This window comes from Sphingorhabdus buctiana (assembly GCF_042680825.1).
Classification (GTDB): Bacteria; Pseudomonadota; Alphaproteobacteria; order Sphingomonadales; family Sphingomonadaceae; genus Sphingorhabdus_B; species Sphingorhabdus_B buctiana.
Window position 1 is genome coordinate 1 of the sequence record NZ_JBHUEL010000003.1, and the last position, 50000, is coordinate 50000.

At 59.0% G+C, this 50000-nt stretch carries 50 protein-coding genes (1 of these 50 running past the window's edge); 22 read left to right on the forward strand and 28 right to left on the reverse strand.

What is annotated here, in order from left to right; translation table 11 throughout:
* Positions 1 to 206 precede the first annotated feature (206 nt).
* The 8 genes from ACFSAG_RS02985 to ACFSAG_RS03020 all read left to right on the forward strand — a co-directional run bounded on the left by ACFSAG_RS02985 (position 207) and on the right by ACFSAG_RS03020 (position 6516).
* A complete protein-coding gene (locus tag ACFSAG_RS02985) occupies positions 207 to 617 on the forward strand; it encodes a DUF2946 family protein (protein WP_381511293.1) in 411 nt (136 codons plus the stop codon).
* A 73-nt stretch (positions 618 to 690) separates the two neighbouring features.
* Positions 691 to 1179, forward strand: a complete 489-nt coding sequence (locus ACFSAG_RS02990; protein WP_381511295.1) for a copper chaperone PCu(A)C — start codon at positions 691 to 693, stop codon at positions 1177 to 1179.
* Positions 1166 to 1810, forward strand: coding sequence for an SCO family protein (locus ACFSAG_RS02995; RefSeq protein ID WP_374614226.1), 645 nt, complete (start codon positions 1166 to 1168; stop codon positions 1808 to 1810). Before ACFSAG_RS02990 ends, ACFSAG_RS02995 begins: the two co-directional genes overlap by 14 nt.
* Positions 1811 to 1835: 25 nt before the next feature.
* Positions 1836 to 3926: a TonB-dependent receptor gene (locus ACFSAG_RS03000; RefSeq protein ID WP_381511297.1), complete on the forward strand. Its 2091-nt coding sequence runs from the start codon at positions 1836 to 1838 to the stop codon at positions 3924 to 3926.
* A 75-nt stretch (positions 3927 to 4001) separates the two neighbouring features.
* Complete coding sequence (locus ACFSAG_RS03005; RefSeq protein WP_381511299.1) at positions 4002 to 5114, forward strand: S-(hydroxymethyl)glutathione dehydrogenase/class III alcohol dehydrogenase; 1113 nt, start codon at positions 4002 to 4004, stop codon at positions 5112 to 5114.
* 23 nt (positions 5115 to 5137) lie between these two features.
* Entirely contained in the window at positions 5138 to 5512 is a 375-nt protein-coding gene (locus ACFSAG_RS03010; protein ID WP_374614220.1) for a VOC family protein, read from the forward strand.
* 3 nt (positions 5513 to 5515) lie between these two features.
* Positions 5516 to 6028 carry a prolyl-tRNA synthetase associated domain-containing protein gene (locus ACFSAG_RS03015; protein ID WP_381511301.1) on the forward strand — a complete coding sequence of 171 codons (513 nt, stop codon included), beginning with the start codon at positions 5516 to 5518 and terminating at the stop codon, positions 6026 to 6028.
* Entirely contained in the window at positions 6025 to 6516 is a 492-nt protein-coding gene (locus tag ACFSAG_RS03020; protein WP_381511303.1) for a flavodoxin family protein, read from the forward strand. Before ACFSAG_RS03015 ends, ACFSAG_RS03020 begins: the two co-directional genes overlap by 4 nt.
* A gap of 6 nt (positions 6517 to 6522) precedes the next feature.
* Here ACFSAG_RS03020 and glpX read toward each other — a convergent pair whose 3' ends face one another.
* Together glpX and ACFSAG_RS03030 are read right to left on the reverse strand one after the other, a co-directional pair.
* Positions 6523 to 7512: a class II fructose-bisphosphatase gene (glpX, locus tag ACFSAG_RS03025; protein WP_374614214.1), complete on the reverse strand. Its 990-nt coding sequence runs from the start codon at positions 7510 to 7512 to the stop codon at positions 6523 to 6525.
* 1 nt (position 7513) lies between these two features.
* Positions 7514 to 8815 carry a homoserine dehydrogenase gene (locus ACFSAG_RS03030; protein WP_374614212.1) on the reverse strand — a complete coding sequence of 434 codons (1302 nt, stop codon included), beginning with the start codon at positions 8813 to 8815 and terminating at the stop codon, positions 7514 to 7516.
* 100 nt (positions 8816 to 8915) lie between these two features.
* On the opposite strand from ACFSAG_RS03030, the gene ACFSAG_RS03035 reads away from it, so the two are divergent.
* Entirely contained in the window at positions 8916 to 9719 is an 804-nt protein-coding gene (locus tag ACFSAG_RS03035) for an NTP transferase domain-containing protein (RefSeq protein ID WP_381511305.1), read from the forward strand.
* Between the two features lie 35 nt (positions 9720 to 9754).
* On the opposite strand, the gene ACFSAG_RS03040 is transcribed toward ACFSAG_RS03035, so the two are convergent.
* Positions 9755 to 10810 carry a DUF1176 domain-containing protein gene (locus tag ACFSAG_RS03040; RefSeq protein WP_381511307.1) on the reverse strand — a complete coding sequence of 352 codons (1056 nt, stop codon included), beginning with the start codon at positions 10808 to 10810 and terminating at the stop codon, positions 9755 to 9757.
* Positions 10811 to 10882: 72 nt separating this feature from the next.
* On the opposite strand from ACFSAG_RS03040, the gene ACFSAG_RS03045 reads away from it, so the two are divergent.
* Positions 10883 to 11752, forward strand: a complete 870-nt coding sequence (locus tag ACFSAG_RS03045) for a 3-hydroxyacyl-CoA dehydrogenase NAD-binding domain-containing protein (protein ID WP_374614206.1) — start codon at positions 10883 to 10885, stop codon at positions 11750 to 11752.
* A gap of 70 nt (positions 11753 to 11822) precedes the next feature.
* On the opposite strand, the gene ACFSAG_RS03050 is transcribed toward ACFSAG_RS03045, so the two are convergent.
* Positions 11823 to 12626 (reverse strand): cold-shock protein, encoded by an 804-nt coding sequence (locus tag ACFSAG_RS03050; protein WP_381511310.1) that lies wholly within the window; start codon positions 12624 to 12626, stop codon positions 11823 to 11825.
* A 243-nt stretch (positions 12627 to 12869) separates the two neighbouring features.
* Between ACFSAG_RS03050 and ACFSAG_RS03055 the strand changes: the two genes are divergently transcribed.
* From ACFSAG_RS03055 to rpoN, 5 genes are all read left to right on the forward strand, one after another.
* Positions 12870 to 13490, forward strand: a complete 621-nt coding sequence (locus ACFSAG_RS03055; protein ID WP_381511312.1) for a ribonuclease D — start codon at positions 12870 to 12872, stop codon at positions 13488 to 13490.
* A gap of 35 nt (positions 13491 to 13525) precedes the next feature.
* On the forward strand, positions 13526 to 14164 hold the full coding sequence (locus ACFSAG_RS03060; RefSeq protein ID WP_374614200.1) for an LPS export ABC transporter periplasmic protein LptC: 639 nt from the start codon (positions 13526 to 13528) through the stop codon (positions 14162 to 14164).
* 7 nt (positions 14165 to 14171) lie between these two features.
* On the forward strand, positions 14172 to 14702 hold the full coding sequence (locus ACFSAG_RS03065) for an LptA/OstA family protein (RefSeq protein ID WP_381512025.1): 531 nt from the start codon (positions 14172 to 14174) through the stop codon (positions 14700 to 14702).
* Positions 14703 to 14846: 144 nt separating this feature from the next.
* Positions 14847 to 15647: an LPS export ABC transporter ATP-binding protein gene (gene lptB / locus ACFSAG_RS03070; protein WP_381511314.1), complete on the forward strand. Its 801-nt coding sequence runs from the start codon at positions 14847 to 14849 to the stop codon at positions 15645 to 15647.
* A gap of 50 nt (positions 15648 to 15697) precedes the next feature.
* Entirely contained in the window at positions 15698 to 17197 is a 1500-nt protein-coding gene (rpoN, locus tag ACFSAG_RS03075) for an RNA polymerase factor sigma-54 (RefSeq protein WP_381511316.1), read from the forward strand.
* On the opposite strand, the gene glpK is transcribed toward rpoN, so the two are convergent.
* Positions 17194 to 18663, reverse strand: coding sequence for a glycerol kinase GlpK (gene glpK, locus ACFSAG_RS03080; RefSeq protein WP_381511318.1), 1470 nt, complete (start codon positions 18661 to 18663; stop codon positions 17194 to 17196). The two genes, rpoN and glpK, sit on opposite strands and share 4 nt — an antisense overlap.
* A gap of 116 nt (positions 18664 to 18779) precedes the next feature.
* On the opposite strand from glpK, the gene ACFSAG_RS03085 reads away from it, so the two are divergent.
* Entirely contained in the window at positions 18780 to 20843 is a 2064-nt protein-coding gene (locus ACFSAG_RS03085; protein ID WP_381511320.1) for a molybdopterin oxidoreductase family protein, read from the forward strand.
* Here the strand turns inward: ACFSAG_RS03085 and ACFSAG_RS03090 are convergent.
* Both ACFSAG_RS03090 and ACFSAG_RS03095 read right to left on the reverse strand, forming a co-directional pair.
* Entirely contained in the window at positions 20840 to 22375 is a 1536-nt protein-coding gene (locus ACFSAG_RS03090) for a peptide chain release factor 3 (protein ID WP_381511322.1), read from the reverse strand. The genes ACFSAG_RS03085 and ACFSAG_RS03090 overlap by 4 nt on opposite strands.
* Positions 22376 to 22409: 34 nt before the next feature.
* Positions 22410 to 23030, reverse strand: a complete 621-nt coding sequence (locus ACFSAG_RS03095) for a TetR/AcrR family transcriptional regulator (protein WP_381511324.1) — start codon at positions 23028 to 23030, stop codon at positions 22410 to 22412.
* A gap of 108 nt (positions 23031 to 23138) precedes the next feature.
* On the opposite strand from ACFSAG_RS03095, the gene ACFSAG_RS03100 reads away from it, so the two are divergent.
* Positions 23139 to 25364 carry a TonB-dependent receptor gene (locus ACFSAG_RS03100; RefSeq protein WP_381511326.1) on the forward strand — a complete coding sequence of 742 codons (2226 nt, stop codon included), beginning with the start codon at positions 23139 to 23141 and terminating at the stop codon, positions 25362 to 25364.
* A 76-nt stretch (positions 25365 to 25440) separates the two neighbouring features.
* Here ACFSAG_RS03100 and ACFSAG_RS03105 read toward each other — a convergent pair whose 3' ends face one another.
* The 9 genes from ACFSAG_RS03105 to ACFSAG_RS03145 form a co-directional block, all read right to left on the reverse strand.
* Positions 25441 to 26898, reverse strand: a complete 1458-nt coding sequence (locus ACFSAG_RS03105; protein ID WP_381511328.1) for a S41 family peptidase — start codon at positions 26896 to 26898, stop codon at positions 25441 to 25443.
* Between the two features lie 83 nt (positions 26899 to 26981).
* The gene (pheT, locus tag ACFSAG_RS03110) at positions 26982 to 29348 is read right to left on the reverse strand and encodes a phenylalanine--tRNA ligase subunit beta (RefSeq protein WP_381511329.1); all 2367 of its coding nucleotides are present in this window, start codon (positions 29346 to 29348) and stop codon (positions 26982 to 26984) included.
* The gene (pheS, locus tag ACFSAG_RS03115; RefSeq protein ID WP_381511331.1) at positions 29345 to 30427 is read right to left on the reverse strand and encodes a phenylalanine--tRNA ligase subunit alpha; all 1083 of its coding nucleotides are present in this window, start codon (positions 30425 to 30427) and stop codon (positions 29345 to 29347) included. Before pheS ends, pheT begins: the two co-directional genes overlap by 4 nt.
* Before the next feature lie 80 nt (positions 30428 to 30507).
* Positions 30508 to 30873, reverse strand: a complete 366-nt coding sequence (gene rplT / locus ACFSAG_RS03120; protein ID WP_374614177.1) for a 50S ribosomal protein L20 — start codon at positions 30871 to 30873, stop codon at positions 30508 to 30510.
* Positions 30874 to 30886: 13 nt separating this feature from the next.
* Positions 30887 to 31090 (reverse strand): 50S ribosomal protein L35, encoded by a 204-nt coding sequence (rpmI, locus tag ACFSAG_RS03125; RefSeq protein ID WP_374614175.1) that lies wholly within the window; start codon positions 31088 to 31090, stop codon positions 30887 to 30889.
* Positions 31091 to 31209: 119 nt separating this feature from the next.
* Complete coding sequence (locus ACFSAG_RS03130) at positions 31210 to 32112, reverse strand: helix-turn-helix domain-containing protein (protein ID WP_381511334.1); 903 nt, start codon at positions 32110 to 32112, stop codon at positions 31210 to 31212.
* Between the two features lie 39 nt (positions 32113 to 32151).
* Positions 32152 to 33051, reverse strand: coding sequence for a helix-turn-helix domain-containing protein (locus ACFSAG_RS03135; RefSeq protein WP_381511336.1), 900 nt, complete (start codon positions 33049 to 33051; stop codon positions 32152 to 32154).
* The gene (locus ACFSAG_RS03140) at positions 33039 to 33821 is read right to left on the reverse strand and encodes an inositol monophosphatase family protein (protein ID WP_381511338.1); all 783 of its coding nucleotides are present in this window, start codon (positions 33819 to 33821) and stop codon (positions 33039 to 33041) included. Before ACFSAG_RS03140 ends, ACFSAG_RS03135 begins: the two co-directional genes overlap by 13 nt.
* A gap of 76 nt (positions 33822 to 33897) precedes the next feature.
* Positions 33898 to 34833, reverse strand: coding sequence for a ribose-phosphate pyrophosphokinase (locus tag ACFSAG_RS03145; protein WP_374614167.1), 936 nt, complete (start codon positions 34831 to 34833; stop codon positions 33898 to 33900).
* Positions 34834 to 34944: 111 nt separating this feature from the next.
* Between ACFSAG_RS03145 and ACFSAG_RS03150 the strand changes: the two genes are divergently transcribed.
* A complete protein-coding gene (locus ACFSAG_RS03150) occupies positions 34945 to 36600 on the forward strand; it encodes an NAD+ synthase (protein WP_381511340.1) in 1656 nt (551 codons plus the stop codon).
* On the opposite strand, the gene sppA is transcribed toward ACFSAG_RS03150, so the two are convergent.
* Together sppA and ACFSAG_RS03160 are read right to left on the reverse strand one after the other, a co-directional pair.
* Complete coding sequence (gene sppA, locus ACFSAG_RS03155) at positions 36597 to 38480, reverse strand: signal peptide peptidase SppA (RefSeq protein WP_381511342.1); 1884 nt, start codon at positions 38478 to 38480, stop codon at positions 36597 to 36599. The two genes, ACFSAG_RS03150 and sppA, sit on opposite strands and share 4 nt — an antisense overlap.
* Before the next feature lie 407 nt (positions 38481 to 38887).
* Complete coding sequence (locus ACFSAG_RS03160) at positions 38888 to 39418, reverse strand: hypothetical protein (protein ID WP_381511344.1); 531 nt, start codon at positions 39416 to 39418, stop codon at positions 38888 to 38890.
* Positions 39419 to 39468: 50 nt separating this feature from the next.
* Here ACFSAG_RS03160 and ACFSAG_RS03165 point away from each other — a divergent pair, with 50 nt between their 5' ends.
* Positions 39469 to 40215: a TlyA family RNA methyltransferase gene (locus ACFSAG_RS03165; RefSeq protein ID WP_381511346.1), complete on the forward strand. Its 747-nt coding sequence runs from the start codon at positions 39469 to 39471 to the stop codon at positions 40213 to 40215.
* 2 nt (positions 40216 to 40217) lie between these two features.
* Here ACFSAG_RS03165 and hemN read toward each other — a convergent pair whose 3' ends face one another.
* The gene (hemN, locus tag ACFSAG_RS03170) at positions 40218 to 41501 is read right to left on the reverse strand and encodes an oxygen-independent coproporphyrinogen III oxidase (RefSeq protein WP_381511347.1); all 1284 of its coding nucleotides are present in this window, start codon (positions 41499 to 41501) and stop codon (positions 40218 to 40220) included.
* A gap of 172 nt (positions 41502 to 41673) precedes the next feature.
* On the opposite strand from hemN, the gene ACFSAG_RS03175 reads away from it, so the two are divergent.
* Genes ACFSAG_RS03175 through ACFSAG_RS03185 form a run of 3 tightly spaced genes read left to right on the forward strand, consistent with a single transcriptional unit; the run spans position 41674 to position 43396 of the window.
* Positions 41674 to 42489 (forward strand): universal stress protein, encoded by an 816-nt coding sequence (locus tag ACFSAG_RS03175; protein ID WP_381511350.1) that lies wholly within the window; start codon positions 41674 to 41676, stop codon positions 42487 to 42489.
* A 24-nt stretch (positions 42490 to 42513) separates the two neighbouring features.
* Entirely contained in the window at positions 42514 to 42702 is a 189-nt protein-coding gene (locus ACFSAG_RS03180; RefSeq protein ID WP_381511352.1) for a YgaP family membrane protein, read from the forward strand.
* Between the two features lie 25 nt (positions 42703 to 42727).
* Positions 42728 to 43396 (forward strand): OmpW/AlkL family protein, encoded by a 669-nt coding sequence (locus ACFSAG_RS03185; protein WP_381511354.1) that lies wholly within the window; start codon positions 42728 to 42730, stop codon positions 43394 to 43396.
* A gap of 112 nt (positions 43397 to 43508) precedes the next feature.
* Here ACFSAG_RS03185 and ACFSAG_RS03190 read toward each other — a convergent pair whose 3' ends face one another.
* The 9 genes in view from ACFSAG_RS03190 to ccoN are tightly spaced (at most 12 nt apart) and all read right to left on the reverse strand, a layout consistent with a single transcriptional unit that may run on beyond the window.
* A complete protein-coding gene (locus ACFSAG_RS03190) occupies positions 43509 to 43751 on the reverse strand; it encodes a hypothetical protein (RefSeq protein WP_374614150.1) in 243 nt (80 codons plus the stop codon).
* Entirely contained in the window at positions 43744 to 43899 is a 156-nt protein-coding gene (gene ccoS, locus ACFSAG_RS03195) for a cbb3-type cytochrome oxidase assembly protein CcoS (RefSeq protein WP_374614148.1), read from the reverse strand. Before ccoS ends, ACFSAG_RS03190 begins: the two co-directional genes overlap by 8 nt.
* Complete coding sequence (locus ACFSAG_RS03200; protein ID WP_381511356.1) at positions 43896 to 46037, reverse strand: heavy metal translocating P-type ATPase; 2142 nt, start codon at positions 46035 to 46037, stop codon at positions 43896 to 43898. The genes ccoS and ACFSAG_RS03200 overlap by 4 nt, the downstream gene beginning before the upstream one ends.
* Positions 46034 to 46501 (reverse strand): FixH family protein, encoded by a 468-nt coding sequence (locus ACFSAG_RS03205; RefSeq protein WP_374614144.1) that lies wholly within the window; start codon positions 46499 to 46501, stop codon positions 46034 to 46036. The genes ACFSAG_RS03200 and ACFSAG_RS03205 overlap by 4 nt, the downstream gene beginning before the upstream one ends.
* Complete coding sequence (gene ccoG, locus ACFSAG_RS03210) at positions 46498 to 47955, reverse strand: cytochrome c oxidase accessory protein CcoG (RefSeq protein WP_374614142.1); 1458 nt, start codon at positions 47953 to 47955, stop codon at positions 46498 to 46500. The genes ACFSAG_RS03205 and ccoG overlap by 4 nt, the downstream gene beginning before the upstream one ends.
* Positions 47942 to 48880: a cytochrome-c oxidase, cbb3-type subunit III gene (gene ccoP, locus ACFSAG_RS03215; protein ID WP_381511359.1), complete on the reverse strand. Its 939-nt coding sequence runs from the start codon at positions 48878 to 48880 to the stop codon at positions 47942 to 47944. Before ccoP ends, ccoG begins: the two co-directional genes overlap by 14 nt.
* Positions 48873 to 49031 (reverse strand): cbb3-type cytochrome c oxidase subunit 3, encoded by a 159-nt coding sequence (locus ACFSAG_RS03220; protein WP_381511361.1) that lies wholly within the window; start codon positions 49029 to 49031, stop codon positions 48873 to 48875. The genes ccoP and ACFSAG_RS03220 overlap by 8 nt, the downstream gene beginning before the upstream one ends.
* Entirely contained in the window at positions 49028 to 49777 is a 750-nt protein-coding gene (gene ccoO, locus ACFSAG_RS03225) for a cytochrome-c oxidase, cbb3-type subunit II (protein WP_374614136.1), read from the reverse strand. Before ccoO ends, ACFSAG_RS03220 begins: the two co-directional genes overlap by 4 nt.
* A gap of 12 nt (positions 49778 to 49789) precedes the next feature.
* Positions 49790 to 50000: the 3' end of a cytochrome-c oxidase, cbb3-type subunit I gene (gene ccoN / locus ACFSAG_RS03230; RefSeq protein ID WP_381511364.1), read on the reverse strand. 1448 nt of this gene lie beyond the right edge of the window; only the last 211 of its 1659 coding nucleotides appear in the window; its start codon lies beyond the right edge, outside the window; it ends in the stop codon at positions 49790 to 49792.

The window sequence follows — 50000 nt, forward strand, 5'->3', positions numbered from 1 at the left end:
CATCTCTTCGGTCTCCTATTGCGAGCTCTAAACGCTCAGGTGACCGGCGCAAAACCGTTACAAGTCCAGAATTGCATATTCCCCAGAGAAGGTTCGATGCCGGTCGACTTCCCACCGCCACTATTCTCATTCGAAACTGCCCCAGATCAATGCGTCTTTGCGCAACAGGGCTGACATGGTGGTAACTTCCGCCTAGGGGCTTTGCCATGTTCGCCATGCGACTCCTGCTTCGTACGCATTACCAGCTCGCCATGCTGCTGGTGGCGACGGCATTGCTTGCAAAGGCACTGATCCCCGCAGGCTATATGGTCGCGCCTGCCAGCAAGACCTTCACCGTCAGTATCTGCGTCGATGGCAGCGGCAGCATGCAATCGCGTGCCGTGACGGTTCCGATGAAGCAGGACGGGCCAGACCAAGGCGATGACACCGGTCGTGCGGGCAAAGTGTGCGCCTATTCATCGACATTGATGGCCGGGCTGGGCGGCGCTGATGCGCCCGTCTTGGCGATGGCCTTTGCCTTCATCCTTGCGCTCGGCTTCCTTCCGAAAACCGGTATTCTGCTCGCGCAAGACAACCATCTGCGCCCCCCTTTGCGCGGCCCTCCGGCCCGGAACTGACTTTCCAATCCTTATAGTCAATTCCGCAGGTGCTTCCGCATCCAAGATGCATCTGCAAATCCGGAGTAAAATCATGAAATCCAATTCAGCTTTCGCGCTGGCAGGGCTCGGCCTTGCAATGCTTGCCACGCCTATCCTTGCACAAAATGCTACCGCAGGCCCAATTTCGACCAGCAAAGCTTGGACCCGCGAAACCGCCCCCAATCAAAGCGTAGGCGGAGGGTTCCTCACCATCCGCAATGCAGGCAAAACCGACGACAGGTTGCTAACCGCCAGCACTCCCATGGCCGCCGAGGTGCAGATCCATAGCATGAGCATGGACAAGGGGGTCATGAAGATGCGGCAGGTTAAGGAGGGCATTGCCATTCCCGCCGGAAAATCGGTGGAACTGAAACCGGGTGGTTTGCACATAATGTTCATTGGCCTCAAAAAGCCGTTCAAACTGGGTGACAAGATTCCGGTCACGTTGAAGTTCCAACGTGCGGGCGCCGTGAAGGTAAATTTTGACGTGCAGTCCATTTCCTCGACATCTGCGATGGAGGGGCATCATGGCGGACACTGATCAGGATATCGCGAGCAACATCGCCGCGGTTCGCAAACTGCTCTGGCTTGTTGCAGGGGTGGCGGCGCTGCTCGGCGCCATACTGTTCCTGGGCCTCGAGAAGAATGGCGTTGAGAAACAGGCGCCGGCAACGGCTGCATTGCCATTTGGCGGGACGTTTGAACTGACTCGGTCGGATGGATCGGTATTGACCGACAAAAGTTTGGCCGGACGCCCTTATGCGATCTTTTTCGGGTTCACACGCTGCCCCGATGTCTGCCCGACAACGTTGGCGCGGCTCGCCTTGCTGCGAAAGAAATTGGGAGCGGACGGCGACAAATTCGATATCGTTTTCGTTTCGGTCGATCCCGAACGCGACAGGCCGCAAGATATCGGGGCCTATGCCGAAATGTTCGGTACGCCGATTATCGCCGCGACCGGCACCGATGCGCAACTCGCGCAAATCCGGAAAGGCTTTGGCGTTTACATGAAAAAGGTGCCGCTGGACCCTGCCCAACCTGATGGCGACTACACGATAGACCATACCGCCGGGATTTTCCTGATGGATGCCAAGGGGCGGCTATCCTCGATCATCGACCATCATGAAGCCGAGGAAACCGCTCTCGACAAGCTGCGGATGCTGGTTGGCTGAACACCCGAGTTTGAGAGACTGATAAATGATAATCCGATTTTTTGTAGCGACCGCATTTGCGGCGGTTGCAGCCACGTGCCCTGCACTTGCGCAAACATCTGACCAGACCGATGGAAATCTGATCATTGTCACCGCACAGCGCACAACAGCGCTCAACCTTGACCGTGAAGCCGATGAAGAGCTGGCGACCGGCCCTGATACAGCAGCTTTCATCGCGCGCCAGCCCGGCATGGCGTTAGTCGATAATGGCGCGCTTTCCGGACAGGTTCAGATGCGGGGGCTGTTCGGCGAGCGCATTTTGCTGCGTGTCAATGGCCAGCATTTCGCAACCGGTGGGCCCAATGCGATGGACCCTGCCATGCATTATGCGCCCATGGCATTAATCGAAAGAGTTGAAATTGCGCGAGGTGCTTCTCCCGTGCGCGATGGCCCAGGTTTCGGCGGTGGCGTTAACGCAGTTTTGAAGCAGGCGCGTTTTGGCAATGCAGGCACGCTTTCGCCGCAGGTCGATATCTCGGTGCAATATCGCAGTGTCGATGACAGCGTTGCGGCAGGCGGAATGGTTGGACTTGCCAATGACCGGGTCAGGTTCGGCGCCATCGCGTCATGGGAAAAAGGCGACGACATGCGCTTTCCGCGTGGGCGCGTTGGCAGCACGGGCTTCGAACGCGCAGTTTATGGTGTGCATGCGGGTTTCCAGACCGGGTCGGGAGAAATCTCACTGGAATATCGGCGGCAGGATACCGGGCGCTCGGGCAACCCACCCTTTGCGATGGATATTATCTACTTTCACACCGATTTTCTGCGCGCAGGTTTTGAAGGTGAATTGGCATCCGATCTAACGCTTGAAGCACATGTAGACTATTCGGGGGTCGAGCACCGGATGAACAATTTCACCCAGCGTCCTGCACCTGCAATTGCGGCGACGCGGCAGTCGGATACCTATGCCGATACAATGGGTGCGGGGCTTTCCTTGCGCTTTGGAAGCATCGACCGGCACGTTCGGATTGGGAGCGATTTTGAAGCTATCGACAAAGGGTTCATGCTTTACAACCCGCTTTCTCCCACCTTCTTCATCCACCCGCTCGACCGGGCGAGAAGCGACCGCATCGGCGCATTTGCCGAAGCCAGCGCGGCGCTAGGTGTGGTTGACGCTGAATTGGGTCTTCGTGTCGATCGTCATGGTGCCAGCACCGAAGTGCCGCGTTTCGGACCGGGAGTGCCAATGGGGCCAGCCAATCTAGCGCGCACTTTTGCAAATGCCGACCGGGAATGGTCGGGAACTTCGATTGATGCCGCCTTGCGCCTTTCCGCAGATTTCGGAGATGTAACGCCGCGCTTCACCCTCGCCCACAAGACCCGGGCGCCGAGTTTGGTTGAGCGCTTCGCATGGCTGCCGACCGAGGCCAGCGGCGGCTTGGCTGATGGCAACATCTATGTCGGGTCACCTGCGCTGAAGATCGAGAAAGCATGGCTTTTCGAGGCGGGATTCGACTGGAATGCCGAAACGGCCTATGCGCGTCCGCTGGTCTATTATCGCCGGCTCGACGATTTCATTCAGGGTGTGCCATTTGATGTAACCCCCGGCGTGCTTGATACGCCAGTCGAAATGGTATCATCGGCGAGCGGTGACTCAACGCCGCTGCGCTTTGCCAATGTTGACGCCGAAATCTATGGTGCCGACATCGCATTCGGAACGCGCTTAGTCGGCCCTCTCAGGTTGGATGGCGTCGCGAGCTATGTTCGCGGCAAAAGGCGTGATATCCATGATAACCTCTACCGTATCGCGCCTGCCACTGCGCGACTGGACCTCGCATGGGAAGCCAAAAGCTGGTTGCTGACGGCAGAAGCGTTGGCGGTTGCCAAACAGCATAAGGTTTCGGCGAGAAATGGCGAAGTTTCGAGCAAAGGCTATTTGACTTTCAACCTATTTGGTTACTGGATCATGCGCGATGGCTTGCGCCTTGATGTCGGCGTCGAGAATCTTTTCGGCAAATATTATGTCGAACATCTCGCTGGCTATAACCGCAACAGCGGCTCCGACATAGCGTTGGGTGCGCGCCTGCCCGGCACCGGTCGCTCCGGCTTTATCCGGCTGCGCTGGCAATCATTCTGAATAGATCTCCGAGAGGCTTGCAGGTGCGTAATGGAATCGGCATAGCCACCTGCAAGTTCCAGGGGAGTTTTGCATATGAAGACCCGCGCAGCAGTTGCGTTTGAAGCGAAGAAGCCGCTCGAGATTGTCGAGCTTGATCTGGAAGGTCCGAAGGCGGGCGAGGTGCTGGTCGAGATCATGGCAACGGGCATCTGCCACACCGATGCCTATACGCTCGATGGTTTCGACAGCGAAGGGATTTTCCCGAGTGTCCTTGGCCATGAAGGCGCAGGCGTGGTGCGTGAGGTTGGCGCGGGCGTGACCTCTGTAAAGCCCGGCGACCATGTGATCCCGCTCTACACCCCCGAATGCCGCCAGTGCAAAAGCTGCCTTTCGGGCAAGACCAACCTGTGCACCGCGATCCGCGCGACGCAGGGCAAGGGGCTGATGCCCGATGGCACTACGCGCTTCAGCTATAAGGGCCAACCAATCTATCATTATATGGGCTGCTCAACCTTTTCGAACTTCACCGTGCTGCCCGAAATCGCGGTTGCCAAGATCCGCGAAGACGCGCCGTTCCAGACGAGCTGCTATATCGGTTGCGGCGTGACCACCGGTGTTGGCGCCGTCATCAACACCGCCAAGGTACAAGTGGGCGACAATGTCGTAGTCTTCGGGCTTGGCGGTATCGGCCTCAACGTCATCCAGGGTGCGCGGCTTGCCGGTGCCAACATGATCATTGGCGTCGACATCAACCCCGATCGCGAGGAATGGGGTCGCAAATTCGGTATGACGGCGTTCCTTAACTCCAAGGGCATGAGCCGCGAGGACGTGGTCGCCAAGATTGTCGAAATGACCGATGGCGGCGCGGATTATACCTTTGACGCCACCGGCAATACCGAAGTTATGCGCATCGCGCTCGAAGCCTGCCATCGCGGCTGGGGCACTAGCATAATCATCGGGGTTGCCGAGGCGGGCAAGGAGATTGCCACACGCCCGTTTCAGCTCGTCACCGGGCGCAACTGGCGCGGCACTGCGTTCGGCGGTGCCAAAGGCCGCACCGACGTTCCCAAGATCGTCGACATGTACATGAACGGCAAGATCGAGATCGATCCCATGATCACCCATGTCATGGGTCTCGAGGAGATCAACACTGCCTTCGACCTGATGCATGCGGGCAAGAGCATCCGTAGCGTCGTGGTTTTCTAGAATTTCAACCAAGGAGAGAGACTATGTTTAGCCATGTTATGGTGGGTGCGGACGATATTGCCGCAGCCAAGAAATTTTATGACGCGACCTTCGCGGCTTTTGGAGGCAATCCCGCCATTACCGATGACAATGGTCGACTGATTTACATGCACAATGGTGGGCTTTTTATTGTGACACCACCGATCAATGGTGAGCCCGCTTGCGGCGCCAATGGCGGCACAATCGGCTTTGCGATGACGCCCGAGCAGGCCGACGCTTGGCATGCAGCTGGCGTTGCCAATGGCGGCAAGGCGATCGAAGACCCGCCGGGCTGGCGCGAAGGCGGTTTTGGCCGTCTCTATCTCGCTTATTTGCGTGACCCGACCGGCAACAAGCTCTGCGCTTTGCACCGGGGCTAAAAATTGGACAATGAAGCGCGCCTCTATGCCGAGCTGGAGGCGCGCGGCATTGCATTCAGAGTAGTCGAACACCATGCCGTGTTCACTGTTGATGAAAGCCGGGAGCTCAATGCCAGCCTGCCCGGCGCACATACCAAAAACCTGTTCCTCAAGGATAATGGCGGCCAATTCTGGTTGGTGACCGTGCCCGGGGAAATTCGCGTTGACCTTAAATCCCTGCCGGTCGCAATCGGATCAAAACGCCTGAGCTTTGCCAAGGCCGAGGACCTGCTGCGCCTGTTGGTGCTGACGCCCGGATCGGTGACTCCGCTGGGTACAATGAATGACACAAGCGGCGAAGTGCGAGTCGTACTCGATTCTGAGCTTGCCGATGCGGCAACCGTTTGGGTGCATCCGCTGCGCAACACTGCATCGCTGGGGCTTGCCGGAAGCGATCTGGTCAAGGCGCTTGCAGGATGGGGCCACGAACCCGCAATTACGGAAATTCCGCGCCTCGCCGAGGCTCCATCCACATGAAACGGCTCGCCATCATCTGGCACAGTATGACGGGCGGATCAAAGGCGCTGGCCGAAGCTGCAGCGTCGGGAGCGGCAAATGCGTCTGGTGTTGAAACGCTGTTACTGCACGCCGATGATGCCAGCCCACAAACGCTGCTCGAAGCTGATGGCTATATCTTCGCCTTTCCAGAAAACCTCGCTGCAATCAGCGGGGTGATGAAGGCATTTTTTGACCGCAGTTATTATCCGTGCCTTGGGCAGATCGAAGGGCGGCCTTATGCGCTGCTGGTATGCGCGGGATCGGATGGAAGCAACGCCGTCCGCCAGGCAGAGCGCATCGCGACCGGCTGGCGGCTGAAACGCATCGCTGATAGCCTGATCGTTTGCACCCACGCGCAAACGCCCGAAGAAATCCTGACACCCAAAACGATCAGCGAAGCCGACCTCACCACGGCTGTCGAATTGGGCGCAGCCATGGCTGAGGGATTGGCGTTAGGGGTTTTCTAGCGCCGATTAAGCGCGGCGGTGCTCGCTCTTCACCCAGCGCACGGTGCCCGACGAGGCGCGCATCACGACGCTTTCCGTCGTGATCTTGCCATCGCGGGTGCGCTTTACGCCTTCGAGTAGGGAACCGCTGGTCACGCCGGTCGCTGCAAAGATGCAGTCGCCTTTGGCCAGTTCCTCAAGATCGTAAATCTTGTCGAGATCCTCGATGCCCCATTTGCGCGCGCGCAGGCGCTCGTCGTCGTTGCGGAACAGCAAGCGGCCCTTGAACTGACCACCGACGCAGCGGAGCGCTGCAGCCGCCAGAACACCTTCGGGTGCACCACCGGAGCCCATGTACAGGTCGATCGTCGTGTCCGGGTTGGTGGTTGCGATAACACCAGCCACGTCGCCGTCGGGAATCAGCATGATACCGCAACCCAGCGAGCGCAGTTCTGCGATCAGTTTGTCATGGCGCGGGCGATCGAGAACGCAGACAATGATTTCTTCAGGCGGAACGCCCTTTTCCTTGGCAACGGCAAGGACATTTTCGGTCGGCGTCTTGGCAAGATCGATAATTCCGTGCGAATAGCCGGGGCCGACCGCAAGCTTTTCCATATAGACATCAGGTGCGTTCAAGAGGTTGCCCTCTTCAGCAACCGCGAGCACCGCCATCGCATTTGGTCCAGCCTTTGCCGTGATCGTGGTGCCTTCGAGCGGGTCGAGCGCGATGTCGATCTTGGGCCCCTTGCCCGGCGCATTGCCGACCTTTTCACCGATATAGAGCATCGGTGCTTCGTCGCGTTCACCCTCACCGATTACGACGGTGCCGTCCATATAAAGGTCGTTGAGCGCAGCGCGCATCGCTTCGACGGCAGCAGCGTCCGCCGCCTTTTCATCACCCCGGCCGATCATGCTGGCAGCTGCCATAGCCGCAGCTTCGGTCACGCGTACCATTTCAAGGACAAGGACGCGGTCCATTGCGCCGCCAGCCAATTCTCCTGTTGGTTGCGTCGTCATTTCATTCTCCCAATATGTGCATGACCATCGGTTCGCCCTGCAGGCTGTCAGAGCCTTTGAGGGCAGCGAGGGTATCGGTAACGGCCTGCTCACGCGCTTCGTGGGTGACCATGGCGATCAGCGCCGAACCGTCACCCACTTCGCGCTGGATCAGGCTCTCGATCGAAAGCCCGGCGTCGCGCATCGCGGCGGCGATTTCGGCAAGCACACCCGGCCGGTCGGCAACGAGCATGCGCAAATAGGTTTTGTTGATCCGGTGGGCAGCGGTCGCGCGCGGCAATTCTTCAAGTTCGGCGGTCGGAACCGAGAAAGCCGGGCCAGTTTCCTTGCGCGCGATATCGACAAGATCGGCAACCACCGCCGATGCGGTGGGACGATCGCCCGCGCCCGCTCCCTGAAACAGCAGGCGGCCAGAGAAATTGCCTTCCGCAACAACAGCATTTGTCGCGCCGGTTACATTGGCGAGTGGGTGGTCGATCGGTACAAGGCATGGCTGCACGCGCTGATACAGCGAAGAGCCTCCATTTTCGCCATCGACTTCGGCAAGGCCGATCAGGCGGATGCGATATCCCAGCGCCTGCGCCTGCGCGATGTCAGCAGCGATGATCTTGCGAATGCCGCGAATATCGACACCGTCAAAATCGATGCGGCTGCCAAAGCTGAGCGAGGCGAGGATCGAAAGCTTGTGCGCGGCATCGACACCATCAATGTCGAAGCTGGGATCGGCCTCGGCAAAGCCCTTGGCCTGTGCGTCCGAAAGCACCTCGGCGAAATCACGGCCATCGCGTTCCATCGCCGATAGGATGAAGTTGCAGGTGCCGTTGAGGATGCCGTAAACGCGGTCGATGCGGTTGGCCGCCGCGCCATCGCGCAACCCCTGTATCACCGGAATGCCGCCCGCAACTGCTGCTTCGAATTTCAGCGGTGCACCCTTGGCATCGGCAAGTGCGCCAAGCTCTGCGCCATGATGTGCAATCATTGCCTTGTTCGCAGTCACCAGCGCCCGGCTGGCGCCCAGCGTTTCGCGAGCGAGCGTCAGCGCAGGGCCATCCGATCCGCCCACCAGTTCGACCACCACATCGACATCGGGTGCGGTGGCGAGTTCGCCCATATCATCAACCCAGCGATAGGGTGTGAGGTCAACGCCGCGATCCTTCGAGCGGTCGCGTGCAGTGATTGCGGTGATTTCAATCGGCCGACCGGCGCGGCGCGAAATAAGTGCGCGATTTTCTTCGACAAGCTGGATGACGCCGGTGCCCACCGTTCCCAGCCCGGCCAATCCGATACGAAGCGCGTTTGCCATAAAACCCCGAATTCCCTTTTCGCGGCTGCGCCTAGTGCAAATTCCCCTGTTTGGCCAGCCTTAGCTTGCCCGAAATTGTGTCCAACCCTATAGGCGCGACATGAACGACCAACCGACCATCCTCATCCTCGCAGGCAAACGCGACGGGAAGCTCGATCCGCTCGCCGAACGCGCGGGCGTCAGCCACAAATGCCGTGTGCCCATCAACGGCAAGCCACTGCTCGAATGGGTGGCTGAGGCAGTCGGTCCGGCCTTTCCAGAGGCGAAAGTCCTGATTTCGATCCACGACCCAGCGGTGATTGCCGATTTACCGACAGTCGCGGCGCTGAAGGCTGCAGGCCGATTGGTGCTGTGCGAGGCACAGGCCGGGATTGTCGAAAGCGTCGAACACGCCATTGCTCTGGCCGGTGGCGATGCCGCATTTCCATTGCTGATCACAACCGCCGACAATGTGCTCGCCGAAAGCGGTTACCTTCAGGGCGTGCATCGCGACGCGCTCGCCAGCGAAGGCGATGCGGTGGTCGTTCTTGCAACGCGCGAATCCATTCGTGCGGCCCATCCCGATGGGCAACGCAAATTCTATGAATTCAGCGATGTGGCGATTTCCAACTGCAATGTCTTTTGGCTGCGCAACAGTAAGGCGCTGCGCGCGACCGAGGCGTTCCGTGAAGGCGGCCAGTTCGCCAAGAATCGCGCCCGCATTGCCAAGGCATTCGGTATCCTCAACTTAATCCGGTTTCGGCTGGGCTGGTGGACGCTCGACAAGGCTTTCAAAGCCATTTCCCGCCGCTTTGGTGTTCGGGTTGTACCGCAGATTACCCCGGATGGCGCGTTTGCGATCGATGTCGACAATGAGCGGACCTATGGAGTGGCCGAACTGCTGCTAAAGGCCCGCAAAGGCTGACACACGCTCCTGCTGAATAGCAGCTGGAGCATTGCCTAGTCGGTGAATTCAACCTTGGCGCGCCACAATGTCATCCAGCTGCGGGCGCCATTGCATTCATCGATTCCTGTCGCCTCGACCAGGCGGAACTGATTGCCATCCCAGACATAATTGGCCGAACGACCGCAATCGCCAAGCCCGCGCCCTTTGTGGAAGCTGTTGAGCTGCTGGTTTGCCGCATCCCATTCGGGATTGGAAAGGAGAACCGCGCCACCCATGCCTTCATCCGGCTTTTCCGGATAATCAAAGCGCGCTGGTGTGAAGCTCCATCTCCGGCCATCGGTCGAGCTTCCCACATAGGGTGCCATCGTCATATTATAGGCTCCGGCGCCACAGCCAACCAGTATCAGAACTTTGTTCACGCCGCCTTTTTTGCCAAGGCTGAACGCGCTGTTTTCGGTTACCGCAAGCTGCTCTGCAGGGCATTGCGATTTTTCGACGACAGCAATGATGGTGCCCGCATCGGGAACTGCGCCAGCCTTGCCAATCCGTTGGGCGGCAATGACAGGCAATGGCATGGATTTGGGTTGCAGCGTCCTTCGACCGGCAAGGAAAAGCGCATTGCGGGTACGTGCCCGGTTCTGGAGGAAGTCGATGTGGATTAGCGCCGCAGCAGATCCATTCAACGAACGTTCGCCGAGCTTGCTGCCGTCAGAGCCGAGGATAACCATTTTCCGCCCGCGCCCTATCGCCCTAGCCACGCGCAGTGCATTTGAAGGCGCTGCCTCAATTGCCCATTCGCCCTTCGAAAGCATGCCGCTGTCAACCAAGCGACCATCGATCAACAATCGGTACCGGTCGCCTTTGGGTTCCGAAAGCCCGATCTTGACGCTTACAGTGTCAGCCCCGCTATCGCGTGCGATCCGCACCCAGGTCTTGTCAGCCAAATCGCCATCGGGCGCCATGGATACCGCCTCGCACGCCAGGCTGTTGTCGCAAGCTGCCGCCCAATCCTTGCGAAAAAATTGCTCTCCCAATGTTACAGGCGCAGCAACTGCCGGCATCGCCAGAAGCGATCCCGCAACAACGGTTCGAACAAAATGCAAGCTCATGGCAAACAGTCTATCGCCAACCGCCTTGCTACGCTAGGGGGGCGCCGAACATAATCGAAGGGGTCAAAATCTATGCGCACGGTTGCAGTTATCGGGGCAGGGCAAATGGGATCCGGCATTGCGCAAGTCAGCGCTGCTGCGGGTTATCATGTGCTGCTTTCGGACGTCGACATCGCCCGCGCACAAGCCGGCAAGGACGGCATCGCCAAAGCAGTGCATCGTCTGGTTGAACGCGAGAAAATTGGCGTTGCCGAGGCCGAACAGCTTATTTCGCGCATCGAACCGGTGGCGAGCTATGAACCAATGGCATCGGCTGGCCTGGTGATCGAAGCCGCAACCGAGCGCGAAGACATCAAACGCAAGATCTTTGAAGAGGTGGGCAAGGTACTCGGCCACCAAGCGGTGCTCGCGACCAACACCTCGTCCATCCCTATCACCCGCATGGCGCAATCCTCGCCAGATCCGGCCCGCTTCATCGGCGTACACTTCTTCAATCCCGTGCCTGTCATGGGCCTGATCGAGGTGATCCGCGGCTTGGCGACATCCGAACAGACCGTGGAAAAGGTGCGGATGTTTGGCGATGCGCTGGGCAAGTCGATGGTCTTTGCCGAAGACGTACCCGGTTTCATCGTGAACCGCATCCTGATGCCGATGTTGAATGAAGCCTGCTTTTCGTTGGGTGAAGGCGTCGCCTCGATCCGGGATATCGATATGGCCTGCCAGATTGGTCTCAACCATCCGATGGGCCCGCTCACGCTGGCCGATTTCATCGGGCTCGATACCTGCTTCGAAATCATCAAGGTGTTGCACGATACAACAGGCGACTCGAAGTATCGCCCTGCCCCGCTGCTGGTGAAATATGTCGAGGCTGGATGGCTCGGTCGCAAGACCAAGCGCGGCTTTTATGATTATACCGGAGACGTGCCGGTACCGACACGTTGAACCGCCAAAGCCACAATGCAAAAGGGCCTCGAAAGAGGCCCTTTTTTTGTTCGCTAATTAAGTCGTCCGATTATTCAGCGAGACGCTCGACATTGGTTGCCGAAAATTTACCGCGACGATCGACTTCAATGTCGAATGCCAGACGGTCATTCTGGGTCACCTGGCCGACACCCGAACGTTCAAGCGCAGAAATGTGCACGAACACATCTTCACCGCCATCGTCACGCTGGATGAAACCGAATCCCTTCATGTCGTTGAAGAATTTGACGGTGCCGTTGGCGCGTTCGCCAGTCGATTCGCGCATCGGGCCACGCTGGAAGCCGCCGTCACGATCACCACCACGATTGAAGCCGCCACGGTCACCGCCGCGATCGCCGCCGCGGTCAAAACCGCTGCGTTCAGGGCGCGGTGCGCGCTCGGGAACGGGAAGCGGATCGCCTTCGATGACGAGATCGGTTGCCGAGACCTTGCCGCCGCGGTCAACAAGCGTGAATTCCAGCGGCTGTCCTTCGGCAAGACCGGTAAGGCCAGCCTGCTCGACGGCGCTGATATGAACAAACACATCGTCGGGGCGATCATCAACCTGGATGAAGCCGAAGCCCTTCTGATTGTTGAAGAATTTGACTACACCCTTACCATTGCCGACCACTTGAGCAGGCATTGCAGGGCCGCGCGGTGCGCCGCCGCGGAAGCCACCGCCACCGCCGCCACCAAAGCCGCCACCGCCACCGCGGGGGCCACCAAAGCCGCCGCCTGAGCGCTCGCCACCGCGCAATTCGCCGGGGAATGAGGGGGCATCAAAACCGAAATTGTCGTCGCCAAAACGGTCACGCTTGTCACGGCCACGGCCACGACGCTTGTCATTAAAACTCATGTTCGAACTAATACTTTCCCGTCGCCCACAAAATTCGATCCACGCAGAACAGGACGAATATTCCACATTTCCCGCGACATGCCACTGGCTTCCGCAATATCAGGTTATACCCTATGCGCGGAATGCGCGATAGCAAATAATGCAATACACCTAAATCGAGGTAAAAGTCGTAAACCTTGCCTTGTCGGCGTTGCTGGGGCACAGGAAGAGCCATTCAATACGACAAAGAAAGTTTGAACGCGGATGAGCGTTTTCCTCCACGAAGAAGACCTGCCCGATGGCGTGCTGGAAGGCACCTCGGCGTTGGCGGTCGATACCGAAACCATGGGCCTCAACACATTGCGCGACCGGTTGTGCCTGTTGCAGATTTCCGACGGAGGCGGCGATGAACATCTCATCCGCTTCGGCCCAGGTAGCAATTATGCCGCGCCCAATCTGCGACGGATATTGGGCGACCCCAACCGCTTGAAACTTTTCCATTTTGCTCGCTTCGACCTTGCCGCAATCGAGCATTATCTGAAAGTAACGGCAGCCCCGCTTTTCTGCACCAAGATAGCGTCGCGCCTGACCCGCACATTCACCGATCGCCATGGCCTGAAGGAGTTGGTCAAGGAATTGCTCGGCACCGATATCTCCAAACAGCAGCAATCGAGCGACTGGGGCGGGCCGGTTTTGAGCGAAGCGCAAAAGGATTATGCGGCTAGCGATGTCCGCTTCCTGCACCGCCTGCACGCCGAATTCGTCATCCGACTCGAACGCGAGGGACGCAGCGAAATCGCGCAGGCCTGTTTCGATTTCCTGCCGCATCGCGCCCGACTCGACCTGATGGGTTGGCCCGAAGACGATATTTTCGCACACAGCTAAACCGCCATTCAGCGAACGGAAGCCACAACAGCGCCATGTCAGAACTTGCCGACCGGGAACGCACGCTTAGGCAGGATTTCGCTGCCCCTGGCGGTCGTCATGACCGGTTGGTGCGGATATTGCGCGTCGGCTTGCCCAGCATCATCGGCGTTCTGGTAGCGCTGCTTGTTGTCAGCCCCTTCTCCAACACCCAGGAAATGAGCTTCGTCCTTGCCAAGGATGAGGTGAACATGGCGCGCGAACGTATGCGGCTCACCAACGCCATGTACCGCGGTGAAGACAGCCGTGGCCGCCCCTTCACCTTGCGCGGCGGTAGTGCGGTCCAGAAAAGTTCGGCAGAGCCGATAATCCGGCTCAACGATCTGTCAGGCGAGATGCTGATGGCAAGTGGGCCGGCGCGGCTGGTTGCTGGCCAAGGTTATTACAACCTCGAAACAGAGCGCGTCCGCGTTGAAGGCCCGATGTCTTATACCGGTGGCGATGGTTTCAGCCTGACCGCCAATAATGTGGAATTTGCCATGAAGACCCGCCAGATCGAGAGCTTCGGTCCGGTCAACGGCACGACCAAGGTCGGCTCGTTCAGCGCGGGCAAATTGCGCGCGGATGTCGATGCGCGCATCGTCCGCCTGGAGGGTGGAGCGCATTTGCGCATAGACCAGAATGCGATTAGATAGGGCCATGATGTCAAAGTCTTTCCTGCCAATCATGCTTGCCAGCGCCTTGGGAACAGCAGCGCTGCTGTCGGTTGCCGCACCCGCACAGGTGATCCGCAATCATAACAGCAACGCGCCGGTTGATTTTGATGCTGGTGCCATCGAATTGCAGGATCGCGCCGACCGCGTCATCCTGACGGGTGGGGTGACGGCAACACAAGCGGGGCTCACCTTGCGTGCTTCACGCGTGACGGCGGCCTATAGCAGCAATGGCGGCATCGATGTGAACCGCCTCGACGCAGTAGGCGGCGTCACCATAACCAAGGATGATTTGCGCGCGACAAGCGATGCCGCGATTTACGATCTGGGATCGAACCTCATCACCTTGCTCGGCAATGTACGCCTCACACAGGGTGCGAACCGTTTGAACGGCGCGCGCATTGTCATCGATCTTAACGCCGGTCGTTCGACCATCACCGGCAGCAATTCGGCCCCCGGTGCCAGCGGCCGCAATGGCCGGGTGACCGGCACATTCACCGTCCCGCAACGCAAGAACTGAACCATTTCGGACCAGAGTTAGGGCTTTTTGGGCCCACTCTTTGCTGTTCATGCACGAATCCTGCCAATTGCGGCCAATGCATGCTTTTCTTGCCGCTTTTTGCAGGGTATTGCTGCGTTCGAACAGTGAAGGAACCGAAACGGGATGAGCCTCGACCAACTATCAGGCGCTGAAAAGCAGGGGCATGAATCCCCAGCAAGCGCCGTGACCGAAGAAGGTTTGACGTCCGGTCTGGCCGTGGTTTCGATTGCAAAGAGCTACGACAAACGCGCGGTGCTGACTGATGTTTCGCTATCGGTGGCAAAGGGTGAAGTCGTTGGCCTGCTCGGCCCCAATGGCGCAGGCAAGACAACCTGCTTCTATTCGGTAATGGGCTTGGTGAAGCCCGATTCCGGCCGGATCATGCTGAATGGCGAAGATATCACCCGCCTGCCTATGTATCGCCGCGCCATTCTCGGGCTTGGCTATCTACCGCAGGAAACATCGATCTTCCGCGGGCTTTCGGTTGAACAGAATATCATGGCGGTGCTCGAACTCGCCGAACCAGACAAGGCGGCACGCGAGGCGCGGCTCGAGCAATTGCTCGAAGAATTCGGCCTCACGCGTTTGCGCTCCGCATCGGCGATGGCGCTGTCGGGCGGCGAAAGACGGCGCTGCGAAATCGCCCGCGCCTTGGCGGCGAATCCCTCGATCATCCTGCTAGACGAGCCCTTTGCCGGCATCGACCCAATCTCGATCAACGACATTCGCGACCTTGTGAAGGAATTGAAGCAGCGCGGCATCGGCGTGCTGATCACCGACCATAATGTCCGCGAAACGCTCGACATCGTTGACAGGGCCTGCATCATCTATGGCGGCCAGGTGCTGTTCGCCGGTTCGCCCGAAGACCTAGTGAAGGATGCCAATGTCCGAAGGCTCTACCTTGGCGAAGGGTTTGAGATGTGAGTTAGCGCTGATGGCGCGTGTGACTGCATCCCCGAACGGCTGAAACGGACATGGCCCTAGCCCCCCGCCTCGATCTTCGGCAGACCCAATCGCTGGTGATGACGCCGCAGTTGCAGCAGGCGATCAAGTTGTTGGCGCTGTCTTCGCTGGAAATCGACGCCTTCATTGCCGAGGAACTGGAACGAAACCCGTTGCTCGAAATCGCTTCAAGCGATGCACCGGGCGATAACGAAGGCCCTGAATTACCTGATACCCCGCTCGCTGCCGAAAATCTGGGCAGCGACCAGTTGATGAACGATGGCGATTTCGGCACCGGCAGCGAAGCGCTCGATACCGATTTCTCGCAGGTGGAATTTGAACCCGGCGAGGGTGGCGGCGCTGGCGCAGACGGGATGCTGGGAATGAACGGCATCGACGTGCGCGGCTCCGACTTTGGCGAGGGCCCCGATTTCGATGCCTTTGCCGCGCCCGATATCAGCCTTCGCGAACATCTTATGCAGCAGGCCGGCGCCTGTGCCTCGGGCAGGCAATTGCTGCTGCTTGAGCAACTTATCGAACATATTGAGCCATCAGGCTGGCTCGGGGTCGACTTGATGGGGTTGGCTTACCGCCTTGGCGTGCCCCTCGCAGAGATGGAGGAAACGCTCGCAGTGCTCCAGACTTTCGATCCCACTGGAGTCGGGGCCCGCGATCTGGCCGAATGCATCGCGCTGCAAGCGAAGGAAGCGGATCGTTACGACCCTTGCATGGCAAGGCTGATCGACAATCTGGATCTAGTTGCGCGGGGAAGCTTTGATCAGCTCAAACGGCTGTGCCGGGTCGACGACGAAGATTTGCGGGACATGCTGGTCGAACTGCGCAGCTATGATCCGAAACCGGGTCTGCGGTTTGATAGCGATGATGCCGCCGTCGCGGTCACTCCTGACATATTCGTGACCGCGCAGGGCAAGGGCTGGGCGATCGAACTCAACAGCGCCAACCTGCCGCGGCTGCTCGTCAATAGGAGCTATTATGCCGAAATGGGCGGCGGGGGAGATAACAAGGCTGCGAACAACTGGCTGAACGAGGCATTGGCGGACGCCAATTGGCTGATCAAGGCGATGGACCAGCGCCAGCGCACCATCATGAAGGTCGCGCAGGAAATCGTGAAGCAGCAGGAAGGCTTTTTCCGCGAAGGCGTGTCCAGGCTGAAACCACTGACGTTGCGACAGGTGGCGGAAGAAATCGACATGCACGAATCAACCGTCAGCCGTGTCACCAGCAACAAATATCTCCACTGTTCACGCGGACTATTCGACCTGAAATATTTCTTCTCCAGCGGGGTCGGTTCAGCCGACGGCGATGGTGCATCGGCAGAGGCCGTCAAGGCCGCGATCAAGGCCCTGATCGACGCAGAGGCTCCCGATGACATTTTGTCCGACGACACGCTGGTCGACATGCTCAAGGAAAAAGGTTTCGACATCGCCCGTCGCACCGTTGCCAAATATCGTGAGGCGATGGGGATTGGATCGAGTGTGCAACGGCGGCGCGCGAAGAAGATGGGGCGTTAGGCGAGCACCCGCCCCAACGCATCCTTCCATCCTGCCAGTCGAGCTTCTCGCGCTTTGGTGTCCATTGCCGGGCTGAACCGCCCGACCTTGCCGCGCATCACCGAAGCATCAGCAAGCGAGCTGTACAGCCCTGCACCTACACCCGCCAGCATCGCAGCGCCCAAGGCCGTGGTTTCGACAAAGTCCGGACGCTCTACCTCGACGGCCAAAATGTCCGCCAGATCCTGTACCATCCAGCCGTTTGACACCATGCCGCCATCGACGCGAAGTTCGGCCCAGTCCGCACCGTCGGCGGCAAAGGCGGTTTTGAGGTCGTGGGTCTGGTGCGCCATCGCCTCCAACGCGGCGCGCGCGACATGTGCCTTTTTGGCGGCAAAGGTCAGCCCGTGGATCGCGGCGCGTGCGCTCGGTTGCCAATGCGGCGCACCGAGGCCGGAAAGTGCCGGGACAAGATAGACCCCGCCATTATCCTCTACGCTGCGTGCGAGCGGTTCGGTGTCGGGCGAGGCGTCGATCAGGCCAAGGTCATCGCGCAGCCACTGGATCAAACTGCCAGCAACAAAGACTGAGCCTTCGAGCGCATAATGCCGCTCCCCGCCCAATTGCCAGGCTACCGTTGCCAGCAGGCGGTTGGTCGATTTGGGCAAGGTCCGCCCGGTCTGGGTGAGCACGAATGCGCCAGTGCCGAAGGTTGCCTTGGTCTGTCCGGGTTCGAGGCAGCTTTGTCCGATCAGCGCCGCCTGCTGGTCCCCCGCCATTCCGGTGATTGCAATGGGTGCGCCAAACAAGCTGGCTTCCGTCATCCCCAATTGTCCCGCGCTGTCGCAGATTTCGGGTAGGATCGAGCGCGGCACGCCGAACAGGCTGAGCAGGCCATCATCCCAATCGCCGCTGCCGATTGCCATCAGCGCGGTGCGGCTGGCATTGCTGGCATCGGAGACATGCACCTTGCCGCCAGTCAGGCGATAGACAAGATAGCTTTCGATCGTCCCGACCGCGAGGTTGTCCCCAGCCTCCTTCAACTGCGGCCAATTCTTGAGCGCCCAGCCGATCTTCGATCCGGAGAAATAGGGATCGAGCAGCAGTCCGGTCTTGGCTTGCACATCCGGTTCGTTGCCCGCCGCCTTCAGTGCCTCACACATGTCAGCGGTGCGCCGGTCCTGCCAGACGATCGCGCGCGCCAGTGGCTCGCCAGTGCGCCTATCCCAGAAGACCACCGTCTCCCGCTGGTTGGTGATGCCAATGCCGGCAATGGCATGCGCCCCGCCAGCCTGTGCCACCATCTCGCGCGCGCATTCGAGCGTAAGACCCCAGATTTCGGCGGCATCATGCTCGACAAGACCGGGCGCCGGATAATGCTGCGTCAGAGGACGCTGCGCACTGCCAAGACATGTGCCGTCCTTCGCAAACAGCATCGCCCGTGTTGAAGTGGTGCCTTCGTCGATGACGAGGATGTGGTCGGTCATGAATCTCTCCCTTTGGAGAGGATTTGCGGTATGCCAATGCGGTCGTCAAGCACCGCTCCAAAACCTTGCATCCCCTCACAAACGCTATAGCGTGCCTGTCGAGGAGAGAGTCGACCATGCCCATAACCCATCATCGCACTTGCAGCATATGCGAAGCCAATTGCGGGATCATCGTCACCGCCGAGGGACGCGACATCATTTCGATCAAGGGCGATCCCGATAATGCGCTCTCGCGCGGGCATATCTGCCCCAAGGCGACTGCGCTGGCCGATCTGCAAAATGATCCGGACCGGCTGCGCAAACCGTTGAAACGCAATGGCGACAATTGGGAAGAAATCGGCTGGGAACAGGCCTTTGCCGAAATTGGCGAGCGTACCCGCGAAATCCTTGCGCGCGATCCCGGCGGTGCGGCTATGTATATCGGCAACCCCAATGCCCACAGCTATGCCAATTCGCTAGTGTCGGGCGAGCTCAAGAAAGCGCTGGGTCTCAAGAACATCTATTCGGCGAGCACCGTCGACCAAATGCCGCACATGGTCGCCAACCTCGCGCTTTTCGGCCATTCGGGGCTGTGGGGCGTGCCCGATATCGACCGCACCGAAACGATGATCATATTGGGCGGCAACCCGATGGCATCGAATGGCAGCGTCTGGACCGTCCCCGATTTCCGCAACCGGGCGAAAGCGCTACAAAAGCGCGGCGGGCAATTGGTGGTGATCGATCCGCGGCGAACGGAAACCGCGAAGATTGCAGATCGCCACTTGTTCATCCGCCCGGCAACCGACGGGTTGTTGCTGGTGGCATTGCTGAAGGCAGTGCTCGCGCATCCACAGCGCCCTGCGCTTCCCGATTATATCGACAATCTGAATGCGGTTTCCGAAGCGATTTCGGGCTTTGACAGTGAGACCTGCGCTGCGCAAAGCGGCGTAACGGTTAGCGACATCCAATGGCTCGCCGATCGCATGGTGAGCGGGCCCGCGGCACTTTACGGCCGTATCGGTGCAGCTACGCAGGGCTTTGGTACATTGAATGCCTGGCTGATTGCACTCATCAACATCGCCTCTGGGCAGTTGGACCGAGAAGGCGGGCTCCTTTTCCCAACACCGCTGGTTGATACCGTCGAGATGGCCGGGCCGGGTTCGATCGGGCGTCGCCACTCGCGCGTATCGGGCCATCCGCTAGTGATGGGCGAATTTCCGGCTGCCACGCTGGCCGAGGAAATCGAAACGCCGGGCGAAGGCCAGATCAGGGCGCTGTTCGTTGTCGCTGGCAATCCGGTGCTTTCAACGCCCAATGGCCGGCGGCTCGATGCGGCGCTCGAAAGCCTCGACCTGATGGTCTCGATCGACATGTACCGCAACGCCACCAGCCGCCGCGCGCATTATATCCTGCCCCCAGCAGGGCCGTTGGAGCGCGAGCATTACGGCCTGTTCCTGCTGCCCATTGCAATCCGCAATTTCGGAAAATTCTCGAAACCGCTGTTTGAGGCGGAGGAAGAGACGCTGCAGGATTGGCAGATATTACGCAAGCTGGCCGAAGCGATATCGGGCGTGCCGATCGAACGGGCCACCCCACGCGAATTGCTCGACAATCTTCTGAAAGCCGGCCCCTATGGCGTATCGCTGGCAGAGGTCGAAGCGGAGCCGAGTGGCAAGGACTTTGGACCATTGCAGGCAGGGCGCCTTCCGGCACGGCTGCGGACGCCGACCAAGAGGATCGACTGCGCGCCCGCAACGTTAGTAGCCGATCTCGATCGGCTCCATGCGACATTCGCGCATCAAAATGACGATCGCCTGCGGCTGATAGGGCGGCGCCATGTGCGGTCGAACAACAGTTGGCTACACAACAGCCCGCGGCTTGTGAAAGGGCCCGAGCGCTGCACGCTGATGATCCATCCCGACGATGCCCGCGCGCGCAATCTTGGCGATGGGTCGCTGGCAGAAGTCTCGTCAAAAAGCGGCGCGATCAAGCTGCCGGTCGAGGTGACCGACGACATGATGCCCGGCACGGTATCGATCCCGCATGGCTGGGGCCACAACCTGCCCGGCGTTTCGATGGCCGTGGCGCAGGCGCATGCCGGCGCGAGCATCAACGATCTGACCGAAGAGGATGCGCTCGATCCGCTTTCGGGTAATGCCGCCTTTTCAGGCGTGCCGGTAGAGGTAAGGCCTGCGGCTTAACGTTCCTTGGTGGCGCTGAAAGTCAGATCGGGATTTTTTTCCTGTTGGTAGCCGACATCCCATGACGAGCGGGCCATGAAGACCGGGTTGCGGTCACGGTCTTTCGCCATGTTGCCGCCGTTGAACTGGGCAAACGCCTTGAGCGCGGTATCGCTGCCAATCAGCCAGCGGGCGGTATCATAGGGTGCAGGCTCGAGGAAGGCATCAACCTTATACTCAGCCTCGAGCCGCGAAATCAGGACGTCGAGCTGGAGCTGGCCGACAACGCCAACCACCCAGTTTGAACCGATCTCCGGATAGAAAACCTGGATCACGCCCTCTTCGGACAGGTCATCGAGCGCCTTGCGCAGCTGCTTGGTCTTGGTCGGATCGCGCAGCACCACGCGGCGCAGGATTTCCGGCGCGAAGTTGGGTAGGCCGGTGAAGCGCACGCCGTTTTTCTCGCTCAGCGTATCGCCGACGCGCAGCGTTCCATGGTTAGGAATGCCGATGATGTCGCCGGGTTCAGCCGTATCGGCAATCTCGCGGTCTTGCGCAAAGAACAGGATGGGCGAATGAATCGCGACCGGCTTGCCAAGGCCCGAAGGCGTCAGCTTCATCCCACGTTTGAAGGTGCCCGAACACAGTCGCATGAAGGCGATACGATCGCGGTGCTGAGGGTCCATATTGGCCTGCACCTTGAAGATGAAACCGGTGACTTCGCCATTGTCCGGCGAAATCTCGCCCGCTTCGCTTGGTTGCGGGCGCGGTGGCGGCGCGAATTTGGCAATCGCATCGATCAGCTCGCTGACACCGAAATTCTTGAGTGCGGAGCCGAAATAGACCGGGGTCAGGTCACCGTGCCGATAGGCCTCCAGATCAAATTCGGGATAGCCTGCCTGCGCCAGTTCGACTTCTTCGGCGACTTCGGCAGGCAATGTCGGGTTTGCGTCAATCGTGCCGAGAAATTCGCGGCTGTCGCCTTCGGGGCGGGATACGCCGCCGGTGGCGAAATCGAGTATCCCTTCAAAGGTGCCGCCCATGCCCACGGGCCAGCTCATCGGGCAGACATCGAGCGCAAGCTTGTCAGCAACCTCGTCGAGTATCTCGAAACAGGGGCGGCCCTCGCGATCGACCTTGTTGACGAAAGTGATGATCGGCACCGACCGGAGACGGCAGACCTCGAACAGCTTCAACGTTTGCGGTTCGATACCCTTGGCCGCGTCAATCACCATGATCGCGGAATCGACCGCGGTCAGCGTTCGGTAAGTGTCTTCGGAAAAGTCCTCGTGACCGGGCGTATCTAGCAGGTTGAAGACAATCCCGTCTTTCTCAAACGTCATCACCGAGCTGGTGACCGAGATGCCGCGCTGCTGCTCGATCTTCATCCAGTCCGAACGCGCGCGACGCGCGGCACCGCGCGCCTTGACTTCACCAGCCAAGTGGATTGCGCCGCCTTGAAGCAGCAGTTTTTCAGTCAACGTCGTTTTACCCGCGTCAGGGTGCGAAATAATCGCAAAGGTACGGCGGGTGGCCCAAGGTGCAGTGGTCATGGCCGCGGCGCATAGCGGGGATGACGATGGGGGTCTAGCCCAGTCCCTTGCGCAACATCCGGTTTACGACCTCGGCAATGTCTTCAACCGCACGTTCTTCCCCCAAGACACCATAGCGAAGGCCGAGGAAAACGTTCATCCCCATGATCGCCCATGCATGCGCCTCATCGATCGGACCTGATAGTTCGCCGCGCGTTTCGGCAGCCTTCAAACGTTCAAGGATACGTTCGACAGTCGTGCCATAATGCGCCTTCCAGGCATCGGGAGCGACGAATTCAGCCTCATCGATAATCCGATAGATTTCCTTATGCTGCCGCGCGAACAACAGGAAAGCGGCGAGCGCGCGGCCTTCGGCATCGATCTGGTCGCCTACGCCGGGTAACACAGGTGCAACATGGTCGCGCACCTGCCCCGACATGTCTTTCACCAGCGCTCGGAACAGCGATTCCTTCGAATCGAAATAGGTATAGAAACTGCCGAGCGCGACGCCGGCGCGGCTGGTGATGCTGACGACCGAACTATCGTGAAACCCTTTTTCCCCGAATTCCGCACGCGCAGCATCAAGCAGCGCACGCAAAGTGCGACGACCGCGTTCAGTGCGCGGTGCCTTGTCTTCCCCCGTCATTGTTGCATCCATGCCACGCATGGCGACCATTTGCAAAATTCCTCTCGTTAAAGTTGAAAGATGGTTCAACTTTCAGTATGGAGCAAGCAGAAAATAGCGGGGCAGCCGCATATTCGAATGCATGGAAGAGAGGATTTTATGAAATTCCAATCGTTTACACGCGCAGTTCTGATGTCGGGGATAGCGCTTGGCTCCGTTACGGCCATTGCCGCTCCGGTTTGGGCGCAGGATGAAGCAGCCGCCGAAGAAGCCGATGCAAGCGGCGAAATCATCGTCACCGCCCGCCGCCGCGAAGAAAGCCTGATCGACGTTCCGATTTCGGTCACCGCAATTTCGGGCGATACACTCGCTGCGCAAGGCGCTGTCGATATCACTGCCTTGCAAGACAAGGCACCGAACATGACGCTGCAGATCGCGCGCGGTTCGAACTCCACCCTCATCGGTTTCATTCGCGGCGTCGGCCAACAGGATCCGCTGTGGGGCTTTGAGCCCGGCGTCGGCCTGTATGTCGACGATGTCTATGTTGCGCGTCCCCAAGGTGCGGTGCTCGACATCTTTGACGTTTCGCGGGTTGAAATATTGCGCGGCCCGCAGGGCACGCTCTACGGCCGCAACACCATTGGTGGCGCCGTCAAATATGTCACCAACCGCCTCGGCAATGAATTCAGCGGCAAGGTCCGTGCAGCTTATGGTTCGTACAACCAGGTAGACCTGGTCGGACAGATCACCATTCCCCTCGGCGATACCTTCTCGATCGGCGGTGCAGTTGCCTGGTACCAGCGCGATGGTTTTGGCGAAAACCTGAACACGGGCGCAGAGCACTATAACAAGGATGTTCTTGCCGGTCGCATCTCGGCCGAATTCGCACCTTCGGATACGGTCTTCATCCGCGTTGCTGCCGACAAGATCATCGACAAATCGAACCCGCGCCACGGCACACGCCTCGTCGGCAATGGTGGCGTCGCAGCGTTCGAACCGACCGCGAGTGTCTATGATACCCGCGCCGGCATTGGCGATGACAACAAGGTCGAAACGCAGGGCCTATCATTGACCGCCGAGTTCGGTCTTTCCGACACTCTGACCTTCAAGTCGATTTCGGCTTATCGTGATGGCCATACCGACACCGTCATCGATTTCGATAACACGCCGGGGCCCGTGCTCGACGTTCCCGCATTCTACGATGACCGCCAGTTCACACAGGAACTGCAGTTGCTGTTCGACGGCGACCGCTTCCAGGGCGTTGCCGGTCTCTATTATCTCGATGCCCGTGCAAGCGGCGCTTTCGATACGGTCTTGGGTGCGTTGAACACCACCACCCTCACCTCGGGTACGGTCAAGACCAAGAGCTATGCGGCATTTGCCGATGTCAGCTTTGATGTAACCGAGCAGCTCAAAATTTCGGGCGGCCTCCGCTACACCAAGGACGATAAAACCGGCACCGTGTTCCGCCGCAACTATACCGGCATTCGTAGCCCGCTGTTCGGCAATGCTGCAGCGGTTCCGGGTCTGATCCGCACCGATTACACCAACGACCGCAGCTTCGAAAAGCTGACGCCGCGAGTCTCGATCAGCTATCAGCCTAACGAAGATGCCAATCTTTATGCATCCTATGGCAAGGGCTTCAAATCGGGTGGTTTCGACATGCGCGGCGACGCGGTGTTCACGCCAACCACCGTCAATGGTTATGAACCCGAAACGATCGACAGCTATGAAGTCGGTTTCAAGGGTGCATTCCTTGACCGCAAGCTGTTCACCAATGTTGCGTTGTTCAAATCCAAATACAAGAACCAGCAGGTCACCATCCAGGTGCCCAATATCGTAACCGGTGGCATCGCCAGCTTCGTCGACAATGCCGGTCGCGGGGATATCTGGGGCGCCGAACTGGAACTGCGTGCGGTGCCTTCGCCCTATTTCTCGATGAATGCGGCGCTTGGTTACACCAATGCGGATTACAAGGAATTCCTGACCTTCATCGCGGGCGGCACCACGCCGGTCGACGTTGCGGATCAGCGCTTCTTCCAGAACACGCCAAAGTGGACGGCAAGCGTTTCGGCGACCGCTTCGGCTGACCTGTTCGGCGGAACCTTCTCGTTCACGCCGGCGGTTTCGATGCGCAGCGATGCCTATATGTTTGAAATCGCGACCCCGGCGCTTGATCCGGATGGTTACTTCCTGGTCGATGCCTCGGCTGGATGGACCTCGGGTAATGACAAGTTCAAGCTGTCATTGAACCTGCGGAACCTGACTAACGAGCGCTATCGGGTTGGTGGTTACAACTTCCCGGGCGCCTTGTTCGGCAACTCGATCATCGGCTTCTACGGCCCGCCGCGCACGGCGACCGTCAGCCTTGAATATCGCTTCTGATTTTACGCTCCTACCCTCTCCCAGGAGTGAAACGGAAAGGCCGGGGTTCACGCCCCGGCCTTTCTTATTTCCCAATTCAGAAGAGCCCAGGCACCTCGCGTTGGGCCGTATTGGGTTCCTTGGGTAAGGGCACTACTCGGCGATCAGTCCTTTGCCCGTCCGCCTGCGGGCTTTGCCCTGCGGTTACCGGCGTGCATGATCGACCTGCAATGAAATCGAGCGCGGAGCGGAGCGAAGCCTCTGCCGGATCGCCCAGCGGCCGCCCTATGTCATCCGGTGCTGCACATGTCGTGCGCATATTGCTCGCAAGGCCCGAATAATAATCGCCCTGTCCAGCCGAATTGTCCTTCGCGAACGCCACAACACGGATGCGATCATCGCATGCGGACTGATCAACCGCGATTTGGCCAACTGGTTTGCCAAAGGTGTTGCTGCCGATAAGGGCGGCATTCACGCCCAAATAGGGAATGAAGCTGTTCATCACCAATTCGCTTGCCGATGCTGTGGCTCCGGTGGTGATGAAGGCGATCTTGACCGGCGATACCGATTGGGATTGCGGCGCGAAGCGGCGGGTTTCATTATTCGACGCCTTCGAAGTCCGGAATCGGGTGATCGAGAAAATGTCGCTGGTGCTTCGGTTTCCACCCAAAAGGTCACCCATCAATTCCGCGGTCGAGACCAAGCCACCACCATTGTAACGAAAATCGATAACGATGTTGGTAATCCCTTGCGCGCGGAAATCGGCAAAGGCGGTGCGCAATTGGTTATCAGCGGTAGAGATGAAAGTGCGCATGTTGATATAGCCAACCTGGCGACCGCCATCACTGATGACTTTCACCCCATAGCGCGATGAAAGCGGGTCTATGTTATAATCGGCCTTCGAAATGGTAACATTGCGCGTTCCGGCCGCGTTGGAAATGCGCAGCACTCGAGTCGTTCCGACCGTATTCGGGCCGAGCGCACTGCTGATCCCGGCAGACCCCTGAGTTGCGATGATGTCGCTAACCGGAACCAAGTTGGTTTCCGACGTACCAATCGCAAGGATTTCGGTTCCGCGGTCAATTCCAGCGGTCAGTGCTGGTGCATTTTCGAAAGATTCGATCACGAACAATCGTGAACCCTGAAAGGCGAAACGCACCCCAAAGCCAGCCGTCGCACCGGAAGAGAAGAAGGCATTCTCCTCCGCAATCGAGGTGATATAAGTGAAATAGCGATCACGGCCCTGCGAACGCGCCGTTGCAGTCAACGCGTCGATATAAGCACCAACGGTGGAATAAGGCGAAGGATCAAGCGACGAGGGCAGCGTTTCGGGAAACAGATACCATTCGTTGAGGACGGAAAAGGCAAAATCCTGACGGTTGCGCAGGCTGCATGCAGTGGATGAAGGCGGTGAAGGGGGTGGAGTCGCACTTGTCGGCGGGGCGACAACAGTTCCACCACCCGAACTACCGCCTCCCCCGCAAGCAGTGGCGCCAGCGGCGAGGATGATTACCAGATTCTTCAGCGACGTTTTTCGCACGCACCCGAACTCCATCAAAAGCGATCATGGCTGTAGCCATCTAAACGCCTTTAACAGCATGAGAATGTGCCAGCAGGCAAGTAACAAGTTGCGCTGCGTCAACCGCGCAAACTTGCTCCTTGTTTGGCCGCCGCTGCCACCACACGATCGCTGATCGCTTTCAAATCCTCGTCGGTGTAGCTTTTCTCGTCTGGCTGCAATGTCACCTCAATCGCAAGGCTGACCTGCCCTTCCGGCACACCTTGGCCGGCAAAGCGATCGAACAGCCGAACCGCGACAATATTTTCCTTGTCGCACCCTTTGACCGCGCGGACGAGATCGCCCGCCGCGAGTTGTTCGGGAACGAGGAAGGCGAAGTCGCGGGTCACTGCCTGCAAGGCGGGCGGTGAGTAAGCGGGGCGCATGAAGCCAGCACCCTTTTTCGCCGGGATCGCATCGAGGAAGATTTCGGCCGCAATCACCGTCCCATCAAGGTCAAAGGCCTTGGCAGTGGCGGGGTGCAGCGCACCGAATGCGGCGAGGATATTCTTGGGCCCCATTCGCAGCGTAGCCGATTGGCCGGGATGGTAATGATCGCCGGCTTCGCCCATCACCATCAGGCCGTCGGTCGCAACACCAGCCGCAGCGAGCAAGGCGATAACTTCAGCCTTGGCATCATAGGCGTCAAACTTTGCCGCCTTGCCGCTCGCCCAGCTGCGCTGCGATTTATCACCCGCAAGCACAATACCTGCCGTCAACCGTTCGCTATCTGAGAGATAGCGCCTGCCGATTTCAAACAAGCGCACCGAGGAAGCACCCCGATCCATATTGCGGCGGGTGGCCGAAAGTAATCCGGGAAGGAGCGAGGGCCGCATGACCTTCATGTCTTCGCTGATCGGATTGGCAAGGCTCCAGGTACCTCCACCAAATGCTGCCGCTTCCTTTTCGGGAAGGAAGGACCAGTTGATCGCTTCGTTGAGGCCACGTGCCGCAGCCGCGCGACGAACCTTGCGCTCAATCCCTTGCTGTGCGGTTGCAGTGGGCTTTGCCACACCATCTGCGCGCGGCAGAGGTACCGACACGATATTGTCGAGGCCGACGATACGAACAACTTCCTCAACCAGATCGGCAGGCCCATCGATATCACGGCGCCATGTGGGTACGGTCACGGTCCAGTCGGCAGCCACCTCGAAGCCAAGCGATTCGAGGATAGCTTTCTGCTGCTCCGCCGGCACGTCGATACCGCCCAATGTTGCACAGCGGGATGTATCGTAAGCCAGCGTCTTGCGATCAACCGGCGGTTGCCCGGCACGGACGATATCCGACGCCTCACCACCGCAAATATCGAGGACCAGTCGGGTAATGATTTCGACCGCGTCGTCGAGGAATGCCGGGTCTACACCACGTTCAAAACGGCTGCGCGCGTCCGAAGTCAGCGCCAGCGCCTGACCGGTTTTGGCAATCCGTTCGGGCGTGAAATAGGCGACTTCCAAAAGCATGTCGGTCGTCGTTTCCGAACAGCCCGAATGTTCCCCACCCATGATGCCGGCAATGTCGTGCACGCCTGCCTCATCGGCAATCACCGTCATCTCTGCATTGAGCACATAGTCCTTGCCATTGAGCGCGGTAACCGTCTCGCCGTCCTGCGCGCGACGGGCGAACACTGCACCAGTCAGCTTCGCAAGATCATAGGCATGGCTCGGGCGACCATGATCGAGCATCACATAGTTGGTGATATCGACCAACGCCGAAATCGGGCGCTGCCCTGCAAATTTCAGTCGCGCCTGCATCCAGTCGGGCGAAGCACCGTTGCGGACACCCTTGATCACACGGCCATAAAAGGCCGGGCAGCCCTCGGCATCATCGGTGCGGATTTCGGTAGGGCATGCAAATGCGGGCGTGATCGATGGCACTTCGAGTGGTTTAAGAGTGCCTAGGCCTGCAGCCGCTAGATCGCGGGCAATGCCGCGCACGCCCATGCAATCCTGCCGGTTGGGGGTAACCGAAACTTCGATCACCGGATCATCTAGACCTGCCCAATCGGCATACACTTGGCCCACAGGCGCATCGGCGGGAAGTTCGATGATGCCGTCATGATCGTCGCCAAGTTCAAGTTCGGCGACCGAACACATCATGCCGTTCGATTCGACCCCGCGGATCGCGGCCACTTTGAGCACCATACCATTGGCGGGCACCACTGCACCCGGCATGCCAAACACGCCGACCAATCCAGCGCGCGCATTGGGTGCGCCGCAGACGACCTGCATCGGGCCGCTGCCGGCATCGACCGACAGCACCTGCAGCTTGTCTGCCTGCGGGTGTGGAGCCGCGCTGAGTACCTTGGCGATGCGGAACGCCGAAAGCTTTTCGGCCGGATTTTCGATGCCTTCGACTTCAAGGCCGATGCGGTTGAGGCAATCGGATACCGCATGGATATCTGCATCGGTGTCGAGATGGCTTTTCAGCCAGCTGAGCGAGAATTTCATGCGCCTACTCCCCCGCTGAGCGTGGGTACATCGAGGGCGTTGAACCCGTAATGCTGGAGCCAGCGATTATCACCGTCAAAGAAGGCACGCAGATCGTCCATGCCATATTTGAGCATCGCCAACCGGTCGACACCGACACCGAAGGCAAAACCCGAATAGACATCCGGATCAATGCCGCAATTGCGCAGCACCTTGGGGTGGACCATGCCGCTGCCGAGCAGTTCCATCCAGTTCTCGGTTCCGCCAAGCACGCGCTTGCCCTTTACCCAGCTGAAGCCGACATCGACCTCTACCGATGGTTCGGTGAACGGGAAATAGCTCGGCCTCAAGCGCAGCGTGACATCGTCATTTTCAAAATAGGCGCGCAGGAAGGTTTCGAGCGTCCATTTGAGGTGCCCAAGATGAATTCCCTTGTCGATCACAAGGCCTTCGACCTGGTGGAACATCGGCGTGTGGGTGGCGTCGCTATCCGACCGATAGACCCGGCCCGGCGCGATGATGCGGATCGGCGGTTCCTGGCTTGTCATCGTGCGGATTTGCACCGGTGAGGTGTGCGTGCGCAGCAGCATCTTCCTACCATCCCGCTCCATCTGGTCGGGGAAGTAAAAGGTATCGTGCATCGCACGTGCGGGATGCGTTTCGGGAATGTTGAGCGCGCTGAAATTGTGCCAATCGTCTTCGATCTCTGGCCCTTCGGCAACGGCAAAGCCCATATCGGCGAAGATTTCCGCCAGTTCATCCATCACCTGGCTCACCGGATGCACGGTGCCGCGCGGGCTTTCCGGCGCGGGCAGCGTCATGTCGAGGCGTTCGGTCGCAAGCCGTTGGTTGAGGATTGCGGTTTCGAGAGCAGCCTTTTTGGCGGCGATGCCATTGGTTACCGCCTCACGCAGGCCGTTGATCACCGGGCCTTGCTGCTGCCGTTCTTCTGGCGACATCTGGCCAAGCGATTTGAGCAGCGCGGAAACGCTGCCCTGCTTGCCAAGCGCATCGATGCGAACGGCTTCAAGCGTGTCTGGAGTGTCGGCCGCATCGATAGCGGCGAGGATCTGGTTCTGGAGTGTTGCTATATCGCTCATATCGGTTCGCCTGATAAGCAAATGGGCGCGAACGGCAAGTGCCGCTCACGCCCATTTGCGCATTACTCGAAGGGACTGGCTTAAGCTGCTTTCGGCAGCGCCGCCTTCGCCTGCGCAACGATGCTGCTAAACACCGCGCCTTCGTTCATCGCGAGGTCGGCAAGGACCTTGCGGTCAAGGTCGACACCGGCGAGCTTAAGCCCGTGCATGAACTGGCCATAGGTCAGGCCTTCGACGCGGACAGCAGCGTTGATGCGCTGGATCCAGAGAGCGCGGAAATTCCGCTTCTTAACCTTGCGGTCGCGATACGCATATTGGCCGGCCTTTTCGACAGCCTGGCGGGCAATGCGGATGGTATTCTTGCGGCGGCCATAAAAGCCTTTTGCCTGCTCCAAGATGTTCTTGTGCTTGGCGCGGGTGGTTACACCCCGTTTGACGCGTGCCATATCTCAGCGCTCCTTATTTCAAACCGTAGGGCGCCCAGGCCTTGATGACCTTGGCGTCGGCATCCGAAATCACGTCGGTGCCGCGGTTTTGGCGGATATATTTGCCATTGTGGCTGATCAGGCGGTGGCGCTTGCCGGCTACGCCGTGCTTCACCTTGCCGGTTGCGGTAAGCTTGAAACGCTTTTTGACACCGCTCTTGGTCTTCAACTTGGGCATTTCGGTCTCCTTTTGGATGTCCGTTTCGAGCAAACATGGCAGCCCTTTTAGCCAGCCCGCTCATTCGGAAGGCGTGCGCCTAGCGGGATTCGCAGCCAAATGCAAGGCTTTTGGGGAATTCAGCCCGCCGATGCTGCGGTCGGCTTTTGCAATGCCTGCAATGGATCGCCAAGCGCCTGGATACGTGCGCGTGCAGCGGCCCCGATAATGGGATGGCGATGTTGGCGATATTGACGGGGGCTCATCTTGAAGAACCGCCGGAAATCGCGGTTGAAATGCGCCTGATCATAATAATGCGCGTCGAGCGCATCGGACCAATTGCTTTCCGGGTCGTGCATGATGACGGCCAATGTCCGCAGAAATCGCTGGCGTCGCAGCAGCAATTTGGGGGGAAAGCCGAATATGCGCAGCGACATCCGCTGCAACTGTGCAATCGAGAGCCCAAGTTTGTCGGCCATTTGACCGACATTGGCAATTTCAGGATCGAGAAGCGCGTCATGGGCGGCGCGAATCCGTTTTTCGGTCACAGCATCGATCAATGGCCGGTTGTCGAGTGCATCGAGCAAGAGGGCATCAAAGGCCGCAGCCATTTCTTCCACGGTCGTAAGAGTTTGGGCCGCTTGCATCATCGCTTCGAACGATATGGTCGTTTTTACCAACGATGCATCCGATAACCGGTCTGCCCATTCATGCGCCGGATGATCGATGAACATGTTCCACCCGACTGGAAGGAACCCGGCGCTCGCAATCCGCGCGTGCATCGCAGAGAACGGCCCCGCTAAGCTCGTCGGCCCGACAAAATGCATCGGGGGAACATCGACCAGCGGTTCACCTACTAATCCGCCGGTCGTATCGCCGCTATACCTGAAGCGCACGCTGGCCCATTCGGGGTTCATCCAATCACTGACCGGTTGCCCATCCTGGCTATCAATCGCAGTGAAGTAATAGACCGACAAATAGGGCTGCAAGCGGGGATGCGGTGCGATGAAGCGCGTATGACTTTCGCCATCTATACCGGTCATCTGGAATTGCCCCCCACAGGGCCAATCATTGCCGTGGCACTACGCCGCGTCAAGGGCTTGCGGAATGGCAGGGCCCTGCAGAACCTGCAGCGGCTGGCCAAGCGCCTCTAGCCGGGCCCTGACTGCTGCCTTGCTGATCGGTCGTGGCATTTCGAGGAATGCCTTGGGCGTCATTCCCATGAAATCGCGAAAGTCGCGGCTGAAATGCGCCTGGTCATGATAACTGCTGTCGAGCACCTTTACCCATTTGAGACCGGGGTTAAGCATGCGCGGGGCGAGCGAACGCAGAAAACGTTGGCGCCGTAGCAGCCGTTTCGGCGAAAATCCGAACACCCGGCGGCACAGTCGTTCGACCGCCTGGCTGTTCAGCCCGACGCGCTCCGAAAGCTGGACAACGTCAACAATTTCAGGGTCAGCCATTGCCGCGTGGACGCGTTCAATTTCGGCTTCACGCGGCAAATCTGCGCCGAGTGCGGCCAGCAAATGGCGGTCAAAAACCTCGGCGATTGCGCGATGATCGGAGAGACCTTGTATCTCCTGCCAGATATTCCCGAACAGCGTGAACACCGGTTCGCGCGTCACATCGAATACCGCATTGGCATAGGCATGGGCACTAGCGCCCACAAAACGGGCCCAACCGAGTGGCGTAACGCCGATGCCTGCCATGCGGGCGTGCGAGCAGGAAATGTGGCAGGCTCGACTGGTTGGGCCGGTCATCGAAGCTGCCGGCACCGGAACAACAGGATCAGGCACAAGGCTCGCGGGGATGTTGCCCTCGAGCATGAACCGCGCGCTTGCCCATTCGGGATAGAGCAAATCCTCAAGCTCAACCCCACCGGGGGTTGAAATTTCGAAGAAATAGTAACTGGAAAAATATCGCCGCAATTCAGGCGCTGGCATGATGAACTGGTAATCGCCGACGGTGCTCAATGATTGCATGCGAGCGCCTCCACCACATCCTCCATACGCGCGGGATCGCCAAGTGCGATCACATGGCCGTCCGAGCCGGCGTGAAGCATTTCGCCGTTCCAATCGCACATCATTCCACCCGCGCCTTCGACCACGGGAACAAGCGCTGCGAAATCGTGCAGTTTGAGACCGGCCTCGACGACAATGTCGATATGGCCTGAAGCGAGCAGCGCGTAATTGTAGCAATCGCCACCAAACAGCATCCGTTTGTGCGCGGTTTGTGCGGCAAGCGCCATGAAATGATCGCCATCATGCTGGCTGAAATATTGCGGGCCGCTGGTTGCCAGCGATGCCACTGCCAGTTCCTTGCAGGCGCGGGTCGAGGCGATCTTGCCATTGAGCGTGGTGCCCATCCCCGTGGCGCCGATCCAGCGTTCGCCGCTGATGCACTGGTCAATCACGCCAAGCACCGGCCAGCCATCTTCGAGCAGCGCTATCAATGTGCCGAATATCGGGCGCCCTGCCATGAAGCTGACGGTGCCGTCGATGGGATCGATGATCCAGCTGCGGCCAGACGTTCCCGGCTTTTCGCCATATTCTTCACCGATGATCGCATCGGTCGGGCAATCGACATCAAGGATAGCACGAATGGCCGCTTCTGCTGCCCGATCGGCCTCGGTTACAGGTGTCGCGTCGGGTTTAGCTTCATGGTCGAACTTTGCACGAAAAAAGGGTCGGATCACACCGCCTGCAACATCGGCGAGTCGTCCTGCCAATTCGATTTCTCTTGCCCCGACCATGTAAAAAGCCCTGCCAAGCTAAAAGGCAAAGCGCAAGACAGCATTATTATCAGGGTCTTGTTGCTGTCATATGTCGTCAGTCGAACAGGCTGGAAACGCTGCTTTCATCGGCAATACGCTTGATCGCTTCGCCAAGCAGCGGCGCAATCGGAAGTTGGCGGATCTTGGCACTGTCACGCGCTGCATCGGACGCCATGATCGAATCGGTAATCACCAATTTGCGCAGGCTCGATGCATTGACGCGGTTGACTGCCTCACCAGACAATACGCCATGGGTAATATAAGCGACGACGTCGGCAGCACCGGCCGCCTTGAGCGCGTCGGCGGCGTTGCACAGCGTTCCCGCGCTGTCGGCAATATCGTCTATCAGGATGCAGAAACGATCCTTCACATCGCCGATGATGTTCATCACTTCGGACACACCGGCGCGTTCGCGGCGCTTGTCGACGATTGCCAGCGGTGCATCGTTGATCCGCTTTGCCAGTGCGCGTGCGCGCACCACACCACCAACGTCCGGCGATACGACCATCAGGCTTTTTTCATTGTGGCGCTCGAGGATGTCGGCCGCCATCACTGGCGCACCGTAAAGATTGTCGGTCGGGATATCGAAAAAGCCCTGAATCTGCCCGGCGTGCAGATCAACGGTCAGCACGCGGTCAGCACCAGCTTCGGTGATCAGGTTGGCGACAAGTTTCGCCGAAATCGGGGTGCGCGGGCCGGGCTTTCGATCCTGGCGCGCATAGCCGAAATAGGGGATGACCGCAGTGATACGCTTGGCCGAGGCACGGCGCAGCGCGTCAATCATGATCAGCAATTCCATAAGATTGTCGTTGGCCGGGTGGCTGGTCGACTGGATCACGAACATGTCCTCACCGCGGACATTTTCATGGATTTCGACGAAAATCTCATTGTCGGCAAAGCGACGGACGCTGGCATCGGTGAGCGGGAGACCAAGATAATCGGCGATGCCCTTTGCGAGCGGAAGGTTCGAATTGCCGGTAATCAATTTCATGCGCGCCACCCCTTTTTGCCGCATTCGAGAATCGTGAGGTCGCCCTAGCGAAGGAGGCCGAGGCTGACAATCGCCTTGCCCGCCTCGATTGTGGACAATAGGGAAGAAAGCATGACCGATACCCTGATCATCGCCATGGCCCAGTTGAACCAGCGTGTGGGCGACCTGAAAGGCAATGCCGATGCCATGCTTGAATGGCGGGCAAAGGCTGGGGCGGTCGACCTGGTGCTGTTTCCGGAACAGCAACTGATTGGCTATCCGGCCGAAGATCTGGTTCTGAAGCCTGCCTTCCAGAAAGCCGCTGCGCGCGAGTTGGATCGGCTTGCCCAGGCGACGGCCGATGGTGGCCCGGCTATGCTCGTCGGCTCGATCCTGCAAGAGGGCGATGCGCTCTACAATATCGTCGCGCTGCTCGACGGCGGGAAAATCGCCGCGATCCGCAAGAAGCACGAACTCCCCAATTATGGCACTTTCGATGAGAAACGGATTTTCAAGCCTGGGCCTTTGCCGGAGCCCGTGGAATTTCGTGGGGTCAAGCTTGGCCTGCCAATCTGTGAAGATGGTTGGCTGCCCAAAGTCTGTTCACACCTCAAGGCGCAGGGCGCCGAATTGCTGATTTCGGTCAATGGCAGCCCGTATGAAATCGACAAGGACGACAGACGGCTCGAGCAGGTGTTTGCCGCACGCGTCGCCGAAACCGGCCTGCCGCTGATATTCCTCAATCGCATTGGCGGGCAGGACGAACTGGTTTTCGATGGCTGCTCCTTTGTCCTCAATGCAGATGGAGTTGCCGCGCACCACCTTCCCGATTGGGAGGAGCATCTGCGGATCACCCGCTGGCGCAAACAGGCTGGCAGATGGACATGCGAAGCGGGCGAACTGGCGGAATGGGAAGACCATCCGGCAGACATCTATTCTGCGATGGTGCTGGCGCTGCGCGACTATGTTGATCGCAACCGATTCCCTGGCGTCGTGCTCGGGCTTTCGGGTGGGATCGACAGCGCCATCTGCGCCGCGATTGCCGCCGACGCGCTGGGGCCGGACCGCGTCTGGTGCGTGATGCTCCCCAGCCGCTTCACAGGGCAGTTAAGCCTCGACCTCGCCAGCGAATGCGCGAAGATGATCGGCTGCCGCCTCGATACAATCCCGATCAATCCGGCCGTGATCGCTTTTGATGAAATGCTGGCAGGCAGCTTTGCCGACCGCGAGGTCGATATTACCGAAGAGAATGTGCAATCGCGCATTCGCGGCGTGACGCTGATGGCGCTCTCGAACAAGTTCGGCCACATGCTGTTGACCACCGGCAACAAGAGCGAGATGAGCGTCGGCTACGCCACCATCTATGGCGACATGGCGGGCGGATATAACCCGCTGAAAGACGCATACAAGATGACGGTGTTCGCGATTTCGCGTTGGCGTAACAAGCACAAGCCGCGCATCGGCCTCGGGCCAGATGGGGCGGTAATGCCTGACGCCATCATCACGCGTCCCCCCAGCGCCGAACTGCGGCCTGACCAGAAAGACAGCGACAGCCTGCCCGAATATCCCGTGCTCGATGATATCCTGCTCGGGTTGGTGGAGCAGGAGCTTTCGGTCGATGAGGTCACGGCGCGTGGCCACGATCGTGCTGTGGTCGAGCGGATCGAACGGTTGCTTTACATCGCCGAATATAAACGCCGCCAGGCACCGCCTGGCGTGAAGCTGGGCAGCCGGAATTTCGGCCGCGACCGGCGCTACCCGATTACCAACGCCTTCCGCAGCGGTTAGAACAACCGCGTCAGCAGGATATCAAACCAATTTCCTGTCCCGGAATCACGGTCCGCCATAGGTACGCCGGCAACTGCCGCGCATTCTAGGCAGCGCACTTGGGCGCCCTTGGCCGTCATCAGCATGCGCAGGTCGGCAGCCATTTGTTCGAACAGCATTTGCTGCTCCCAAGCTGCACGGCCAAAGAGATCGGTCGGCATTTGCGCTTGTGCCGGCTCGGGCATCAAACCGCCAAGCAATGTGCTCGCAAAATCGGGCTGCGGATCGATGTAGCGCGGGTGCCAATCATCTTTCCCAAGTTTTGCAAGGCGGGCCGCTTCGGCAAGGGCGGCGTCAAGGCCGCCCATCTTGTCCACCAGACCCAGTTGCCGCGCTGTGGCGCCAGCCCACACACGGCCTTGCCCAACGGCATCGACCTGTTCGACCGATTTCTTGCGCGATGCGGCAACACGGGTGAGGAAGTCGCGATATCCCTTTTCCACCACCGCCTGCGCCAAGCGATCAAATTCCGGACTGATACCGCCAAGGACATCAGGCTCCCCCGATAATGGGGTGGTGCGCACGCCATCGGTGGTCACACCCCATTTGCCCAGCGCTTCGCGGCCGGAAGGCAAAACTCCAAATATGCCGATCGAGCCTGTGATCGTCTCGGGCTCGGCCAGGATGATATCGGCCGGCATCGAAATCCAGTAACCGCCGCTGGCAGCAAGGTTCGCCATCGATACTACCACCGGCAGCTTGCGCTTTTTCGCTTCAGCGATAGCGAGCCTGATTTTTTCGGAGGCGGTGACAGAACCGCCAGGGCTATCCACACGAATGACCAAGGCCTTGAGGCTATCGTCCTGCAGCGCCTTATAGATCAGCTCAGATACGCTGTCGCCTGCGGCAATGCCCGGCCCGCCTTTGCCGTCGATGATCTCGCCCGAAATGGTAACAACGCCGATGGGACTGCCTGCACTGGGAGCGCTATGCGCAGCCAGCAATGCATCCGGCCGCGTTTCGGCAAAAGAGCCCGCCGACTCGTCACGGCCTTTGCCTACCTTGGCGGCGACATATTTGCCGAAAGCTACCCGGTCACCCAGCCTGTCGACCAGTCCATTGGTAAGTGCCAATCGCGCCAAATCCCCCTTAGCCGCTTCGACAGCGGCAGGCGCATCGGCCAGTAGGGCGTCCAATTTGGCCTTTGGTCGGGCCTTGGCGACATCGCGGCGCCACTCGGCCCAAACCTCGTCATAAAGCGACTGCATCGCCGCCTCGGCCTCGGGCGACTGGTCGGCACGCATATAAGGTTCGACCGCGCTCTTGAAAGTGCCGACGCGATAGATGTGTGCCTTGATGCCCAACTGGTCGAACAGTCCCTTGAAATAGGGGCGAGAGCCGCCTGGGCCAGTAGGCAAAACGCCGCCCATTGGATCAAGCCAGATTTCGCTCGCATGCGCCGCAAGCTGATAGCCATCATCGGTATATCCGGTTGCGAAGGCATAGACCGGCTTGCCCGTCTTGCGCACCGCATCAATCCGTTCTGCAATCGCCGCAAGGCTGGCCTGCCCGCCGCCCATGAAGCGATCGAGATCGAGCACCACTGCCTTTATCCGATTGTCGCTGACAGCTAGCTCAAGTGCGCGCGATATATCCCGCTGGCGGAATTCGCGCACCGGCGCGCGTTGCGACAGAAGGGCTGCAACCGGATCGATCGCAGCCGGCTGTTCCGATACCGTACCATCAAGTTCAAGCAACAGGGCACCATCATGCACCGCCCCTGGATTGGGGCCAGCGCTCAAAAGTGCATAAAGGAAACCGAAAAAGACAAGCAGGAATAGCAATGCCAGCCCGTCCTTGAGGGCAACCAGAAACCGCCACACGCCTTTGAGAAATGCCATAATCTGCCTCGACTTTCGTTTGGCCTATGTAGGGTAGTGGCGAAAAGATTCCAGCGCCGTTCGACAAAGCAAGCGGCAGATATGCGAAAGGGGCCGCGCCGTTTAGGAGCGACCCCTTTCTTGCATGGTCAGCAGCCGGACTAGCCGCTGCCGGGAGTGGTAGTCATGCTGATATCAGCAGCCGATCCCCCGAACGGAAATGTCCGACCTCGTAACTGAACCATGAGACATCGGATCACCTCCTTTCGATTGTTGAAAACTGTTTGCGTCTTGCATCTGCTTGCCCTCCGCGACTCAAATTTGAATCAAGCGAATCTTGGAAACAAGACTTGTTTTTCGAAAATTTTCTGGCAAATATCTTGCCTCTTGCGCGGGGCCATCCAAAGCCCCTTTTTTATTGCCCGCAATCAGCGGCAATCCTCGATTACCCGGCCCAGTTCGGCCCAGTTGGGAATGGCCATTGATCGCAAACCGCTGACTTCAACGGCAAAACGCCCGCGGCTGAAGGCCATGGCATCGAGGATCGGGTCACGTGGCATGATTTCAGCAGCGTAATATGCCGGGGTTGTGGAAGCTTGCAACGCGGGCAGCGATTTCATCGTCGAACTGGTCCGGATCAAGATAGAACCACCAGAACCTGTTCCCGCAACCGACAAAAAGATGCGTGAGCGCCCTTTGTCGCAACGCAAGGTGAGCGTCGCATCTGCACCCGCAATGCCGAAAAGGGCAATCGATCCGCGGGCATCGGTGCGATAAACCCATGTTCCAGGTTCAATCGGCCAGTCGATCCATTCGCCGCTTGGTCGCGTAGGCTTTGGCGCTTCGCTGACCATGGGCGCCGCTGGCTTGGGCGCCGGTTGCGGCGCAGGGGCTGGCTTGGGTGAAGCGCAGGCCGCAAGTGCAAGCACGGGCAAGAGGATCAATGGCTTTAACCGCATGGATACCCTTATGGCCAATCGCCCGGCTTTGGGCTAGGCCCCAAATCATCATGGCCAAACCGAAAGTCCGGATAGACCAACTGCTCGTCGAACGCGGCCTCGCCGAGAGCCGGACGCGCGCGCAGGCACTGGTTATGGCCGGGCATGTCATGCTGGGTGACAAGAAAGCAGACAAGGCGGGGTTGCAGGTCGCCGACGATGCCGAGATATCGGTAAAGGGGCAGGATCATCCATGGGTTTCACGGGGCGGCATCAAGCTTGCCCATGCGTTGGAGCATTTCGGAATCGACGTGACAGGCTCCGTCGCCATCGACGTCGGATCCTCTACCGGCGGTTTCACCGACGTTTTGCTCAATAAAGGCGCGGCGAAGGTTTATGCCGTCGACAGCGGCACCAACCAGCTGGCGTGGAAATTGAGACAGGACCCGCGTGTCATTGTGCACGAACAGACAAGCGCGCGGATTTTGACAGCGGAGCATGTGCAAGAACCGGTCGACATCATCGTCTGCGATGCCAGTTTCATCAGCCTGTCAAAGGTACTTGAACGGCCCATGACTTTCGCCAAGCCCGAGGCGCAGCTCGTGGCGCTCATCAAACCTCAGTTCGAGGCAGGCCGGGGCGAGGTAGGGAAAGGCGGAGTGGTCCGCGATTCAGCCGTCCATCAAAGGGTGTGCGCAGAAGTTTCGGCATGGCTGGAAAGTGTTGGTTGGCGGGTGGCAGGCCTCACCGAAAGCCCGATTACCGGCCCCAAAGGCAATGTCGAATTCCTGGTCTGGGCGGTTAAAGCGCCAGATTAAGGTCAGGCAGCCAAGGACCCAGCGCCGAGAGCAGGCAGCGTCGTATCAAACAGGGCCGCAACTACGCGAGCATAAGGCCGACCTGCGTCGGTCAGTTCGATGTCATTACCATCCTGAACAACAAGCTTGCGTTCCAGAAGCTGCCGTAGCGATGCCATGGCCGCAATGTCGTCCGAAAGGCAGGATGCCTCGGCGCGCCCCGTGCAAAGCAATTGCTCGATCCGTTTTGCACGCAAACGGTCTTCGCCATTGAGGGTCAGGCCGCGTCGACCAGCAAGCTGGTGTGCACCAACTATCTGCCGGTAGTTTCCTGGATTTTTTTCATTCTGTATGATAGCGTCCGGAAACTGGCTGATTGCGCTGGCGCCAAATCCGATCAGCACATCAGACTGGTCTTCGGTGAAGCCTTGAAAGTTGCGCCGCACCTTGCCTTCGGCTGCCGCAATCGCGATCGGATCGTCTGGCAGCGCGAAATGATCAAAGCCGATAGGCACATAGCCATCGGAGACAAGCCTTTCATACCCAATCGCCGCTTGTTCAAACCTCGCCTCTACACCTGGCAGCGCCGCGCCATCGATACGCTTCTGCCGCGGGAAAACATGTGGCAAGTGGGCATAGCCAAAGAGCGCGACTCGCGAAGGTCGCATACGCAGAACATGGTCGAGCGTGGTCAACAGGCTCTCATTGGTCTGGTAAGGCAGACCATACATCAGATCGAAATTGATCGCACGGATGCCCCGGGCGCGCAGCGAAGCCATACAGGTTTCGATCATTTCAACAGGCTGGATGCGTCCGATAGCGGCCTGGATTTCCGGATCGAAACTTTGGACCCCGAAACTCACGCGACTGACCTGTGCGACTGCCAGTGTCATGGCCCATTCAAGGCTGAAGGCGCGCGGATCAATTTCAACCGAAATGTCAGGATTGTTGCCTGCAAACATCGTCACCAGCCGGTCGACCAACCGAACAAAAGCAATGGGCTCGATCGCGTTGGGGCTGCCGCCACCAAAGGCAATGCGTTGCAGCCGGCCTCGACCGCCCAGCAACTTTGCAACGAGCGTCATTTCCGCTTCGAGTGCCTCAAGATAGGCATGCAACCGCTGCGTCCGGCCTGCAGCCCCGGTGTTGCAACCACAATACCAGCAGATCGACTGGCAGTAGGGGATATGCGCATAGAGCGAGATTGGCGTTCCGGAAGCTACGCTGTTCAGCGCCCGAGCCTGCGACTCAGCTCCGACTTCCTCTGTGAACAAGGTGGCCGGCGGATAGCTGGTATATCGCGGCACAGGCCGTGCCAAAAGATCCGGGAAATAAGGCCACATAATGCCGCGACGCTAGGGATTTCGCGGAGAATTGGCTTTGATCTCAATCAAGAAGTTCCTTGTCTTTGGTCAAGGACATTCGCCGCAGCGAATCTAAAATTTGCTGCATCCGCACGGAATTGCAGGGGAAGTTGCAATGCTGAAATCTGTATTAGTTCACGTCCATGACGATAGCGGCTTCGATGGCCGCCTCACCGCCGCGCTAGATATTTGCCGCGCGCATGATGCCCATCTTACTTGCATGCACGTGACGCCTTACGGCGCTTATGCGACCTTCGATCCTGCTGGTGGCATGTTCACCAGCAGCATCCTCATCGAAGAACTGCGCAAGAAACAGGATGCCTTGCAAAAACTCGTCGAAGAACGCCTCTCCAACGAAGATGTTCGTTGGGACTGGCAGGCATTTGATGGCGATGTCGCGCAAACGCTGGTGTCGGCATCCTCGCTCGCCGACTTGGTCGTGCTGGGTCAGGCCGGGCCGCATAAGGGCGATATCGCGCACCCGTTGCCGATCGTTGATGCAGTCGTTGTGCATGCGGGATGCCCTGTGCTGGTGGTTCCGACGGGTTGTGATCGTGTCGATCCGACAGCACCGGTCGTTGTCGGCTGGAACGCTTCCGAACAGGCTGCGCGGGCGATCCGCCATGCCCTGCCGACTCTGCAGATGGCCTCAGCGGTCCACCTGGTTTCGGTCGGCGACAAGGATGAGGAGTTTCCGCAGACCGCGGCATCCGAATATCTTTCGCGCCACGGCATCAACACCGAATTGCACACGCTGAAACCGGGCGTGCGTGACACTGATGATGTCATTCACCAATTCGCGCTTGATAACGGCGCGGGCTGCATTCTGATCGGTGCCTATGGCCATTCGCGGTTGCGCGAAACGTTGCTCGGCGGCGTCACCCGCTACCTAACGATGCAATCGCGCGTTCCACTGATGCTGTCGCGTTAGTTCAAGCAGAAAGGCCAGCAAAACATGAACCGCAATGTTGGAAATACCGATCGCATCCTGCGCGTTGTCGCAGGCCTTATCCTGATTTCGCTCGTCTTCATCGGGCCGAAAACCGTCTGGGGATGGGTGGGACTAATCCCGCTCATCACCGGGCTATTCCGCTGGTGCCCGGCCTATACGCTGGTCGGGGTCAGCACCTGCAAGAAGCAATAACCCAACGCTCACAGGGAGTTACATCATGAGCACCAAGATAAAAACGATTTCTACCCTCGCCCTTTTGATGGCTGGCATGGCAGCCACCCCTGCCATGGCCGAAGCCGGCGACACCTTCATCCGCGTACGCGGTATCGTGGTTGCGCCGAACGAAGATTCGACTGGCATCACCCCGGCATTTCCGGCTGAAACGGTTTCGGTCGACAATGCAGTCGCCCCGGAAGTCGACATCACCCACATGTTGACCAACAATGTTGGCGTTGAACTGATCGCTGCGACAACCAAGCATAGCGTAGCGGGAACGACCGGGACCACCGGCGGCATTGGCAAGCTGGCTTCGACCTGGGTGCTGCCGCCGACCCTGACGCTGCAATATCATTTCGCGCCTGAGGCGAAGGTCCGCCCCTATGTCGGCGCAGGTGTGAACTGGACGCTGTTCTACAAGGAAAAGGCATCGACCGGCCTTGAAGCCGCTGTCGGCCAAACCAATGTGCATCTGAGCAGCAGCTTTGGCTGGGCCGCACAGGCAGGTATAGACATCGACCTCAACGAGAAGATGTTCCTCAACTTCGACGTCAAATATATCAAGATGGACACCAATGCCCGTCTGAACACAACAGCTGCTGGCATCCAGCGCGTCGGTGTCGACATTGATCCGTTCGTCTTTGGCGTAGGCGTAGGCTTCAAGCTCTAACCACGCATTACAAGCTCCTCCCTCTGGGGGCGGGTTCGCAAGAGCCCGCCTCTTTTTTATGCCTGATTGGTGTGAGAGCAGGGACGAAACGCCGCGACCGCGCTAGCTGAATTCAGCAGCAATCGTCTTGATTGTCCTGGTTCTTCTTGCGCCGGTCATTGGCGGCATGGCAGCCCTTGTTGCAGCAACCATGGTCCGAAGGTGCTGCGGGATCTGCGGGGATATCGATACGGTCCATTCCGCCCATGCAGTTCGAAACAAGGATCGAGCGTGCCTGCGCGGCAGCCGGCAAAGGCATTGAAAGCGCTATGACAGACAGCAAGGCAATGAAAGGGTTGATCCGACGCTCATTCATCGACCGGCGCATCCTCATCAATCAGGATGCGCAAGGCTGCACCATCCAGATCTTCAAACTGGCCGCTACGAAGCGACCAGAAAAAGGCGCCAAGGCCCAGCAAGCCGAGCCCGAGGGCAATCGGGATGAGGAAGGCGATACCCGTCACTTTGCCGCCCCCTTGAGGCGCAGAGCGTTGGCGACAACAATCACCGACGAACCTGACATGGCGAGTGCAGCAATCAGCGGGGTCACCATACCCATGATCGCCATGGGTACGGCGATCACATTATAGCCGATTGCCAGTGCGAAATTCTGCCGGACAATCCGCTGCGTGGCGCGCGAGGCGCGAATGGCGATGGCAACAGGGGCAAGGCTATCGCCCATGAACACCGCATCGGCGGCATTTTGCCCTGCATCGCTGGCCGAGGCAGGTGCCAATGACGCGTGGCCTGCGGCAAGCGCCGGTCCATCATTCAACCCGTCTCCGATCATCAACACCTTGTGCCCTGCGGCGGCCAGACGCGAAATCGTGTCGAGCTTGTCTTGCGGATGCATTCCGGTCTGCGCCGTCAGGCCGAGTATACGCGCAACCGGCTGTACAGCCTCTGCACGGTCGCCCGACGCAATACTGCTTTCGATGCCCAGCGCCTTCAGTTCCCGCAACGTGGCTGCAGCCTCTGGGCGCAAACTATCTTCGAATGTCAGCAAAGTCGCCGGCGCATCGCCCAGCTGGAACGCAACCGCGAGCGATGCACCGACGTCTCCCCCAAAGAGTGCTTTTTCCGGCCGGACCAGCCGCGCCAGCTTGCCCTGCCAAATGGCTTCGACACCTTTGCCTGCTATTTCGCGGACATCAGTAATGTCCGCCGCAGCAACCGCTTTTGCTTCCAAGGCACGGCGCACAGCCTGCGACAAAGGGTGACGGCTCGATCGGGCAAGCGCGAGCGCGACCGGTGCCACTTCCGCGTCGAGCGAATCGATGTTTGTCGGTTCGGGACGGCCAAGGGTCAGCGTACCGGTCTTGTCCAAAAGTGCTCGGTCGACCTCGGCCAGACGCTCCAACGCAGAACCATCCTTGACCAAAATACCCTTCTTCATCAGCGCGCCAGCGGACACAATCTGCGCCGCTGGAACAGCGAGCCCAAGAGCACAAGGGCAGGTGATGATCAGCACTGCGACGGCAATCAGCAGCGATTGGTGCCATCCGGCCCCGGCAAGCATCCAGCCGGCAAAGCTCAACAACGCCAAAGTGTGAACCGCAGGTGCGTAATAGCGTGCGGCACGGTCGGCGATGCGGACATAGCGTGACTTGGATTGCCCCGCATCCTCCATCAATCGAGCAATGTCGGCCAGCGCGGTGGCTGCACCCGCCGCGGTAATCCGCACCTCTACCGGTGCATCGACATTGAGCGTTCCTGCATGCACCAAATCGCCATCGGCGACCGCAACCGGCAGCGATTCCCCGGTCAAGAGCGACAGGTCGAACTGCGAGTTTCCTTTGGTCACGACGCCGTCAGCAGCCAGCCGTTCGCCTGCTGCGACGAGCATGACCATGCCCGGCTTTAACGCATCGGCATTCACCCAAGCTGATGTGCCATCCTCGGCCAATACCAGTGCACCGGCGGCCTTGTGTTTCAGCAATGCTGAAACGCCATCGCGCGCACGATCGCGCATGACGCTGTCGAGCCAGCGACCGGTCAGCAGGAAAAAGAGCAGCATGACCGCACCATCGAAATAGGCGTGCGCGCCGCCGACAAAGGTTTCGAACAGCGATAAAGCGGTCGTCAGGATCACCCCGATTGAAATCGGCACATCCATATTGGTGCGCCGGTTCGATACTGCATTCCATGCCGAGCGGAAAAACGGCCGGCCCGAATAGGCAACGGTCGGCAATGCGATCAGTGCGGAAAGCCAGTGGAACAGGTCTTTCGTTCCGCCGCTTGCCCCCGACCATACCGAAACCGACAGTAGCATGATGTTCATCATGGCAAAGCCGGCCACCGCCATCGCCTTCAGCAGTTCGCGGCTGCTTTCGTCGGTGAAGCCCGCCAGTTCATCGCCCAAAGGTTGGGATTCAAATCCCAAAGCGGCAATGGCGCGCTGGATTTCGGGAATGGTGGTTTCGGGCAGGTGGCTGATCGCCACGCGCTTTGCGGTGAAATTGACCCGTGCCGCGGCGATGCCGGGAACCAGGGCCAAGCCATTCTCGATTTTCGAAATGCACCCGGCGCAACGCATGCCAGGCACGGCAAACAGCGATTCCGGCAAGGCTGCTATCGATGCGCGGGGTGCGGGAGCGTTCATTGGATATCTGCCACCATTCGATAACGGTCACTTGCGCGTTTCACTTCCACCCGGAGCAACCAGCGACCAGCGGGCAATGCTTCGCGCGAAACATAGCTGCCATCACCCTGCGATGCGAATTGCAGCATACGTTCGGGCGTACGTCCCAGCGGATGTTCCGCCTTGGCCGAAACAACGAAATTAAGACCAGCAGCACCATTGTCGTCGACGATGAGGCGAACTTTGTCTCCGGCTGCGCGTGCGGCGGCAACCGTCCATCCCAGTTTCGCCTCTTTGTCAGCCTCAGCCAGCCATTCATTATATTGCTGGCTGGCGACATAGCTGTTGTCGACCACGGTACCGCCAAAAGTGCCAACGGCGACTTTAGCCATATAGATATTCACCGCGATCACGATGCCGAAAAATCCGATGAGGATCGCCGCCATGTGATAGCCGGTGAAGGGTTTTGCCGTCTGGTTGCTCATTGTCCTGCCTCCGGGCGTTCGAAGCGCACGCTGTCGCTATCGCCTTTTTCATTTCCGGTCAGCGCCTCTGCCTGGATGTCGAAATCGGTACGTGCTGGGCCCTCAGCCGGAGCGACAACAAACAGCCGTACCTTCTGCACCGTATCGGGCGCGACCGACAATTCGATCCGGTCAGATGCCGTTTCACGCGAACCCGTGGTTGTCCAAGCAACCGCTCCCGGGAAATTCTTGATCACCAAAGCTACTTTGCGCTGGCGCGTTTCCATGTTGCGCACCTTGACGGTGTAGTTGTTGCGGATCGAACCGTCCGAAAGCTGCACGTAAAGCGGGTTGCGATCATGCTGTACGGTCAGGTCAAGGCGGGTGCGCTGGCCAAGCGTGAACAGCATGGCAAGGCCGATCGCCGACCAGATACCGAAATAGATGATCGTGCGCGGACGGAACAATGTCTTGAGCGTCGGATGCGCCGTTCCGCCTGCTTTTTCGGTCGCGACATCATCGAGCGTGAGATAATCGATCAGGCCGCGCGGACGACCAATTTGTTCCATCACGCTGTCACATGCGTCGATACACAAGGCACAGGTGATGCAGCCGATTTGTGGGCCTTCGCGAATATCTATGCCGGTCGGGCAAACCGCAACACATTGGTTGCAGTCAATACAATCACCGAAAGCACCGGGTTGCGCCTCGGCCTTCTTCACCGAACCACGGGGTTCGCCGCGCCAATCGCGATAGGTTACGATGAGGGATTTTTCATCCATCATCGCCGTCTGGATGCGGGGCCAGGGGCACATATAGACGCAGACCTGCTCGCGCATGAAGCCACCGAAGATGAAGGTGGTCGCCGTCAAAACGCCAACGGTCGCATAGGCCACCGGTGCTGCCTGGCCGGTCCAGAAATCAACCGTGAGGGTCGGCGCATCGGCAAAATACATGATCCACGCACCGCCGGTCCAGAAGGCGATGAAAAGATAGATCGACCATTTGGCGAGCCGCTTGAAAATCTTTTCCGGGCCCCATGGTGCCTTTTCGAGGCGGATTTGCGCGTTGCGATCGCCGTCGACGAAGCGGTCGACATGCTGGAACAGGTCGGTCCATACCGTCTGTGGGCAGGCATAGCCGCACCATGCCCGGCCAACCGCGCTGGTGACGAGGAACAGGCCAATACCCGCCATCACCAGCAATCCGACCACATAGTAAAACTCGTGCGGCCAGATTTCGATGTTGAACATGTAGAAGCGGCGGTTGGCGAGATCGACCAGCACGGCCTGGTTGGGCGCGTGCGGCCCCCGATCCCACCTTAGCCAAGGCGTGATGTAGTAGATCGACAGGGTGATCGCCATGATCGCCCATTTGAAACGGCGGAAGAATCCGCTGACCGCTTTGGGGTAGACACCCTTGCGCTTTTCATAGAGCGGGTTGTCCGCCCCTAGCAGGTCATCAAGGTTGGCCATTGGCCGCCTTCGCCTCCATCGTTGCCGGTGCGGGAGCTGCCGCTGCCGGCGTTGCTTCGCCGCCACCCAGCGAGTGGACATAGGCTGCAAGCATCTTGATTGTAACCGAATCGAGCTTGTCGTTCCAGCGCGGCATGACGCCCTGACGGCTTAGCTTGATCGTTTGCGTTAACGTCGCCTTGTCGCTGCCATAGAGCCAGATATTGTCCGTAAGGTTCGGGGCGCCAAATTCGCGAAGACCCTTGCCATCGGTGCCATGGCACGATGCGCAATTGTTTGCGAAAATCTCTGCACCCTTAGCATTGGGCTTTGCCTTGCCAGACAAGGACTGGACATGGGAAACCACCGAAGAAATCTCCGCTGGCGTCAATATGCCATCAAAAGCGGGCATTTGTGACTGGCGGGTTTCCGGATGGTCGGGGTTACGGATACCGTGCGTCAGCGTGTAATGAATCGCGCCGATATCACCGCCCCACAACCAATCGTCATCATTGAGGTTTGGATAGCCCTTCGATCCGATTGCGCCCGAGCCGTGGCACTGCACACAATGGACCTTGAACGCGGCCGATCCACCTGCAACGGCACCCTGATATAGCTTCTGGTCGGAAACCAGCTGCTCTACCGGAATGGCGGCAAGCGCGTTGACCAGCGGTGCACGATCGCTTTCTGCGGCTTTCATTTCAGCTGCCAACTGCCCGCGGCTCGTCCATTTGAGAACGCCCTCGGTTGCGCTGTTGACCAGCGGCCAAGCCGGATAAAGCACAACATAGACCAGCGACCAGACGATCGTCAGGTAAAAGGTCCACAGCCACCAGCGTGGCAATGGCGTATTGAGTTCCTCGATTCCATCCCATTCATGGCCGACAAAGGCCGTGCCCGTGGGCTGGTCGATGCGTTGTTTATTGTCTGCGGGATTCTTAGCCATTGTCGTCGTCCCCGAAAATCATGTTGGCCGCGTCTTCGTGGTGGCGGCTTGCCCCTTTGCGGAATGTCCAGCCGACGAGACCCAGAAACAGGATCACCGTGAACAGCAGTCCCCAGCTGTCGGCAAAATGGCGCGCGGTGTCGTAATTCATTTCGCCACCTCCGCATTGGGTACCTGTTGGGCAGCAGCCTTCTTGTGATCGACCAACGTGCCCAGCATCTGCAGATAAGCGACCAGCGCATCCATTTCGGTCAACCGCGTCGGGTTGCCGTCAAAATCGCGGACCTGTACCTTTGCATAGCGTTTCTTGAGGCCAGCACTGTCAGCGTTGGGATCGGCCTGTGCGACCAGATCGGCGTTGGCTTCGGCGATGGCTTCCTTGCTGTAAGGAACGCCCACATTGCTGAGCGCAGCCAATTGCTTGCTCATATCGCCCACATCAAGATCGCGATCGGCTAGGAAGGCGTAAGGTGGCATGATCGATTCCGGCACCACAGCGCGCGGATCTTTCAAATGCTCGCGGTGCCATTCATCCGAATAGCGACCGCCTACACGCGCCAGGTCAGGCCCGGTGCGCTTGGAACCCCATTGGAAGGGGTGATCATACATGCTTTCCGCAGCCAGGCTGTACGGGCCATAACGTTCCACTTCGTCGCGGAACGGACGGACCATCTGGCTGTGGCAGACATAGCAACCTTCGCGGACGTAGATATTGCGCCCGGCCTGCTCGAGCGGGGTGTAGGGCCGCATTCCCTCCACCTTCTCGATCGTGGAGTCGATCCAGAAGAGCGGCGTGATTTGCACCAGACCACCGATTGCGACGGTAACAAGGGCAAAAAGGCCAAGCAGGGCGACATTGCGTTCCAGCTTGCCATGTTCGATGATTCTGAAAGCCATTTTTATTGCTCCTTATTCGGCCGGTACGGCAACCGCCGGGCGGTCCGCTTCAGGATTGTGGGGGGTTTCGGTCATCGGCAGTTCTTCGCGCAGCGGGCTGCCGGCGATCGTCTTCCAGATGTTGACCGTCATCACCAAGGCGCCAGCAAGATAGAGCAGGCCACCAAAGGCGCGGATCAGGTACATCGGGAACATCGCATCGACCGTTTCGACGAAGGAGTAG

Excerpts from the sequence above, each read along its gene's own strand:
- ACFSAG_RS03165 (WP_381511346.1), top strand. The coding sequence starts at position 39,469 with ATGGCCAAACCGAAAGTCCGGATAGACCAACTGCTCGTCGAACGCGGC.
- ACFSAG_RS03000 (WP_381511297.1), top strand. The coding sequence starts at position 1,836 with ATGATAATCCGATTTTTTGTAGCGACCGCATTTGCGGCGGTTGCAGCC.
- ACFSAG_RS03220 (WP_381511361.1), bottom strand. The coding sequence starts at position 49,031 with ATGAATTACGACACCGCGCGCCATTTTGCCGACAGCTGGGGACTGCTG.
- ACFSAG_RS03010 (WP_374614220.1), top strand. The coding sequence starts at position 5,138 with ATGTTTAGCCATGTTATGGTGGGTGCGGACGATATTGCCGCAGCCAAG.
- rpmI (WP_374614175.1), bottom strand. The coding sequence starts at position 31,090 with ATGCCCAAGTTGAAGACCAAGAGCGGTGTCAAAAAGCGTTTCAAGCTT.
- ACFSAG_RS03200 (WP_381511356.1), bottom strand. The coding sequence starts at position 46,037 with ATGAACGCTCCCGCACCCCGCGCATCGATAGCAGCCTTGCCGGAATCG.
- ACFSAG_RS03055 (WP_381511312.1), top strand. The coding sequence starts at position 12,870 with ATGAGCGTTTTCCTCCACGAAGAAGACCTGCCCGATGGCGTGCTGGAA.
- ccoO (WP_374614136.1), bottom strand. The coding sequence starts at position 49,777 with ATGGCTTTCAGAATCATCGAACATGGCAAGCTGGAACGCAATGTCGCC.
- ACFSAG_RS03065 (WP_381512025.1), top strand. The coding sequence starts at position 14,172 with ATGTCAAAGTCTTTCCTGCCAATCATGCTTGCCAGCGCCTTGGGAACA.
- lptB (WP_381511314.1), top strand. The coding sequence starts at position 14,847 with ATGAGCCTCGACCAACTATCAGGCGCTGAAAAGCAGGGGCATGAATCC.
- ccoG (WP_374614142.1), bottom strand. The coding sequence starts at position 47,955 with ATGGCCAACCTTGATGACCTGCTAGGGGCGGACAACCCGCTCTATGAA.
- ACFSAG_RS03060 (WP_374614200.1), top strand. The coding sequence starts at position 13,526 with ATGTCAGAACTTGCCGACCGGGAACGCACGCTTAGGCAGGATTTCGCT.
- ACFSAG_RS03160 (WP_381511344.1), bottom strand. The coding sequence starts at position 39,418 with ATGCGGTTAAAGCCATTGATCCTCTTGCCCGTGCTTGCACTTGCGGCC.
- rplT (WP_374614177.1), bottom strand. The coding sequence starts at position 30,873 with ATGGCACGCGTCAAACGGGGTGTAACCACCCGCGCCAAGCACAAGAAC.
- ACFSAG_RS03185 (WP_381511354.1), top strand. The coding sequence starts at position 42,728 with ATGAGCACCAAGATAAAAACGATTTCTACCCTCGCCCTTTTGATGGCT.
- ACFSAG_RS03150 (WP_381511340.1), top strand. The coding sequence starts at position 34,945 with ATGACCGATACCCTGATCATCGCCATGGCCCAGTTGAACCAGCGTGTG.
- ACFSAG_RS03105 (WP_381511328.1), bottom strand. The coding sequence starts at position 26,898 with ATGGAGTTCGGGTGCGTGCGAAAAACGTCGCTGAAGAATCTGGTAATC.
- ACFSAG_RS03190 (WP_374614150.1), bottom strand. The coding sequence starts at position 43,751 with ATGAATGAGCGTCGGATCAACCCTTTCATTGCCTTGCTGTCTGTCATA.
- rpoN (WP_381511316.1), top strand. The coding sequence starts at position 15,698 with ATGGCCCTAGCCCCCCGCCTCGATCTTCGGCAGACCCAATCGCTGGTG.
- ACFSAG_RS03050 (WP_381511310.1), bottom strand. The coding sequence starts at position 12,626 with ATGAGTTTTAATGACAAGCGTCGTGGCCGTGGCCGTGACAAGCGTGAC.
- ACFSAG_RS03020 (WP_381511303.1), top strand. The coding sequence starts at position 6,025 with ATGAAACGGCTCGCCATCATCTGGCACAGTATGACGGGCGGATCAAAG.
- ACFSAG_RS03040 (WP_381511307.1), bottom strand. The coding sequence starts at position 10,810 with ATGAGCTTGCATTTTGTTCGAACCGTTGTTGCGGGATCGCTTCTGGCG.
- ACFSAG_RS03135 (WP_381511336.1), bottom strand. The coding sequence starts at position 33,051 with ATGCAATCATTGAGCACCGTCGGCGATTACCAGTTCATCATGCCAGCG.
- ACFSAG_RS03130 (WP_381511334.1), bottom strand. The coding sequence starts at position 32,112 with ATGACCGGTATAGATGGCGAAAGTCATACGCGCTTCATCGCACCGCAT.
- pheS (WP_381511331.1), bottom strand. The coding sequence starts at position 30,427 with ATGAGCGATATAGCAACACTCCAGAACCAGATCCTCGCCGCTATCGAT.
- ACFSAG_RS03090 (WP_381511322.1), bottom strand. The coding sequence starts at position 22,375 with ATGACCACTGCACCTTGGGCCACCCGCCGTACCTTTGCGATTATTTCG.
- ACFSAG_RS03035 (WP_381511305.1), top strand. The coding sequence starts at position 8,916 with ATGAACGACCAACCGACCATCCTCATCCTCGCAGGCAAACGCGACGGG.
- ACFSAG_RS03030 (WP_374614212.1), bottom strand. The coding sequence starts at position 8,815 with ATGGCAAACGCGCTTCGTATCGGATTGGCCGGGCTGGGAACGGTGGGC.
- ACFSAG_RS03205 (WP_374614144.1), bottom strand. The coding sequence starts at position 46,501 with ATGAGCAACCAGACGGCAAAACCCTTCACCGGCTATCACATGGCGGCG.
- ACFSAG_RS02990 (WP_381511295.1), top strand. The coding sequence starts at position 691 with ATGAAATCCAATTCAGCTTTCGCGCTGGCAGGGCTCGGCCTTGCAATG.
- glpK (WP_381511318.1), bottom strand. The coding sequence starts at position 18,663 with ATGACCGACCACATCCTCGTCATCGACGAAGGCACCACTTCAACACGG.
- ACFSAG_RS03005 (WP_381511299.1), top strand. The coding sequence starts at position 4,002 with ATGAAGACCCGCGCAGCAGTTGCGTTTGAAGCGAAGAAGCCGCTCGAG.
- ACFSAG_RS03145 (WP_374614167.1), bottom strand. The coding sequence starts at position 34,833 with ATGAAATTGATTACCGGCAATTCGAACCTTCCGCTCGCAAAGGGCATC.
- ACFSAG_RS03180 (WP_381511352.1), top strand. The coding sequence starts at position 42,514 with ATGAACCGCAATGTTGGAAATACCGATCGCATCCTGCGCGTTGTCGCA.
- ACFSAG_RS03045 (WP_374614206.1), top strand. The coding sequence starts at position 10,883 with ATGCGCACGGTTGCAGTTATCGGGGCAGGGCAAATGGGATCCGGCATT.
- ACFSAG_RS02985 (WP_381511293.1), top strand. The coding sequence starts at position 207 with ATGTTCGCCATGCGACTCCTGCTTCGTACGCATTACCAGCTCGCCATG.
- ACFSAG_RS03085 (WP_381511320.1), top strand. The coding sequence starts at position 18,780 with ATGCCCATAACCCATCATCGCACTTGCAGCATATGCGAAGCCAATTGC.
- ACFSAG_RS03175 (WP_381511350.1), top strand. The coding sequence starts at position 41,674 with ATGCTGAAATCTGTATTAGTTCACGTCCATGACGATAGCGGCTTCGAT.
- ACFSAG_RS03100 (WP_381511326.1), top strand. The coding sequence starts at position 23,139 with ATGAAATTCCAATCGTTTACACGCGCAGTTCTGATGTCGGGGATAGCG.
- ACFSAG_RS03140 (WP_381511338.1), bottom strand. The coding sequence starts at position 33,821 with ATGGTCGGGGCAAGAGAAATCGAATTGGCAGGACGACTCGCCGATGTT.
- glpX (WP_374614214.1), bottom strand. The coding sequence starts at position 7,512 with ATGACGACGCAACCAACAGGAGAATTGGCTGGCGGCGCAATGGACCGC.
- ACFSAG_RS02995 (WP_374614226.1), top strand. The coding sequence starts at position 1,166 with ATGGCGGACACTGATCAGGATATCGCGAGCAACATCGCCGCGGTTCGC.
- ACFSAG_RS03095 (WP_381511324.1), bottom strand. The coding sequence starts at position 23,030 with ATGGTCGCCATGCGTGGCATGGATGCAACAATGACGGGGGAAGACAAG.
- sppA (WP_381511342.1), bottom strand. The coding sequence starts at position 38,480 with ATGGCATTTCTCAAAGGCGTGTGGCGGTTTCTGGTTGCCCTCAAGGAC.
- ccoP (WP_381511359.1), bottom strand. The coding sequence starts at position 48,880 with ATGGCTAAGAATCCCGCAGACAATAAACAACGCATCGACCAGCCCACG.
- pheT (WP_381511329.1), bottom strand. The coding sequence starts at position 29,348 with ATGAAATTCTCGCTCAGCTGGCTGAAAAGCCATCTCGACACCGATGCA.